This window comes from Micrococcus sp. PSi08 (assembly GCF_054960655.1).
On sequence record NZ_JBHNYP010000007.1, the window covers coordinates 57,672 to 100,389 of the forward strand.

Below are 42,718 nucleotides of genomic sequence, written 5' to 3' on the forward strand. Positions count from 1 at the left end.
TGGGCGGCATCGGCGTCACGCTGACGGACGACTGAGCCGACCTTCGCCGACGCCCCGCGCGGATTTGCGCGGGGCGTCGGCGTTCCTGTACAGTCATCTCCTGTTGTGAACGGCGTCAGCCGTGAGCGACGGTGAGGGCGTATAGCTCAGGCGGTTAGAGCGCTTCGCTGATAACGAAGAGGTCCCAAGTTCAAGTCTTGGTACGCCCACTCCCACCACACAGAGCCCCGGTCCGCTGGGGCTCCGTTCGTCTCCGGAGGTCTTCCCATGGGTCGACTGGCACGCGTGGCCCTCGTGGTCAGCGCCGCGGCAGCCGCCTATGGGGCGCGTCTCTGGCGGGAGAACAGTGCGGGGAAGGACGTCTGGGCCACGGCCACGGACGACCTGCCGGAGGACGCCGACGGCGTCGAGCCGGCACCGGAGGACTGACCCGTCCTCACGGGGGCATGGCGCAATTGGTAGCGCACCTGCTTTGCAAGCAGGGGGTTAGGGGTTCGAGTCCCCTTGCCTCCACCGAAGAAGGGCCCGGGAGTCGTGAGATTCCCGGGCCCTTTCGTATGCCCAGGGTGGCCGCCGGCGCCGGCACCGTGGGCAGAAACCGGCGACCCGGGGGCTCCTGGGGCACAAACCGCAGGACTTCGGGCCCCGTGGGCAGAAGAGAGGGCGTTTCTGCCCACGGAGGGACGGGGATGGCCTGCCCCGAACCCCCGCCGCCGGACCCGCCCACCGTGCCCGCCGTCGTCGTGCGTGGTGTTGGATGGTCCGGTGAACACCACCATCGACACCCCGTCCCCCGACCGACCCGCCTCTGGGCAGGGCACTCCGGCCTACGCCCGGGTGCCCGCGAGCTACTACGACATCTTCGTGGGCGTCTTCATCGCCCTCCTGATCCTCTCCGGCGTCACCGCGGCCAAGCTCTTCTACGGCCCCACCGTCCCGGTCATCTCGGACCTCTTCTACGACGGCGGCCCCCTCATCTTCGACGGCGGCGCCTTCCTGTTCCCGTTCGCGTACATCGTCGGCGACATCCTCGCCGAGGTGTACGGCTGGCGCCGGGCCCGCCGCGCCATCGTCCTCGGCTTCGCGATGCTCGTGCTCGCCGCCCTCACCTACACAGTGGTCTCCTGGACCACGCCCGTCGAGGGCTTCGAGGTGTGGGACCAGGCCCTCGCGCCCATGCTGCGGATCACCGTGGCCGGCTTCGTCGCGTTCCTCGTGGGCTCCCTGCTCAACGCGTCCATCGTGGTCCGCCTCAAGGAGCGCATGAGGGAACGGCACGTGGCGTTCCGGCTCATCCTCTCGACCGTGGTCGGCCAGTTCTTCGACACCCTGATCTTCTGCACCATCGCCTACGCCGGCACCATCTCGCTGCTGGAACTGGCGAACTACACGGTGACCGGCTTCGCGTACAAGACTCTCGTGGAGATCCTCATCGTGCCGGTGACCCTGCTCGTCATCCGCGCCCTCAAGCGCCGGGAGCCCACCTACCGGGCACCCGGCTTCGAGATCCACCGCGACGACGATCCCGCCCTCGCCCCGGCCGCGTCCCGCTGACCCGCACGGGCCCCGGCGCGGCCGCGCCGGGGCCCGTCCGTCGCGCGCACCCCGCCCACCGGCTACCGTCGGTGCCATGGGCAAGGACCTCTTCGAGCACGAGCAGCAGCAGACCCTCAGCCGTGAGCAGGCCGCCGCACGCCTACGCGACCTCGCCGACCAGCTCTCCCGGCAGAACGAGGTGCGGGTCGAGCACGGCGGCCGTGACGTCGTCGTCACCGTCCCGGACCGCGTGGGCCTCGAGGTGGAGCTCGAGGTCGAGGACGGCGGCGACGCCGAGCTGGAGATCACCCTCAGCTGGTGACCGGCCCCGGGGCGGCCGCTGCCTCCCCGTGCTTCAGAACGTCCAGGGCTCCCCGGGGGCCAGACGCCGGTAGTCGGTCACGCCCTCGGCGAGCCCCGAGAGCACCCCGTCCACCACGCCCTTGCCGTCCTCGCTGAGGATGCCGTCGTGGATGGGGCGGGTGTGCGTCGCCGCGATGGCCCGCATCTGGTCCACCACGTCCGCGATGCGCAGCCACGGCGCCGCGGCGGGCAGCAGGAGCACCTCGACGTCGGCGTCCGGCACCGTGAACGAGTCGCCGGGGTGCAGCACGGCCCCGTCCACGAGGTAGGACACGTTGACCGGGCGCGGGACCTCGGCGTGGATCACCGCGTGCTCCCCGCCGAGCACCTCCACCCGGAAGCCGGCGGCCTCGAACGTCTCCCCGGGCACGGCCGTGTGCACGTGTCCGGCGTCGAGTCCCGCCTCCGCCAGCGGCCCCGTCAGATCCCGTGGCGCCCACACGTGCGCCTCCGTGCCGGCCACGGCCCTGGCCAGCTGCTCGGGGACCACGTGGTCCGGGTGGCCGTGCGTCACGAGGACGGCATCCGCGCCGTCCAGCACCGCCGCGTCGCTGAACGCGCCGGGGTCGAACGCGAGGCGCCGACCGGCCTTCTCGAGGCGGACGGCCGAGTGGCCGAAGAGGGTCAGGGTCGTGCTCATGCAGATCACTCCTCCGCCCGGCGTCGGGATCCCGGGCGCTCCCAGCCTCCCGCGCGCTCCCGGCGGTGGACAAGGCCCGCGCCCCGTTCGACGGCGGCCCACCGGCTCCCGCCCCGACCTGCGCCCGGACGCGCGCCGGCCCGCGCCCCCTCGGTCCTGCCGAGGATGCGCGGGCCGGTCGCCGTCCGCTGCGCGCTCAGAGCGCGGGGGAGCGGGTCAGCGCTGCTGCCCGGGCTGGACGCCCAGCACCTTCGCGTTGGCGGCGGCCACCGGGTCCGGCGTGGCGGTGTCCACCCGCACGCCCTGACCCGCCGCGGCCGAGCCGGCCTCGGCCACGACCTTCTGCTGCTGGGCGTAGGGGTTGTTGGCCTCCACCACCGGGATGTTCGCGGTGATCGGGCCCGGCACCGGGGCGGTCCACGGATCCTGCACCGGCTTGGTCAGGCGCCACAGGGCGAAGCCGGCGCCGGCGGCGGCGGCCGCCATGCCCGCGACGATCCAGGCGCGGCCGCCCGAGCGGGAGGCCCGGCGACCGGCGGCACGGTTCAGGTCCTTCTCGGCGGCGCCGGCGTACTGCTCGGCGCCCTGGCGCAGGCGCTTCACGATCGCCTTGTCCCCGGTGAGCTTGATCAGGGCCTGCTCCAGGGCGTCCGGGACCTCGACGTCGTGGGCGGTCTTGCGGGCGTGCGCGGCGCCGTCGGCCAGGCGGGCGGCGGCCACGGGGAGGACCTCCTCCTTGCGGCGCTGGGCGTAGTCGCCGGCGTCGGCCAGGCGGGCCTGCACCTGCGGGGCCACCTTCCCGCCCTGCTCCTGCAGCGCGGACAGACCCGTGGCGAGGAGGCCGGCGAGGGTCAGGCCGCCCGCGGCGGCGGCGTCCTTGGCCTGGCCGGCGCGGTCGCTGAACAGGGCGGCGGACCGCTGCGCGTCCTTGCGGGCGCCCTTGGCGGCCTTCTTCGCGTCCTTGCGCAGGCCCTGGGCGGCCTGGCGGCCGTCCCGGCGCAGCTGCTTGGCCTTGCGGCCCCCACGACGGCGGCCCTTCTTCGCGGCCTTCTCAGCGTCCTTGCGCGCCGCGGCGAACTGCTGCTGCACCTCGTGGCCGGCGTCCTGCGCCTGGGCCTGCAGGTGCTCGAGGAAGTCCTGGACGGTGTCCACGCCCTTGGCGACGGCGGGGGCCAGCAGCCCGTACTGGTGCGCGACGGCCTCGCCGGCCTTCCGCGCCCCGCGCTCGACCATGGGGCCGTACTCCTTCTTGGCGTCCTGGGCCTTGCGGCGGCCCTCCTCGGCCGCGGCGGAGCCGCCGATCAGCCCGTAGGCCGCGGCCACCTCGCTCCAGGCGCGGGTGGACTCCACCTTCGGGGCGGCCCAGTGGCGCAGGTTCTCCGCCTGGCGTGCGACGAACGCGTTCGCGCCGCCGTCGTGCTGGATCTCGTCGTGCAGGGTCGTGCGAGCCATGTGATGCCTCCCGTGAGTTCTGGATGGTCGTTGAACGCGGTGGTCCTCGAGGCCCAGCCTAGTGGCCGACCCCCGCCGTGGCACGGGTCCCGGCACGCCGGGAGTGCGTACGCCGATCGCGGAAGACCCGCCCCCGGACGGCGGGATCCGGACGGCCCGCCGCCGCGGATGGAACAATGGGGCGCATGGCGAACAAGACGCACACCGCGACCATCCACACGAACCACGGCGACATCGTCGTCGAGCTGTTCGGCAACCACGCCCCGAAGACCGTGAAGAACTTCGTGGGTCTCGCCACCGGCGAGCAGGAGTGGACCCACCCGCAGACCGGTGAGAAGAACAACGGCGCCCCGCTGTACTCCGGCACCGTGTTCCACCGCATCATCAAGGACTTCATGATCCAGGGCGGCGACCCGCTCGGCATGGGCATCGGCGGCCCCGGCTACCAGTTCGGCGACGAGATCCACCCCGAGCTGCAGTTCGACCGTCCCTACCTGCTGGCCATGGCCAACGCCGGCCCCGGCACCAACGGCTCGCAGTTCTTCATCACCTCCGTGCCCACCGGCTGGCTCAACGGCAAGCACACCATCTTCGGCGAGGTGAAGGACGAGGCCTCCCAGAAGGTCGTGGACGAGCTCAACGCCGTCGCCACCGATCCCCGTGACCGCCCGCTCGAGGACGTCGTCATCGAGTCCATCGACATCGACGAGGCCTGAGCAGCCCCTCGGTGAGCACCACCCCCTCTGACCCGCACGGCCCGGACTCCGCGGACGGCACACCCCCGGTGTGCCCGCGGCATCCGGGCCGTGCCGCGTATGTGCGCTGCGCCGTCTGCCGGCGCCCCGCGTGCCTCGACTGCCAGCGTCCCGGCTCCGCGGCCGGACCGGTCTGCGTGGACTGTGCGTCCGGCGTCGTGGCCGGCCCTGCTCCGACGGTGGCTCCCGCCGGCGCCGCCGCGTCGGTCCCGGTCCGACGGCGGACGGGCTTCGCCGCCTCGCCCGTCACCTGGATCCTGCTGGCGGTCACGGCGGTGGTCTACGCGGCGCAGTGGCTGACCCGGGATCAGGCGTCCGGCGTGACCGAGGCGCTCTGGTACGCCGGGCTCTACACGTCCCCGTACGGCATGGAGCCGTGGCGGATGGCCTCCTACGCGCTCGTGCACGACGTCTCCGGTCCCACACACCTGCTGCTGAACATGCTCGCGCTGTGGGTGATCGGGCGCGTGCTCGAGCCCGCGCTGGGCTGGTGGCGGTTCCTCGCCCTCTACGTGCTCTCCGCCGTGGGCGGTGCGGTGTTCGCGCTGTGGGTCTCGGACCCGCTGCAGCCCGTCGTCGGGGCGTCCGGCGCCGTGTACGGCATGTTCGCGGCCCTGTTCCTGCTCACCCGGGTGCGGGGCGGCCAGGTGCGCTCGATCGCCATGCTGATCGGCCTGAACCTCGTGTTCTCGTTCCTGCTGCCCGGGGTGGCCTGGCAGGTGCACGTGGGCGGGCTGCTGACGGGCGCCGTCGTCGCCGTCGTGTTCTCCCTGGCCGGCGGGCTGCGCCCCGGGCGGGCGCGTGTGCCGTCCGTGGGCGCCCAGGCGGCCGGCCTCGTGGTCGTGGCGGCGGCGCTGGTGGCGCTCACGGTGCTCGGCGCCGCCCGGGTCACGGTGGCCGGCCTGCTCGGCTAGACCGTCGTCCCCGACCGTCCCCGGAGTTCTCCACAGGCGGGTGTGCACTTCTTCCCACAGGGGTGTCCACACCTGTGGACAACTCCGGGGACAACTCGTCTCCGGGCCGGATCGTGCGGATCCCTCATCCACAGGGTTGTCCACCACTGTGGAGAACTACACGCGTGTCATTCGCTCCAGCGGGACATCATCAGGAACCCGACGAGCGCGATGCCGAAGCCCACGAGGATGTTCCAGCCGCCGATCTGCACGATCGGGAAGAGGCCCTGGGTCAGGTAGTAGACGATGATCCAGAGCAGGCCGAGGATCAGCAGGCCGAACATCACGGCCTTGTACCCGGGGGAGAGGGGCTTCGGACCCGGGTCCACGTCCCCGAGGTCCGTCCGCACGGCGGAGCGGCTGCGGCGCGCGGCCTCGAGCTCCTCGCGCTTCCGACGGGCCGAGTCCTTGCGCTTGCCGGCGGGTGCTGCCACGGATCTTCTCCTCGGGTGGGGGGGTGGTGGGCGCCCCCACCGGCGGGGACCGGGGCGGGGACGGTATCCTGCTGACCTGCCCAGGACCGGGGTCAGCGACGTGCCCGGCCAGTCTATGCACCCCGCTCCCACGCGGCGGGGAGGAAAGAGCGCCCCCGTGCAGAGCCCCGAGGTCTCCGTCCTCGTCGTCGACAACTACGACAGCTTCGTCTACACCCTGGTGGGCTACCTTGAGCAGCTCGGGGCCCGCACCACCGTGATCCGCAACGACGAGGTCACCCCCGCCCGCGCCCTCGAGCTCGCGGCCGAGCACACGGCCGTGCTCATCTCGCCCGGGCCGGGCGCGCCCGCCGACGCCGGTGTCTCCCTCGACCTCATCCGCTCCGCCGCCGACGGCGGCCGCCCGCTCTTCGGGGTGTGCCTGGGGCACCAGGCCATCGCGGAGGCGTTCGGCGCCACCGTGACGCACGCGGAATCCCTCATGCACGGCAAGACGTCCCTGGTCCGCCACGGCGAGCACCCCATGTTCGAGGGCGTCCCCTCGCCGTTCACCGCCACCCGCTACCACTCGCTGGCCGCCGTGCGGCCCACCGTGGACGATGCGGTCCTGGAGATCACCGCCGAGACCGAGGACGGCGTCGTGATGGGACTGGCCCACCGCACCGCGCCCCTGTGGGGCGTGCAGTTCCACCCCGAGTCCGTGCTCACCGAGGGCGGCTACCGGATGCTCGGCAACTGGCTCGAGTCCGTGGGGCTCTCCGGGGCCGCCGAGCGCGGCGGCCGGCTCTCCCCCCTCGTCCGCCAGGACTGACCGGTCCCGGGGCCCGGTTCGCGGGTCCGACGGCGCCCCGTCCGCTCAGGTGGACGGCGGCGGATCGATCGAGGGCTCGGGCTCCGGCGTCAGCGTCGGCAGCGGGTCCACCGGCGTCGCGGTGGGCGACGTGCTCGGCGGCTGCCCGGTCGGCTCCGACGGGGCCGCCGACGTCGGTGACGGGCTCTGCGTCGGCGACGGCGTCGCGGTCGTCGTCGGCTCGGGGCTGGGCGTGGCCGAGGCGGACGGCGAGGGTGACGGCTCCGCGCTCTCGGAGGGCTCGGGGCTCTCCGTCGGCGGGGGGCTCGGTGATGCGGACGCCGACGGCGTGGGCTCGGGCGCCTCGCTGGATGGCGGGGCCGGCTCGGAGGGCTCGGCCGTGGGCGCGATCCACGAGGAAGCGGTCAGGGTCAGGGAGGAACGGTTGTCCACGCGGACGCCGGCGGGCGGATCCTGGGCCACGACCGTGCCGGTGTCGGTGGTCGCGCCGTCCTCGTCCTGGATCCGCACGCGCAGCTCGGGGGCGCTCAGCGCCAGCTGACGCCGCGCGTCCGGAGCGCTCATCCCCACCACGTCCGGCACGGCGACCATGCCGCTGGACAGGTGCAGCACCACGGAGGAGCCGGGCGGCACGTGCGTGCCCATCGCGGGGTCGGTGCGGGCGAGCAGCCCGCGCTCGAGTCGGCCGTCGTCCTGGTACTGCACGGAGGAGACACGCAGGCCCAGCCGTTCCAGCTCGCGGCGGGCCGCGTCCTCGGACAGCCCGTGCAGGGAGTCGGACAGCGCGATGCCCTCCTCGCCGCGGGACACCCGGATCCGCACCTCGGCCCCGCGGGGCACCTCCGTGCCCGTCGGCGGGTCGCTCTGGGTGACGGTCCCGTCCGGAGCGTCGGCCATGTACGCGGACGAGACGACGGCCACCAGGCCCGCGTCCTCGAGCGCCGCGACCGCCTCGTCCTGCTGCAGCCCCACCACCGCGGGCACCTCCACGGTGTTGCGCAGGGCCGCCGCGAGCCACGGCGCCAGGACCAGGGCCAGCGCGACCAGGACCGCGCCGGCCGCCAGGAGCGTGCGCCGGCGGAGGCGCCGGCGGACGCGACGGTGCGTGGCCGTCGCTGGCGCCGGCGTGTCCCCTTGCGGTTCGGGCCGGGGCGTCGCGGCCGCACCGGGCATCACCGGCTGGCCGACCGTCACCGGGCGGGGGCCGTCCATGGCGGCGGCGGCGGCAAGCTGCGCGGCGGAGGCGGCGCCGGGCAGTCCCGCACCCGCCACGGCATGGTTCGCCGCCTGGGGCTGTGCGGCGTCCGGCTCGGCCGGGACGGAGGGCGTCGGCCGGGTCAGCGGGACCGCGGCCATCGGCACGTCGGCCCCGTGCTCCGCGGCCGCGGCGCCCAGCACCGCGCCGCCCGCGCCGACGAGGGCGGGAGGGAAGGCATCGAGCGGCGGGGTGTGACGGCCGGGGCCGGCGTGCGGATCCGCCGCGGCCTCCTCGAGGGCCGCGAGGAACGCGGTGCCCGTGGGGAACCGGTCCTCCGGATCCTTGCGCAGGGCGCGCAGCACCACGGGGTCGAACGCGGGCGGCAGGTCGGGGTCGACGTCGGAGGGCGCCGGCGGCTCCTCGCGCACGTGTTGATAGGCCACGGCCAGCGGCGTGTCACCCGTGAAGGGGGGTCGGCCCGTGAGCAGCTCGAACAGCAGGCAGCCGGCCGCGTAGAGGTCGGCGCGGCCGTCCACGGTGCGGCCCGTCGCCTGCTCCGGGGCCAGGTAGAGGGCCGTGCCCACCACGGCCTGGGTCTGCGACGTGGTGGCGGAGGTGTCGGCCAGCGCATGGGCGATCCCGAAGTCCATGACCTTCACGGCGCCCGTCTCCGTGACCATGACGTTCGCGGGCTTCACATCGCGGTGGACGATGCCCTCCTCGTGCGCGTGCTCGAGCGCTTCCAGCACGCCCCGGGTCCAGGCCACGGCACGGTCCGTGCCCACGGCGCCCTCGGCGTGCAGGATCTCCCGCAGCGTCCGGCCGGAGACGAGCTCCATCACCAGGAACGGGCAGTCCACCGGATGGAGGCCGTCCTCGAGGGAGACCTCGCCCGTGTCGTACACGGAGACGATCGAGGGGTGGTTCAGGGAGGCCGCCGAGCGTGCCTCCTTGCGGAAGCGCGCCTGGAAGTGCGGGTCGCGCGCCAGGTCCCGGCGCATCAGCTTGACCGCCACCGGGCGGTGCAGCCGCAGGTCCTCGCCGCGGAAGACGTCCGCCATGCCCCCGCGCCCGATCAGCTCACCGATCCGGTACCGCCCGTTCAGGGTCCTCTGCTCGTCCACAGACACGTCCGCGTGCTCGTCCCGCCCGCCGCTCAGGCGGAGGGCGTGGCGTCGGCGGACGAGGCCTCCGCGCCACGCGCGTCAGCGGACGGGTCGGTGGTGGACTCGCCCGTCGGCGCCGTGGACTCGCCGGAGGACTCCGTCGTCGGATCCCCCGTGGGCGTCGTCGGCTCCTCGGACGGCTCCGGCGTGGGCTCCGGGTCGGCGGTGGCCGTCGGGGATTCGGCGGTGGGGGACGGGCTGGGCTCGTCCGAGGCCGACGGGCTCGGCTCGGTGCTCGGCTCCTCCGACGCGCTGGGCTCCGGCTCCGAGGCGGGCTGGGACGCCTCGCGGGTCGGTGCGGCGTCGGACCCGCCGGTGGCCACGATCAGCTGCACGTGCGTGTCGTAGCGGTGCCGCTCGCCCTCGCCGGGCACCACGCGCACCACCTCGCCGTCGGCGCCGTCGGCGGACGGGTCGTCCACCCGGTCCACGGTGAAGCCGCGGTCGCGCAGCGTCTGGATCGCGCTCTCCACGGGCTGGCCCACGAGGCCCTCCGGGATGACGCCCTCACCGGTGGAGACGGCCAGCGTGACGGTCTCGCCGCGCCGCAGCGCCCCCACGGGGTTGATCTCCTCGACGGTGCCCTGCGGGCTCTGCGCGTCGCGGTCCTCCTCGCGCACCGCCAGGCCGAGGCCCTCGAGCTCGGTGCGCACCTCGCTCACGGGGCGACCCCTGTACGCCTCCGGGTCGACGCGCACGGACGACTCGTCCTGCGAGGTCGCCGGCGCTGAGCCTCCGATGCCGCGGCCCCCCGTGAGCAGCGGCCACAGCAGCGCCCCCAGCAGGGCGAACACCACGAGTCCGAGCAGTGCCCACAGCGGCCAGCGGTTGGCGCGTCGCCGGCGGGCGGGCGCGGAGCCGCCCCCGGCGGGCGGGGCCGGGTCCACGACGTCGCCCGGGCGGGTCTGCTGGTCGCGCACGGCGGCGATCTCGTGGTCGCGCGTGCTCGCGACGGCGCCGGCCGCACCGGCCGCACCGGCCGCGCCCACGGCCGCCGCACCGGCGGCGCCGGGGCCGCGGGCGGCGTCGTCGGTGCGGGGCTGGGCCGCGGTCACCGGCAGCGCCGCGGTGGCGGGAGAGCCGTCCGCCCGGGTGCCCTCGACGCGCGGATGGGTGGTGCGCAGGCCGTCGTAGTCCAGGGGAGCGGTCTCGGCGCCCGAGGGGTCGGCCACGCCCTGCTCCTCGAGGAAGACGGCCAGGCGGGGCACGGCCTCCACGGCGCCGCGGGTGTCCTTGCGACGCAGCGCCTCGGCGGCCTCCGAGAGCGCGGTCGCGTCCGAGGGCCGCTCCTTGGGGTCCTTCGAGAGCATGCACATGATCAGGGCGCGCACCGGGGCCGGGACGGTGTCCGGCAGGGGCGGCGGGGTGTCGTTGACCTGGGCGAGGGCGATCGCGATCTGGGACTCGCCCGTGAACGGGCGATGCCCGGCGAGGGCCTCGTAGCCGATGATGCCCAGCGAGTAGAGGTCGGAGGAGCCGGTGGCCTGCTGCCCCGTGGCCTGCTCGGGCGCGAGGTACTGGGCGGTGCCCATCACCTGGCCGGTGGCCGTGAGCGGGACCTGGTCCGCCAGGCGCGCGATGCCGAAGTCCGTCACCTTCACCCGGCCGGTGGGCGTGATCATGAGGTTGCCGGGCTTGACGTCGCGATGCACGAGCCCCTGGGCGTGGGCCGCCGAGAGCGCGGCCGCCGTCTGCGCGATGATCCCCAGGGTCCGCTCGGGGGAGAGCACCTTCTCCTTCTCGAGGATGGAGGACAGCGGCTGGCCGGGCACGAGCTCCATGACGAGGTAGGCGGAGCCCTTCTCCTCGCCGTAGTCGTAGACGTTGGCGACGCCGGGGTGGTTCAGCAGCGCGGTGTGCTGGGCCTCCGCCCGGAAGCGGCGCAGGAAGTTGGGGTCACCCGTGTACTCCTCCTTGAGGATCTTCACGGCGGTGATCCGGCCCAGGACCTTGTCCCGCGCCTTCCACACCTCGCCCATGCCGCCGATCGCGATGCGATCGGTCAACTGGTACCTGCCGCCGAGGGTGATGCCCGATGTCGGCCTCATTCCGTGACCACCGCTTCCATGATTGCCTTCATGCCACTGACGACTGTCTGATGTCCAACCCCCGGCGGCTCGTCCTCCACCACGATCGTCACGGCCGCCCGGGGGTTCTCGCTCGCGTCGAAGCCGGTGATCCAGGAGTGCACGTTGCCCGTGTCCCCGACCTCGGCCGTGCCCGACTTCGCCGCGATCCGCACCGTGTCCGACTGCACGGATCCCAGGATGCCGTCCTCCACCGCCGAGACCATCATGTCCGAGACCTGCCCGGCCACCTCGGGGGTCGTGGCCCGGCCGCGCTCACGGGGGCTGAACTCCTGCACCGTGGTGAGGTCCGAACGGCGGACCGCCTTGATCAGCTGCGGCTCCATGACCACGCCGTCGTTCGCGATGCCGGCGGCCACCATGGCCATCTGCAGCGCGGTGGCCTGCACGTCCCGCTGGCCGATCGAGGACTGCGCCAGCGCGGCGTCGTCCAGGTCGGAGGGGAACACGGAGGCGGTCACGGGCAGCGGGTATTCGAAGGAGTCGTTGAAGCCGAACCGCTCGGCGGCCTCCCGGATCCGGTCCTGGCCCAGCTCGACGGCGGCCATGGCGAACGGGGTGTTGCAGGACTGTGCCAGCGCCCATGTGAGGGTCTGACGCCCCACGGTGTTGCACGGTGAGCCGTCGTAGTTGGGCAGCTCCGTGGTCGTGCCGGGCAGCGTCCACGCGGCGGGGATGTCCACCGTCCCGTCCGGGGTGTAGTCACCGGACTCGAGCATGGCCACCGCGTCGATGAGCTTGAACGTGGAGCCGGGGGACACGAGCTGCTCCGAGGCGCGGTTGCGGTACGCGCTGGCACCGGGGATCTGATCGATCGCGGCCATCGCCGCCTGCGCCTCGGCCGGGTTGTGCGAGGAGAGCGCGTTGGGGTCGAAGCTCGGCTTCGACACCATGGCCAGGATCTCGCCCGTCGTCGGGTCCGTGACCACGGCGGAGGCGCGCACGCCGTCCGGGAGCGCGTCGTACGCCAGACGCTGCAGCTCGGGGTCGATCGTCAGCTCCACCTGGTCGCCCTCGGGCGTGGCACCCGTGATGATCTCCATGGCGCGGTCCACGAACTGGGACGTGGGGGTGCCGGAGAGCTGCTCGTTCATGGCCGCCTCCAGCCCGGCGGTGCCGTAGGTGAGCGAATAGAAGCCCGTGAGCGGGGCGTACAGCTCGGGCTCGTGGTAGACGCGCTGGTAGTGGTACGCGTCGTCGGAGGGGACGGACTCGGCGATCGGCTCGCCGTCCACGAGGATCGGCCCGCGCGGGGCGCCGAACTCCAGGAACATCTGCCGCGAGTTCAGGGCGTGCGTCTTGAGCTGGTCCGCGGCCAGCACCTGGATGACGGACGCAGCCAGCGCGAGCACCAGGATCATGGCCGCCATGACGGTCCACGTGCGTCGGATCGCCTCGTTCACCGCTCCTCACCTCCTCCCGGGGGCACAGCGGCCGCCGGGAGCGCCGTGCCGGGGTCGAGGTGGCCGGCGCCGGGCCCGGACGCGTTGACCATCCCGTCCACGACCGCGGGACGGCGGGCGGCGTTCGAGATGCGCAGCACGAGCCCCACGATGATCCAGTTGGCCAGCAGCGACGAGCCGCCGGCGGCGAGGAACGGCGTCGTGAGGCCGGTGAGCGGCAGCACGAGGGTCACACCGCCCATCACCACGAACACCTGCCACGCCATGGTGAAGGCCAGGCCGGAGGCGAGCACCTTGCCGAACGCGTCGCGCACGCCGAGGGCGGCGCGCATCATGCGGGTGACGAGCAGGAAGTACAGGACGAGCACGGCGGCCAGGCCCACGAAGCCGAGCTCCTCGCCGATGGCCGTGAGGATCATGTCCGAGAAGGACAGCGGCACCTGGGTGGGGTTGCCCGCGCCCAGGCCGGTGCCCATCAGCCCGCCCGAGGCCATCGCGAACAGGCCCTGGACGACCTGGTAGGAGCCGCCGAAGTCGCGATGGTAGATCTCGGGGTCGAAGGCCCTCAGCCAGATCTCGAACCGGGCGGTCACGTGCGGCATGAACAGGAACGCCAGCGCCGCGCCGAAGGCGATCAGGCCCAGGCCGAGGAGGATCCAGGAGGCGCGGGACGTGGCGATGTAGAGCATCGCCATGAACATGCCGAAGAACAGCAGGGCCGAGCCCAGGTCGCGCTGGAACACGAGCACGCCGAGCGCCAGGAGCCAGCCGGCCAGCAACGGGCCGAGGTCCCGGGCTCGGGGGAAGGTCACCGGGCCCACGCGGCGGCCGGCCAGCAGGATCAGGTCGCGGTTCGCGGAGAGGTAGCCGGCGAAGAAGATGGCCAGCGTGATCTTGGCGATCTCGCCGGGCTGGAAGGTGCCGAAGCCGACGTCGATCCAGATCCGCGCCCCGTACATGCTCAGGCCCAGCCCGGGCACGAGCGGCAGGAGCAGCAGCACGCCGGACGCGGCGAGGAACAGGTACGGCCAGCGCCGCAGCACCCGGTGGTCGCGCACCAGGAACACCAGGGCGGAGGCCACCAGGACGGCCAGGACGGACCACACGAGCTGCGAGGTGGGGTTGGCCATCGCGGCGTCCTGGCTCAGCCGGTGGATCATGGCCAGGCCCAGCCCGTTGAGCAGGGCGGTGATCGGCAGCATGAACGGGTCCGCGTAGGGGGCCCGCAGCCGCAGGACCACGTGCAGCACGAGGGTGGCCGCGCCGAAGATGCCCAGCGGCACCCAGGCGGTGGAGTCCAGCGGGGCGTCCGTGCCGATCATGCCCAGCAGGTCCGCCCCCAGGGCGATGGCCAGGGCGGCCAGCAGTAGGACCAGTTCGATGTTCCGGCGCGGGCGTGCGGGGGAGATCACCTCGGTCACGGGGCCTCACCTCCCGTCGCGCTCGGGGACGATGCCGGGCTCGTCGGCGCGGCGGAGCCGGACGCGTCCGAGGGGCGGGCGGAGGACGACGACGGCGTCGCGCTCGGCCGGGCCCGCTCGGAGGGCTCACCGGCGGGGGCGGGGGCGTTCGGGTGCAGCGAGTCGCGCAGCTCGGCGACGATCTGCTCCGCGTGGTCCACGTCCCGGGCGGCCATGCCGGCGTTCACGCGGTCGCGTGCGTACGCGGGCAGCGCGTCCACCGGGAGGTCGGTCTGGCGGTCCACGTGGGACAGCTCGAGCGGGCCCAGCCGCTGGGAGACGCCCTTGAACACGGCGATCCGGCCGTCGTTGGCCCCCACGTAGTACTGCGTCTGGGTCCACAGGTAGCCCCACACGGCCACGGCCGCGAGGGTGAGGGCGAGCAGCGTGGTGAATACGGGGATGAACCAGCCGCGACGGTACTGCACCGGGCGGTCGTCCTTCCCACGCCGCCGACGCGCGGCCCTGGCCTCGGAGCCGCCGGCGGGCCCGGAGGTCGCCGGGGCCGGGGTGGGGGCCGTGGCCGACGCCTCGGCGGCCTCGTCGGACGGCTGGTCGGCAGCGGTGGCGGCCGGTGTGGCGGCGGAGGAGGAGCCGACGGCGGCCGCGGTGCCGCGCGGCGCGGCGGGCGGGGCGGACGGGTCCGGGCGCGCGGCGACGTCGGGATCCGGCCCGTCCGTGAGGACGGCCGCGGTGCGCCGGGGACGGTTCTCCGGCACGGGCGTCTCGCCGAGCAGGGCAGCGGCGCGGCGGCGCGTGGAGCTGCGGGTGACCACGGGGATGCGATCGGTCCTCACAGCGTTGGAGGCCGCGCCGACGAGCAGGTGGGGTCGTGCGTCCAGGTCCTCGCGCAGCAGCAGGCCGGAGACCGGGCCGACCTCGGGCGGGTGGGCCGCGGCGAGGGCCTGCTCGGACAGGTGGACGTCCGGGACGGGGGCCAGCTCCTCCGCCGTGCCCTCCGCGATCTCGAACGCCACCACGGTGACGTTGTCCGGGGCGCCGCCCTTGAGGGTCAGGTCCACGAGGGTGTCGACGGCCTGGTTGAGAGCCTCCGAGTCCCGCAGCACCTCGTGGATCTTCTCGGGGGAGACCACGTCCGTGAGGCCGTCCGAGCAGAACAGCCAGCGCTCTCCGGGGGCGACGGGCACCTCGAACACGTCCAGCTCGGGGGAGGCGTCCACGTCGCCGAGCACGCGCATGAGCACGTTCTTGTTCGGATGGAACGGGGCCTCCCCGGCCTCGAGACGCCCCTCGTCCACGAGCTTCTGCACGAACGTGTGGTCCGTGGTGACCTGGGAGAACTCGCCGTTCGCGAGCCGGTAGGCACGGGAGTCGCCGATGTGCGCGATGTGCAGCGTGGTCCCCGCGAGCAGGGCGGCGGTGCACGTGGTGCCCATGCCGGCGAGCTTGGGGTTGGCGTGCACCAGCTCGTTGAGGATCAGGTTGGCGTTCTGGATCTCGTCCGGCAGCACCGTGGCCGGGTCCTCGTAGCCCACCGCATCCAGCGGGGCCAGGTCCAGCACCGTGGACGCGCTTGCCACGTCGCCGCCCACGTGCCCGCCCATGCCGTCCGCGAGCACGACCAGATGACGGCCCACGTAGGCGGAGTCGTCGTTCTTGGCACGGACGCGGCCGACGTCGGAGCGGGCGGCGTAGCGGAGGACGAGGGTCATGGGTCAGGCCTCGAGCTCCATGACGGTCTTGCCGATGCGGATGGCCGTGCCGGGGCCCACGGGCACCGCGCGGGTGACGGGGGCGCCGTTGACGTAGGTGCCGTTCGTGGAGCCGAGGTCCTCGAGGAACCAGCGGGTGCCCTGGGGGAACAGCCGGGCGTGGCGGCCGGAGGCGTAGTCGTCCACGAGCACCAGGTCGGCGTCCTGGGCGCGGCCCATCAGCAGGGGACGGCCCTCCAGGGCGATGGTCTGCCCGGCCTTCGGGCCCTCGACCACCCGCAGAGTCCGGGACAGCCGCGGGGCCGGCGTCGTCGGCGCGGACGCGGCGGGGGACGGCGTCGACGCGGGCGCGGGGCGGTCGACCGCGGACGAGCCCGCCCCGGCGGCCCCGGCCGCGGGCACCGCGGTGACCAGGCCGGCGTCGCGCTGGGCCTGCTGGAGGCGCGTCTTGTTCCGCCGGCCGACCACGAGGTCGCGGCCCTGCGCCATGACGATGGAGATGATCAGCACCCACAGGGCCAGCAGCAGGCCCATGCGGAGCACGGCGACGGCGAGCTCGCTCATGCGCGGCCCCCCGTCCCGCCGAAGAACAGCAGCTCGGTCTGGCCGACGGTCACCACGTCCCCGTCGCGCAGGGTGACGGAGCCGTCCACGCGGCGGCCGTTGACGAGCACGCCGTTGCGGCTGCCCAGGTCCAGGAGCGTGACCGTGGAGCCGACGGTGAGCAGGCGCAGGTGCTCGCGGGACACCGAGGAGTCCGGGATCACGAGGTCGGCACGCTCGGCCGAGCGGCCGAGGATCAGGTCGTCCCCGTCCAGGGGGAGCATGCGGCCGTCCAGCTCGAGTGCCGGGCCGGCGGGCTCGGTCACGGGGCGGCCCATCACGACGGTCGGCTGGTCGGCGTGGGAGGGGGCGGCGGGCGCGGCCGGGGCGGCGGCCCGGCGGGGCGCCGGACGGGGCCCGACGCGCGGGGCGGGGGAGGGCTCGCGGGGCGCGGCCGCCGGCGGGTCCTCGACCAGTCGGTCCGGCGCCGGGGCGGTGGCTCCCGGGCCGTGGGCGGTGGCGGGCGAGGCGCCGTCGTCGTGGGGGGCCGGGGCGGTGAGCGAGCCGTCGTCCAGGCGGGTGACCACGCGCAGGTCCCCGCCGCGCACGTCCGCGTCCGGGTGGAAGGCGACCCGGACCGTGCCGGGCAGTGCATAGCCCTGGGAGTCGGCGTGGCGGATGACCTCATCGCACAGCTCGCTGGCGAGGGTGGACCCCCACGAGCGGGCGCGCTCGAAGTCGGCGGGGGAGAAGTGGACCACGTAGCTGTTGGGCGCGACCGTGTGGCCCTCGGACAGCGCGATCGACTCGTCGTCCATCGCCTGTCGCAGGGCCGAGGCGATCTCCACCGGCTTGACCGCCCGCGGACCGCCGGCCGAGAAGGCCGAGCGCACGGCCCGCTCCAGGCCGCGTTCGAGGTTGTCCAGAAGTCCCACGACGGGGCCCCTTTCCACAGTTGTCCGTCCCGATACTACGGGCCGGGCTGGGAGACCGCCGAGAACAGCGGGATTCTGCGGGGTGGAGCGCGGGTGGGAGAGGTGCCGGAGGGGGCGAGCCACGGGCGTGGCGGGGACGCGGGGGTGGGCGTCGGGGTCGATTTGCACGCCCGGGCGGCCGGGGGTTAGAGTATTCCTCGCTGCCTGTGACGGTCGCCGGATGTCCGGAGCCGAGATCAGGAAGCCGCTCGCGCGAGTGGCGGAATTGGTAGACGCGCTGGCTTCAGGTGCCAGTGTTCGCAAGAACGTGGGGGTTCAAGTCCCCCCTCGCGCACCGAGGACGAAGGCCCCGGAACCACACGGTTCCGGGGCCTTCGGCGTTCCCAGGCTGGTCCGGGCGGGCGGCCCTCACGGCTTGACGCACACCACCGGGACGCGCGCCTCGAGGATGATCTGCTGCGCGGCCGATCCCAGCAGCAGCTTGCCCACGGGGGAGCGGTGCTTCACGCCCACCACGATCCGGCTCGCGCCCACGCGCTCGGCATGCTCGAGCAGGTCGCCGACGGCGTCCCGGCCGCGCTCCTGGGCGTGCGCCACGGACACGGCGACGCCGGCCTCGCGCGCCTCCGCCTCGTCCGGCTCGGTCCCGTCGAGGGAGAACCAGACCACGTCCTCTCCGCGCAGGGCCGCCTCGGCCAGAGCGGCCCGCCAGGCCGCGGCGCTCTCGGGGGTGCTGGTTCCGGTGCTGATGATCGTCATGGGGACCACTGTGCGTCATGGGCGCGGCCCCCGTCACCACCCGGACCGGTTGTCGTCGGTCACTCTGCGGACGCGGAGCGCACGCAGCCCCGCTGCGCTGTTACCGTGACCTCCACCACTCGCACCTGTCCCCGCCGCCACTCCCTGGCGGCGGGGTGTCTCTGTTAGGAACCGCCATGTCCTCCACCTCCCCCGACGGCCCCCCGCGCCGACGCACGGGGATCGGCCGGATCGTCTTCAGTGTGATCGCGGTGCTCACCGTGCTCGCGGCCTCCGCCTTCTCCATCCGCTCGGCCTCGGGAGGCAACGACATCCGCACCAACCTGACCCTCATCGCCCCCGCGGCCGCCGGCGGCGGCTGGGACTCGTTCCAGCGCGAGCTGCAGCAGACCATGCGCGTCAACGGGCTCGTGAACAACGTCCAGGTGGTCAACATTCCCGGCGCCGGCGGCACCATCGCCCTCGGGCAGCTGACCACGCTCGAGGACGCGAACAACCTCATGGTGGGCGGCACCGGCCAGATCGCCGCCCACGCGGCCCGCGGCACCGGCCCCGAGCTCTCCGAGGTCACCGCGGTCAGCCGCGTCGTCGAGGAGTACAGCCTCGTGGTGGTCCCGGCGGACTCGCCGTACCAGAGCATGGACGACCTGGTGACCGCCTGGCGCGCGGACCCCGCCCACGTGGCGTGGACCGGCGGCGGCTCCTTCGACCAGCTCGTCATGGCGGACATCGCCCGCACGGCCGACGTGCCGGTCGCGGACACCACCTACATCCCGTCCGACGGCGGCGGCGAGGCCATCCAGGCCCTGCTCAACGGCACCGCCCAGGCCTCCGCCGGCGGCTTCGCGGACATCTACCCGCAGGTCGAGGCCGGCCGACTGCGCGCCCTCGGCGTGGTGGCGGCCGAGCCGCTGGCCGGCGTCGAGGAGATCCCGACCCTGCGCTCCCAGGGCTACGACGTCACGCTCACCAACTGGCGCGCCCTGTTCGTGCCGCCGGGCGTCTCCGCGGAGGAGCGCACCGAGCTCGAGACCCTCATCGCCGAGGCGGTCGACACCCCCGAGTGGAAGGAGGCGGTGCAGCGCAACTACTGGAACCCCGTGCCCCTCTCCGGCACCGAACTCGAGGAGTTCATCGCCGCCGAGAAGGAGCGCATCGGCACGCTGACGGAGGAGATCAAGTGAGCCACGCATCCACCGTCCCCCCCGCCGCCGACGCCCCCTCCCGCTGGGGACGCGCCGCCGGGCTCTCCGGACTCGTCATGCCGGCCGTGCTGGCCGCGTTCAGCCTCTACCTGCTGCTGGGGTCCCTGACCATGGACACCGACGGCGCCGACTTCCCCGGCCCGGACTTCTTCCCGCTGATCCTCGCGGTCACAGGTCTCGTGATCGCCGCCGCGCTCGCGGTGGAGGTCGTGCGCGTGCGCCAGGCCCCCGAGGGTCAGGCCGATGCGGACGGCGAGGTCGGCCAGGCGGCCGGCCCGCTGACCCTGTTCCACTCGGACTTCGGCGCGCTGGCCTGGTGCTTCCTCGGCTTCCTCGCGTTCGCCGTCCTGCTGCCCTGGCTCGGGTGGATCCTCGCCGGGGCGCTGCTGTTCTGGTGCATCACGCGGGCGTTCGGCGCCCCGCACCCCGTGTTCGACATCCTCGTCGCCCTGTTCGTCTCCTCGCTGGCCTACCTCGGCTTCGCGGTGGCCCTGGGCCTGACCCTGCCCTCGGGCATCCTGGGAGGTGGCTTCTGACATGGAGACCCTCGGACTCCTCATGGAGGGCTTCGCCGGAGCCCTCACCCCCATGAACCTGCTCTGGGTGGTGCTGGGCTGTCTGCTCGGCACCGCGGTCGGCGTGATGCCCGGCCTCGGCTCCTCGATGGCCGTGGCCCTGCTGCTGCCCATGACCTTCGCCCTCGATCCCACCGCCGCGTTCATCATGTTCTCCGGCGTGTACTTCGGCGGTCTCTTCGGCGACTCCACCATGGCCATCCTCATGAACACCCCCGGCCAGGCCTCGGCCATCGCCTCCACGTTCGAGGGCCACCGCATGGCCCAGGACGGCCGGGCGGCCCAGGCCCTGGCGACGGCGGCGCTCGGCGCCTTCATCGGCGGCATGGTGGCCTCGGTGTGCGTCGTGTTCCTCGCCCCCGTGCTGGCGGAGTTCTCCACGAGATTCGGCCCCGCGGAGTACTTCGCGCTCGCGCTCTTCGCGTTCGTGGCCACCTCCTCGGTGGTCGCCGACTCGGTGCTGCGCGGCCTGGCCTCCCTGGTGCTGGGACTGGGCATCGCCGTCGTCGGGATCGATGCGGTGACCGGCACCGAGCGCTTCACGATGGGCTCGCCGCAGCTGTTCGACGGCATCCCGCTGGTGACCGTCACGGTGGCGATCCTCGCGCTCGGCGAGGTGTTCCACGTGGCCTCCCGGGTGCGCCGCGAGCACGAAGACCTGCGCATCCGCCGCACCGGCCGGCCGTGGCTCTCGGGCGCCGAGTTCCGCGAGGCCGCCCCGGCGTGGCTGCGCGGCACGGCGATCGGCCTGCCGTTCGGCATCGTGCCGGTGGGCGGCTCCGAGGTGCCGACGTTCCTCGCGTACTCGGTCGAGCGGCGCCTGGACCGACGCCGGGCGCATCCGCAGTTCGGCCGCGGCGCGATCCGCGGGCTGGCGGCCCCCGAGGCGGCGGGCAACTCGACCACCGGCATGGCGATGGGCGCCCTGCTCACGCTCGGCCTGCCCGTCTCCGCGACGGCGGCCATCATGCTGGCGGCGTTCCGCCAGTACGGGCTGCAGCCCGGCCCGCTGCTGTTCGACCGCAGCCCGGACCTCGTGTGGGCGCTGCTGGCCAGCTTCTTCATCGCGATGATCGTGCTGCTGGCGATCAACCTGCCGTTCGCGCAGCTGTGGGCCAAGCTCCTGCTGATCCCGAAGCACTACCTCTACGCGGGGATCACGCTGTTCTGCGGGCTGGGCATCTACGCCACCACGGGCGCGGTGTTCGACCTGCTGATGCTCCTGGGGATCGGCGTGCTGGGCTTCCTGATGCGGCGGTACGGCTACCCGCTGGCGCCGCTGATGATCGGCATGGTGCTCGGCCCGCTGGCGGAGACCAGCCTGCGCGACGCCCTGCTCAGCTCGGTGGGCGACCCGGCCGTGCTCGTCTCCACCCCCATCACGTGGGTGATCTACGGGATCCTGGCGATCGTGCTGGCGTTCTCGGTGCGGGCCGCCGTCGTGCGCCGGACGCGTCAGGACGTGTGAGCGGAGGCGGGATCCGCGCCCCCGAAGGCAACGCGGGTTGAGTTGTCACCGATGTGCGGTCTCCGCACCCGTGACAACTCAACCCGCGTTTCTGGTGGGCGGCGGCCCGCTCAGTAGTGGTACGTGTCCGACGGCGCCGTGATCGCGTTGTCCTGGTCCGGGTACCGCGTGGAGTGCACGCCGAACGCGGTGGCCAGCCCGAGGATCTTCTCCGCGCGTGCCTTGCGGGGCAGGTCGGAGCCGTTGCGGATCTCGCCGCCGTCGGCCTCGAAGTCCGCGAGGAACTCGTGGGCCCACGCCAGCTCCTCCTGGGACGGGCTGAGCCCCTCGTTCACGGCCGCGCACTGCTCCGGCGCGAGGCACAGCTTGCCGGTCATGCCGAACTCCGCGGTCACCGCCGTCGCCTCGGCGAGCTTCACGCCGGTGGAGCCCACGGTCGGCCCGTCGATCGCGCCCGGCAGCCCCGTGGCCCGCGCCGCGATCGTGAACTGGGACCGCGTGTACGCCAGCGCCTGCGGCGACTCGCCCAGGCCGGTGTCGCGGCGGAAGTCGCCGATCCCGAAGGCCAGCCGGAACGTGCCCTTCGCGGCGGCGATCGAGTCGATCCGCTGCAGCCCGCGCGCCGTCTCCACGAGCGCCACGACGGGCACGCCGGGCAGCCGTCGGGCGGTCTCGTTCACGTGGTCCGTGGACTCCACCATCGCCAGCACGACGCCGGCCAGGCCGCCCTCGGCGACCGGCCCGCCCAGGTGCGCGGGCAGGGCCGCGGCGAGCGCCTCGACGTCCTGCTCCCACCACCGCGAGCCGTAGCCGTTGAGCCGCACCCAGCCGGTGTGCCCGGAGGTCAGCCAGGCGACGGCGTCCGCGCGGGCCTGGTCCTTGTCCTTGGGGGCCACGGCGTCCTCGATGTCGAGGATGACGATGTCCGCGGCCGAGTCCTCGGCGGGCTGGAACCGTTCGGGCTGGGCGGCGTTGACCAGCAGCCAGGAGCGGGCGAGCTCCGGATCGATGCGCTGGCCGGGCACGGGCTGGAACGCGGGGGAGGGGGTGATCGCGGCGGGCAGGGTCACGGTCATGAGGGGCTCCTTCACGGGGCTGGGGCGTCGGGCCGAGGTCGCGGGCGGGGTGCCTCGCGCGGCGGACGGCCGGGGGACGGACCAGGTGGGCCCTGAGCGAGCGGCGTCGGTTCGACGCCGAAGGGCGCCGCGGGTGTGCGGCGCGTCCACAGCACAGTACACGCCACCGTGTCCGACGTCACCCGGGTGGGCGTGGATCTCGGCTCAGAAGGGGTGACGGGTGCGGGGGGAGCGCGTAGCGTTCATCGGGGTCCGGACGACGTCGGCCGCGCAATGGGGCGCGGCCCTCCGCGCGTCGGTCGGGCCGCGACACACCCCTGCCCACCGGACCACGAGGACGCTCAATGACGAGGATCCCCGCCGAGGACGAGGCCGTGACGGCGCCGTCCTCCCCGCTCGACAACGCCCTGGCCCAGCTCTCCGCCGCCGTGAAGACGCTCGGCTACGACGAGGGCCTGCACCAGATGCTCGCCGCCCCCCGCCGCGAGATGGCCGTCTCCATCCCCCTGCGCCGCGACGACGGCTCCACCGAGGTGCTCCGCGGCTACCGCGTGCAGCACAACTTCTCCCGCGGCCCGGCCAAGGGCGGCGTGCGCTTCAGTCAGGACGTGGACCTGGACGAGGTCCGCGCGCTGGCCATGTGGATGACCTGGAAGTGCGCCCTGTTGGACGTGCCCTATGGCGGCGCCAAGGGCGGGGTGGCCATCGACCCCCGCCAGTACTCGAAGGCCGAGCTCGAGCGCGTCACCCGCCGCTACACCTCCGAGATCCAGCCGATCATCGGCCCCGAGGTGGACATCCCCGCCCCGGACGTGGGCACGGACGAGCAGACCATGGCCTGGATGATGGACACCTACTCGGTGAACGTCGGCCACACCACGCTCGGCGTGGTCACCGGCAAGCCCGTCTCGCTCGGCGGCTCGCTGGGCCGCGCCTCCGCCACCTCGGCGGGCGTGGTCCACGTGGCGCTCGCCGCGCTCGAGCACCTCGGCATCGAGCCGTCGCAGGCGACGGCGGCGGTCCAGGGCTTCGGCAAGGTCGGCGCCGGCACGGTCGAGCTGCTCGAGGCGGCCGGCGTGAAGGTCGTGGCCGTGTCGGACCAGTACGGCGCCGTGCGCGACGACGAGGGCCTGCACTACGACGCCCTGCAGAGGCAGCTCTGGGACACCGGCTCCGTGAAGGACACCCCCGGCACCGCGCCCATGGACGCGGACGAGCTGCTCGAGATGGACGTGGACCTCGTGGTCCCGGCCGCCGTGCAGTCCGTGCTGACCGAGGAGAACGCCCCGCGCGTGCGCGCCCGGCTGGTCGTGGAGGGCGCCAACGGCCCCACCACGGGCGAGGCCGACCGCATCCTCGCGGAGAAGGGCGTCCTGGTCGTCCCGGACATCCTGGCCAACGCCGGCGGCGTGATCGTCTCCTACTTCGAGTGGGTCCAGGCGAACCAGGCCTACTGGTGGAGCCGCGAGGAGGTGGACGAGCGCCTGAAGCAGCGCATGGTCGCCGCATGGAAGGCCGTGCTGGCCACCTCCGAGAGCCGCCGCGTGAGCCTGCGCGAGGCCGCCACCCTGACCGCCGTGCAGCGCGTGGCCGAGGCCCACCGCACCCGCGGCCTCTACCCGTGACGGGGGGCGGCCCCGCCGCCTGACCCCGTCCGGCCGCCCGAGCGCGGCCCCGCTGCCCGCCCGCGGGCCGACGGCCCGGAACCCCGGAGGTTCCGGGCCGTCGTCGTGGGCGGGCCCGTCCCTGAGGTGCCCCCACGGCCCGTGACGTCCATCTCTATTTCGAATTTTGACGATCAGGCGTGGACAACCCGCCCGGATGATGTTTGAATTTGAAACAAGTTCGGAGGCCGAGGAACCGCCCGCCGCGGCGGCCCACCCCGGACACACCAGACAGACCCGCTTCAGAAGGAGCACCCCATGAACGCCATCACCACCGGCACCTGGAACCTGGACGCCGCGCACTCGGACGTCGACTTCGTCGTCCGCCACGCGGGCATCTCCAAGGTCCGCGGCACCTTCCACGCCGTGGAGGGCCAGCTCGTCATCGCCGAGCAGTTCGCCCAGTCCTCCGTCGACGTGACCGTCGACGTCGCCTCCATCAGCACCAAGAACGAGGGCCGCGACGCCCACCTGCGCTCCGCCGACTTCTTCGACGTGGAGCAGTTCCCCACCATGACCTTCCGCTCCACCGAGGTCCGCGGCGAGCCCGAGGAGTTCACCCTGGTCGGCGAGCTGACGCTGCACGGCGTCACCCGGACCGTGGAGCTCGAGGCCGAGTTCGGCGGCCAGGACAAGGATCCCTTCGGCGCGACCCGCGTGGGCTTCGAGGCCACGGGCGAGATCTCCCGCAAGGACTTCGGCCTGACCTGGAACGCGGCCACCGAGGCCGGCGGCCTCCTGGTCTCGGACAAGGTGAAGCTCGAGATCGGCGCCGCCTTCGTGCTGCCCGAGGCCGACGCCCAGGCCTGAGCCTGAGTCGACCTCGCGCGTCGAGACCGGGTCCCTCGATGAGGGGCCCGGTCTCCTCGTAGGGTGGGGCCCATGATGGCTTCGAAGACCCCGCACCAGAACGTCACGTTCGACCTGCCCACGAAGGACGCCGGCCAGGACGGCGACCGGACGGGCCACGGCTACCTCGCGCTGCCCGCCTCCGGGAAGGGCCCCGGCGTGATCGTGATCCAGGAGTGGTGGGGCCTGGTGGACCACATCAAGGACGTGTGCGACCGCCTCGCCGACCTCGGCTTCGTCGCGCTCGCCCCGGACCTCTACGGCGGCTGGATCGCCCACGACGGTGACGAGGCCGGCGAGATGATGCAGAACCTGCCCGCCGAGGAGGGCGCCCGCCAGCTGGCCGGCGCCGTCGACTGGCTCCTCGCCCGGGACGAGGTGACCTCGCAGACCGTGGGGGCGATCGGCTTCTGCATGGGCGGCGGCTTCGTACTCGCCCTCGCGGCACAGCAGGGCGACAAGGTCTCCGCCGCCGTGCCCTTCTACGGCGTGGGCCAGGGCGTGCCCGGCGACTTCTCCGGCGTCACCGCCGCCGTCCAGGGCCACTACGCCGAACAGGACGACTCCTTCCCCGTCGAGGACGCGCGGCGGCAGGAGCAGCAGATCCGCGAGGAGTCCGGGGCCGACGTCGAGTACTTCTACTACGACGCCCCGCACGCCTTCCACAACGACGAGAACCCCCAGGGCAACTACCGGCCCGAGGCCGCGGCCCTCGCCTGGGACCGCGCCGTCTCCTTCCTGAAGGAGAAGGTCCGCTGAGCGGCTCCCGTGGCGGCCGGGGCGGGAAGTCCCGCGCGAGCAGGGGCGGCCCCGCCCGATCCACCCGCTCCGGCGGCGGGCGCGGCGTGGCCAAGGGCGTGAAGCCCGCGGGCCGCGCCGGGGGCGAGGGCCGGCGTCGTCCCGCGCCCGCGCCACCGGCCGACCTGCCCGTCCCGCCCGAGACCCTCTTCCTGGCCACCATCCCCGGGGCCACGCCGTCCACGTGGGTCGAGCGGTTCACCACGCGCCAGCGCACGGTGCAGCTCGTCAACCACGACGACGCGGCCCAGCTGGCCCACCTCGCCCACGACGACGCCGGTCAGCCCCGCCACTTCCTGCCGCAGCTGGGCTACGTGCGGCGCCGGCGCGACGTGTCCGTCGAGGAGTTCCTGCGCGCCGGCGACGTCGACCCGCGGCACGTGCACCTCGTGGGCGTCTACTCCGAGCTGCCGGTGGTGTGCGTGGGCAGGGACCACCTGCTCGCCGCGTGGGACGTGGACGCGGACGGCCCGGTGCCGCCCGCCGAGCTCGACCCGGACGAGGAGCTGGATCCCGCCCGCTTCGCCCCGGCCCCCAGCGCGGAGCCGATGGACGCCGCCGAGCTGCCCGGCGCGGGCGAGCGGATGGCCCTGGAGATCGCCGCGTCCGGCGCCGGCCACGTCGTGCTGCCGATGTCCGTGGCCCGCATGTTCGGCCGCAAGGACGTGATCGTGCTGCCGCTGGCCTCCACCCTCGACGACACCGTGGGCCTGTCCCGCGCCGACCGCGAGGCCGCCGCCACGCGGTCGGCGCTCGCGGACGAGCAGGCGCGGGCCGAGGCGGAGGCGGGCGCCGCCGTCGTCGACGGGCCGGATCCCGCGCGCCACGGCGACGACGACGCCCGCCACCCCGGCTGGGACGTCGCCCTGGCCTGGCTCAAGGCGGCCGACTCGGAGCTCGTGCAGGCGTTCGTGGGGGTGGCGCGCGGGCGGCGGGGCGCCAGCTCGCGCTGAGGGCGGGCGCGCCTATGCTCGGAATGAGCCGCATCACACTCAAGGAGGGCGCATGTCCGAGCATCAGCAGCACGTCGGCCGCCGGGACCCCCGGATCAGCGACGAGGCCATCGAGCGCGGCCGCCGCGCCCACGAGCTCGACCGCGCGCACGTGTTCCACTCGTGGAGCGCGCAGCGCGACCTCACACCCATGACCATCCTCGACGCCGAGGGGTCGTGGGTGTGGGACGGCGAGGGTCGGCCCATGGTCGACTTCAGCGGGCAGCTCGTCTTCACGAACGTCGGCCACCGCCACCCGAAGATCGTGGCCGCGATCCGGGAGCAGGCCGAGACGCTCGCCACCGTGGCCCCGCAGCACGTCAACGACGCCCGGTCCGAGGCGGCCCGGCTGATCACGGAGCGGCTGCCGGAGTCCATCAACCACGTGTTCTTCACGAACGCGGGCGCGGAGGCCAACGAGCACGCGGTGCGGATGGCACGCCTGCACACGGGCCGGCACAAGGTGCTCTCCGCGTACCTCTCGTACCACGGCGCCACGCGCCTGACGGCGAACCTGACCGGCTCCCTGCGGCGCGTGGGCTCGGACTCGGCGTCCGACGGCGTCGTGCACTTCCAGCCCGCGTACACGTACCGCTCCGCGTTCGGCTCGGAGAGCGACGAGCAGGAGGCCGAGCGCGCGCTGGCCCACCTGCGCGACGTGATCGAGCTCGAGGGCCCCTCCACCGTGGCCGCCGTGATCCTCGAGGCCGTCCCCGGCACCGCGGGCATCTTCCTGCCGCCGCCCGGCTACATGGCCGGCGTCAAGGAGCTGTGCCGTGAGCACGGGATCCTGCTGATCATCGACGAGGTCATGGTCGGCTTCGGCCGCGTGGGCGAGTGGTTCGGCCACCAGCTGACGGGCGTCACCCCGGACATCGTCACGTTCGCCAAGGGGGTCAACTCCGGGTATGTGCCGTTGGGCGGCGTCGCCATGAGCGACGACGTCTACGAGAGCTTCGCGACCACGCCCTACCCCGGCGGCCTGACCTACTCGGGCCACCCCCTCGCGTGCGCGGCCGCCGTCGCCGCGATCACCGCGATGGAGGAGGAGGGCATGGTCGCCCACGCGAAGCGCATCGGCGAGGAGGTCATCGGGCCGCGCCTGGCCGAGATCGCCGCGGCCCACCCGAGCGTGGGCGACGTGCGCGGCGCCGGCGCGTTCTGGGCCGTCGAGCTGGTGAAGGACCGGCAGACTCGGGAGCGGCTGGCCCCGCTCGGTCAGGTCGCGCCCGTGATGGGGCGGATGATGGCCGAGGCCAAGGACCGCGGGCTGCTGCTGTTCATGGCCGAGAACCGGTTCCACCTGTGCCCGCCGCTGAACATCTCGGACGAGGACCTGCGCTTCGGCCTCGACGTGCTCGACCAGGTCCTCGCCCTCGCCGACGAGGAGGTCGCGGCCGGCTGACGGGACCCGCCCCCCAGCCCCGCCCGGCCCCGCCCCAGTCCGCCCACCCCGCGTTTTCGAACGTGAAATGGGGGTTCTCAGCGCTTTCGGTCGTGAGATTGGCCCTATCTCACGACCGAAAGTGCGCGTGGCGCGGGGATGCGCGTGGCGCGGGATCGGGGTCAGCCGAGCCGGCCGGCCTCCGAGGCCTCGAACTGCTCCTCGTCCTCGGGCACCGGCTCGGTGCCGCGGGCGCGGGCGATCGCCGTCATGAGGTGGTACACCACCAGGGCGGCGACCGTGCCGAGCGTGATGCCGCCGAACACGAGCCCGCCGACCACGAGCTGGGGGTCGGCGATCGCGATGATCAGGCCCGCACCCGCCGTCATGAGGTTCACGGTGTTGGAGAAGTCCACGCGGTTCTGCACCCAGATGCGCACGCCCATCATGCCGATCATCCCGTAGAGGATGATGCCCGCGCCGCCGGCCACCCCGGCCGGGATGGTGGCGACGGCGGCCCCGAACTTCGGCAGGAACGCGAGGGCGATCGCGGTCAGGCCGGCCACCCAGTACGCCGCCGTCGAGTAGACGCGCGAGCTGGCCATCACGCCGATGTTCTCCGCATACGTGGTGGTGCCGACGCCGCCGCCCGCGCCGGAGAGCATGGTGGACAGGCCGTCCGCGATCAGGGCACGGCCGGTGAGCGGGTCCAGGTCGCGCTTGGTCATCAGCCCGACGGTCCTGACATGGCCGATGTTCTCCGCGACCAGCACGAGCACGACGGGCAGGAACAGGGGCAGCAGGTCCCAGCGCAGCTCCGGGCCGTGGAAGGGCGGCAGCCCGATCCAGGCGGCCTCCCCGACGGCGGCGAAGTCCACCTGGCCCTGCGCGAGGGCCAGCACGTAGCCCACCACGATGCCCACGAGGATGGACAGGCGGCCCAGGAGCCCCCGGAACGTCACGGCCGTGAGCACCACCGCCAGGGCCGTGCCGAACGTGGTGACCGGCACCTCCTGCATGGCCGTCGTCGTGGCGCCGGCGAGGTTGAGGCCGATCAGGGCCACGATCGTGCCCATCACCGCCGGCGGCATGAGCGCGTGGATCCACCCGGTGCCGGCGCGGTGCACGATCGCGCCGATCACCGTGAGCAGCAGGCCCGTCACCAGGATGCCGCCGAGCGCGGCCCCCGTGCCGCCGATCGCGGCGGCGGCCGTCAGGGGTGCGATGAACGCGAACGAGCTGCCCAGGTACGAGGGCAGGCGGTTGCCCGTGATGACCAGGAAGAGCAGGGTGCCCAGGCCGGAGAAGAGCAGCGCCGTCGTCGCGGGCATGCCGGTCAGGGCGGGCACGAGCACGGTGGCGCCGAACATGGCCATCACGTGCTGCACGCCGATGCCCACGGTCCGGGGCCAGCTCAGCCGCTCGTCCGGGGCGACGACGGTGCCCGGGGTGATGGTGCGGCCGTCGCCGTGGAGGCGCCAGCCGGGGCCGCGCGAGGGCCGGGTGGGGGTGGGGGACATGGCCGCCTGCCGAGGGGTCGGGGATGGGGGTGTCGGGCGTTTCTCGGGGGCCTGGAAGCCTGAGCACAGCCCCGGTTCCGCGCCGGTGATTAGGGTACCGTGGGGCGCGTGGCTCAGTACTGTGGTGTGATCGGAGAGGCGCTCGTCGACGTCGTGGTCTCGGACACCGCGACCCCCCGCGTGCACGTCGGGGGCAGCCCCCTGAACGTGGCCGTGGGCCTGAGTCGGCTGGAGCGGCCCGTCCTGTTCGCCGGCCGCCTCGGCCGCGATGCGCACGGGGACATGATCGCCTCGCATCTGCGGGAGAACGGCGTGCGCTGCCTGCTCGAGCCGGATGCCGCCGCCACCTCCGTGGCCACCGCCCGCCTGGACCCCACGGGCGCCGCCAGCTACGAGTTCGAGCTGGACTGGACGCTGCCGCCCGCCGCCGCGCTCGCCCGGGACTTCGACGACGCCGCCGGCGGCCCCCTGCACCACATGCATGCCGGCTCCATCGCCACCATGCTCGCCCCCGGCGACGCCGAGGTGATGGCCCTGCTCGAGCGGATCTCCGCGGTCACGACCATCAGCTACGACCCCAACGTGCGGCCCACGATCGTGCCGGACCGGGCGTTCGCCCGCGCCCGCGCGGAGGAGTCCGTGCGGCTGGCGGACGTGGTGCACGCCTCGGACGAGGACATCGCCTGGCTGTACCCGGACCGCCCGCTGCTCGAGTCGCTGCAGGCGTGGCAACGGATGGGCCCGGCGTTCGTGGTGATGACCCGCGGCGCCGAGGACATCGTGGCCGTCACCGCGCACGGCGTGGTGGAGCGCCCGATCGTGCCCGTGGACGTCGCGGACACCGTGGGTGCCGGCGACTCGTTCACCGCCGCCCTGCTCGCCGCCCTCGACGACCGCTCCCTGCTCGGCGCCGCGAACCGCGGCCGCCTGCACGCGATGGACCCGGCCGACGTCGAGTCGGTGCTGATCTACGCCTCCCGCGCGTCGGCGATCACGGCCTCCCGCCCGGGGGCGGACCCGCCCACGCGGGCCGAGCTGGCGGACTGATCCCACGCCCGCCCGTCCCCGCACGAATCTGTTGCGCATCTGACCCTTCCGGCGGGTGGGGACGCCCCCAGAAGGGTCAGAGACGCAGAAGATCCCGGCCGCCTCAGAGCAGGCCCAGCCCTCGCACGGCGTCGCGCTCGGCCTCCAGCTCGGCGACGGTCGCGGCCAGCCGCCCGCCCTCACCCGGCAGCACGGACTCGTCCGGCTCCAGCCCCGGCACGATCCGCCACGCGGTGCCGCCGTCGGACGTCACGGGGAACGAGCTGATCAGCCCCTCCGGCACCCCGTAGGAGCCGTCCGAGACCACCGCGGCCGACGTCCGGCGCGGCGCACCGTCCGCGTCCACACCGGTGCCGAGGGTCCAGTCGCGCATGTGATCGATCGCCGCGGACGCCGCCGACGCCGCCGAGCTCGCCCCGCGCACCTCGATGATCTCCGCGCCCCGCCTCGCCACGCGCGGCACGAACTCCTCGCCCGCCCACACCGGGTCCACCACCTCGAGCGCCGGCCGCCACGTCCCGTCCACCCGCACGCGGGCGTGGGTGAGGTCCGGGAACTGGGTGGCGGAGTGGTTGCCCCAGATCGTCACGCCGGACACGTCCGTCACCGCGACGCCGGCCCGCGCCGCCAGCTGCGCCACGGCCCGGTTGTGGTCCAGCCGGGTCAGCGCCGTGAAGCGCTCGGCCGGCACGTCCGGGGCGTGCGCGGCGGCGATCAGCGCGTTGGTGTTGGCCGGGTTCCCGACGACGACGACCCGCACGTCCTGCGCCGCGTGGTCGTTGATCGCCCGGCCCTGCGGCCCGAAGATCCCGCCGTTCGCCTCGAGCAGGTCGCCGCGCTCCATGCCCTTCGTGCGCGGCCGTGCGCCGACGAGCAGCGCGTGCTGCACCCCGTCGAAGGCGCGGGCCGGGTCCTCCGTGACCTCCACGTCGGCCAGCAGCGGGAAGGCCGCGTCGGCGAGCTCCATGGCGGTGCCCTCCGCGGCGCCCAGGGCGGCCGGGATCTCGAGCAGGCGCAGCCGGACCGGGGTGTCCGGGCCGAGCATCCCGCCGGCGGCGATGCGGAAGAGCAGCGCGTAGCCGATGTTGCCGGCGGCGCCGGTGACGGTGACCGTGCGGGGCGTCGTCGACGCGGGGTCCGGGGCGGTGTCCTGTGCGGTGGTCTGCTGTGCGGTGTCCACGCCCCCATCGTGCCCCCGCTCGCCCGCGGAGGACACCCCGGCCCGCCGCACGGCCCCGGCCTAGACTGAGCGCATGCCCGCCCTGCCCCTGCCCTCGCGCCGTCCGCGGATGATCGCGACGGACCTGGACGGCACCATCATCGGGTACCGGCACACGCGGTCGGGGCGCCTGAGCCCGCGCACCATCGCGGCGCTGCGGGACGCCCACGACGCCGGCGTCGAGGTGGTGTTCGTGACCGGCCGTCCCCTCCGCTGGCTCGGCCCGCTGAGCGCGCAGCTCGGCCCCGTCGGCCCGGTGATCTGCTCCAACGGCGCCGTCCTCGTGGACACCGCCACGGACGACGTCCTGATCGCCCACCCCATGCCCGTCGAGGCCGTGTGGACCGCCACGGACCGGCTGCGCGCCCTGGACCGCACCGTGTCCTTCGGCGCCGAGACCCTCGAGGGCTTCTTCTGGGAGCACGCGTTCTCCGAGCGCGCCGAGTTCCGGGCTGAGGTCCACGCGGCGGCCACGCTCGAGGCCGCGCTGCCGGGTCGGCTGGGCGTGGTGAAGCTGCTGGCCCGCTCGGACACCCTGGCCCCGGACGCCTTCCTCGCCGCGGCCCGCGCCGAGCTGGACGAGCTCGTGAGTGCCACGCACTCCGCGCCCGGCATCGCGCTCGTGGAGATGTCCGCCCCGGGCGTGCACAAGGCCGCGACCCTCGCCGAGTTCGCCGCGAGCCGGGGGGTCGCGCCGGTCGACGTCGTCGCGTTCGGGGACATGCCCAACGACCTGGAGATGCTCCAGTGGGCTGGTCTCGGCCTGGCCGTGGCCTCGGGCCATCCGTCGCTGCTGGCCGCGGCGGACGGCGTGGTCGGGGCGTGCGACGACGACGGGGTGGCCGCCACCGTCGAACGCCTGCTGGAGCTGCCCACGGACTGAGCCGCGGGCCACCCCCGGCGGGTCAGAGGAACTCGTACGGGTCGAACGCCTCGACGTCGATCACGCGCAGGCGCGGCAGGGACGAGTCGAACGCGCCCACCGCGTGCTCCAGGTCGAAGAACTCGACCCCGGGGATGCGGCGCAGCTCGTGGGAGAGGAACTCCTCGAAGCCCATGATCCCGGTGCGTCGGCCCGGCGTGGCCGCGAGGTCGGTGAGCTGGGGGGCGAAGTCGGCGTCGTGGCTGACGAGGACGACGTCGTCCTCCCGGCCCAGCAGCGCCTCCGCGGTGCGCTGGATGCCGATGTCCACGACCTTGCCCTCGCCCCGCAGCATGATCGGCTGGAAGCCGAGGGCGGTGAGCGCCTGGACGAACGGGATGGGGATCTCACCGTCGATGGCGAGGAAGAACAGGCCCTTGACCGGCTGGTCCCAGCGGTCCTCGAGGTAGCCGAGCAGGCGCTTCCAGCGTGGCCGCTCGTCGGGCTGGGGGCGCCGCTGCAGGATGGACGTGCCGAGGGTGGCGTCGATGTTCTCGCCGTCGATCAGCAGGTAGGTGGTTCGCTCGCTCACGCTCTCGAGGCTACCCGCTGGGGTGGACGTCGGTCAGCGCGCGCGGTCGAACGGGGCCGTCAGCAGGCGGACGACGCCCTCCAGCGGCCCCGCGCGGAACGGGCCGATACGCACGACGGCCCGCCACAGCAGCGGCAGCAGCAGCGCGCCGGCCACCAGCACGGCCAGGTTGAACCACGTGTCGTCCGTGCCCGTGGCGCTGCGCCACGGCCCGGGTCCGAGCCCCCGCACCCAGCCGAGGTACCACAGGTGCGCCACGTACACGGACAGCGTCATCGCGCCGGGCACGGCCAGCAGCCCGGCCCACCGCGGCGCCAGGGCCGCGCACCCGCCGAGCACGGTCAGCACGAGGCCCGTGTCCAGCAGGGCCTCCGCGGGGGTCGCCGTGTAGGGCACGGGGGCGGCGCCGGTCTGCGTCCGGGACAGGGCGAGCACGACGCCGGCCAGCGCGATCCCCCCGGCCGCCCAGGCGAGCCCCGTGAGCCGTGCGCGCCGGGCCGGGGCCGCCGTCGTCGTGCCGTGGACGGTGGCGACCAGCACCGCCCCCAGCAGCGCCCACGCGAGGAACAGGGGGAGACGGTACGGGCCGTCCGTGAGGAACGCGGAGACCCACGGGGTCAGCGTCGCGCGGCTCAGCCCGAGCGCCTGCGCGGCGGGGAGGAGCCGGTCGACGACGTCGGCCGTCGGTGTGGCGGCGAGCAGGAGGCCGCCTCCGCCGGCCAGGACGGCGAGCACGAGGTGCGCGGCGAGGGGGAGGGCGGCCAGCAGTGCCATGAGCACCGTGAGCACAGCCAGGTGCGCCAGCACGTTCACGACGGCCGCCCCGAAGAGCCCGGTCAGCCACGCCGCCCCGCACAGGGCGGCCGCCCGCACAAGCGCGCGGGGCACGGCCCGGCCACGGCCCAGCCACTCCGCCTCGAGGCGCGCGCCCACGCCCACGAGCGCCGCGAACAGGGGCGCGGTGAGGTGCTCGGAGAGGTGGAGCACCCCACCCGGGCCGCCGGCGGGCGCCGTGTGGGCGACCATCATCGCGACCAGGGCCAGGCCGCGCGCGACGTCCACCCAGACCAGGCGGCCCCGGGCGGTGTGGGTGGCGGCGGGAGCGTGGGAGGAGGGGGCGGGCACGGCGACCTCCGAGGTGGGGGACTCAGTCCAGGACGCGGGTGAGGTCGGCGTCCTCGTAGCGGACCGGCTTCGAGCCGGTGACGAGCTTGTGGCCGAGCCACAGCGCGAGGAACAGGGGCAGGCCGATGTACGCGCTGGCCACGGCCACGAGGTCCACGTCGCCCATGAACGCCTGGTAGTTCTGGCCGAGGATCACGACGGCGCACATGACCAGCGCGACGATCGGGCCCAGGGGGAACAGGAAGGCGCGGTAGGGCAGATCCTTCGGATCGTGGCCCTGCGCGACGTAGGCCTGCCGGAACCGGTAGTGGCTCCAGGCGATGCCCATCCACACGATGAACCCGGCCAGGCCCGAGGCGGAGACGAGCCACACGTAGGCGGCGCCGTCCCCGATGAACGTGGTCAGGAAGCACGCCGCGCCCACCGCGGTGGTGGCGTAGAGGGCGTTCATGGGCACGCCGCGCCGGTTCACCTTCGCCAGGAAGCGCGGGGCCTTCCCGGAGTCGGCCAGGGCCCAGAGCATGCGGGTGGAGGCGTACAGGCCCGAGTTGCCCGCGGAGAGGATGGCCGTGAGGATCACGGCGTTCATCACGGAGGCGGCGGCGAGCACGCCCGCGTTCTCGAAGACGAGCGTGAACGGGGAGATCGAGATGTCCTCGACGTCGCTGCCCAGCAGGTGGGGGCTGGTGTAGGGGATGAGGAAGCCGACGACGGTGATTGCGCCGACGTAGAAGAGCAGGATGCGCACGAACACGGTGCGGATCGCCTTGGGCACGTTCTTCTCCGGGTCCTCGGCCTCGCCCGCGGCCACGCCGACCAGCTCGGTGCCCTGGAAGGAGAAGCCGGCCACCATGAAGATCGCCAGGATGCCGGCGCCGCCGCCCACGAAGGGGGCCTCGCCGTCCGTCCAGTTGTGGAAGCCGGGGGAGGAGCCGCCGAGGATGCCGACGATCATCAGGACGCCGAGCACCAGGAAGATCACCACCGTGGCGACCTTGATGAGCGAGAACCAGAACTCGCTCTCGCCGTAGGCGCGCGTGGAGAGGGCGTTGAGGCCGAAGAGCAGCGCGAGGAAGATCGCGGACCAGATCCACGAGGGCACGTCCGGGAGCCAGTACCGCATGATCAGGGCCGCCGCGACGAGCTCGGCGGCCACCGTGATCGCCCAGTTGTACCAGTAGTTCCAGCCGATGGCGAAGCCGAACGAGGGGCTCACGAAGCGGGTCGAGTACTCCTCGAACGCGCCGGAGACCGGCAGGTACGTGGACATCTCGCCGAGCGACTGCATCAGCAGGAACACCATGAAGCCGATGGCCACATAGGCCACGAGGGCGCCACCGGGGCCGGCGGTCGCGATGGTGTTGCCCGAGGCCACGAACAGGCCCGTGCCGATGGCGCCGCCCATCGCGATCATCGTCAGGTGCCGGGACTTGAGGGTGCGTTGCAGGGAGCCGCCCTCATGGGTGGCGTGGGCGGCGGAGGCGGCCGGCGTCGACGGGGACGTCCGGGGTGCGCTGGTGTCCACGGTGGCCTTTCGGTGGAGGAGCGGTCGGACGCGCGTCGAAGGCCGCGGCGTCCCACCCTGCTGCACGGTGGTAGAAGGGTATCCCGGCCGGGCGCGTCCGTCAGACGGCGGGGACGAGTTCGGCGCGCAGCGCCGCCGTGAACGCGTCCACGTCCTCCTCGGTCGTGTCGAAGCCGCACACCCAGCGCACCTCGCGGCGCGCCGCGTCCCAGTCGTAGAACCGGAAGCGGGCGCGCAGCCGGTCGGCCACGCCCTCGGGCAGGACGGCGAACACGGCGTTGGCGTCCGTGGCCTGCGTGAACTCGACGCCGGCCAGCGAGCCGTCGGCGACCCCCGCCTCGATGCCGGCGCGCAGCCGGGCGGCCATGGCGTTGGCGTGGCGGGCGGAGCGCAGGTACAGGTCGCCGTCGAACAGGGCGAGCAGCTGCGCCGAGATGAAGCGCATCTTCGAGGCCAGCTGCATCTGGTTCTTGCGCAGGTACACGAGGCCGTCCGCGGCGTCCGGGTCGAGCACGACGACGGCCTCGGCCAGCAGCGCCCCGTTCTTGGTGCCGCCGAGGGAGAGCACGTCCACGCCGACGTCGGTGGTGAAGGCGCGCAGCGGCAGGCCCAGGGAGGCCGCGGCATTGGCGATGCGGGCGCCGTCCATGTAGACGCGCATCCCGTGCTCGTGGGCGTAGTCCGTGATGGCCTTGACCTCGTCCGGGGTGTAGACCGTGCCGAGCTCGGTGGACTGGGTGAGGTAGACGACCAGGGGCTGGGCGCGGTGCTCGTCACCCCAGCCCCAGGCCTCGGCGGCGATCAGCTCGGGGGTGAGCTTGCCGTCGTCGGTGGCCACGGGCAGCAGCTTGATGCCGGCGGACTTCTCGGGCGCGCCGCCCTCGTCCACGTGGATGTGCGCGGTGTCCGCGCAGATCACCGCGCCCCAGCGGGGCAGCATGGCCTGGAGCCCGACGACGTTCGCCCCGGTCCCGTTGAACATCGGCCACGCGGTGGCGTCCTTGCCGAAGTGCTGGGCCACGACCTCCTGAAGACGCGCCGTGTACACGTCCTCGCCGTAGGCGACCTGGTGGCCCCCGTTGGCCTCGGCGATCGCCGCGAGCACCTCCGGGTGGACGCCGGAGTAGTTGTCCGAGGCGAAGCCCCGCTCCTGCGGATCGTGGATCCTCTGCATGTCAGTCCGTTCCCTTCTCCTGGAGCGTGAGGACGGCGTCGTTCAGCGCGCCCGCCTCAGCCTTCCACAGTCGCGCGTACTCCTCGGCCAGCCGTTCCTCGAGCCCGGCGAGGGACTTCACGCGGAACACGACGGCCGCCGAGCGCAGCGGCGCCTCCGCGTCCCGGGCGGCCTTGGCCCAGCCCTGCGCGACCGCGCGGGTCCATGCCTCGCTCGCCGCCTTCACCGCGGCGTAGTTCGCGCCGCCGGCGAGCGGCCGGGTCACCGCCGTGGACGAGACGATCGCGAGGCGACCGGCGGACGAGGCCCGCAGGTCGTCGTCGAGGGCCCGGCTCACGTGCCGCAGCGCCGTGAACGAGGCCTCGAGGGCGCGGTAGTCCTCCTCGGTCTGGCCGGCGAGGCCCCCGCCGCCGCGCCAGCCGCCCACCAGGTGGAGCAGGCCGTCGATCCGGGTGCCGCGGGCGTGCAGGTCCTCGACGAGGCCGCGGACGGCGGTCTCGTCCGTGAGGTCCAGGGCCGCGGTCTCGGCGCCGAGTTCGGCGAGGGGGGCGAGCTTCGCGGCGTCGCGCCCGGTCGCGACGACGTGCGCGCCGGCGTCGAGGAGGGTGCGGGCGGCGGCCCGGCCCGAGGCGCTCGTGGCGCCCGCGATCAGGACGGCGCGGTCGGTCAGGGCGGCCACGGGTCAGGCGTCCGTGCCGCGGATCCCGGCGGTGGACTCGATGACGCCGCACATCTTCTTCTCGAGGGCCTCGAAGAACATGGACAGCGGGAACTCGTCGTCGAGCACGAGGTCGGTGTAGCCCTTGGGCGGGCCGGCGAGCACCTCGCGCGGCAGGCCCTGCGCCCACACGGAGGCCGGGTGCGGGGTGACCACGGAGGCGACGAGCTCGTAGGCCTGGAGCCAGTGCACGGTCTTGGGGCGGTCGATGGACTCCCAGTAGAGCGTGTCGATGGCGTCGCCCAGCTCGACGACGGCGTTGGCGAGCCGGTCCCAGTCCACGCTGAGCTCGACGTCGCGCCACTGGATCACGTCCTTGCGGTGCAGCCAGGCGAAGAGCAGCTGGCCGCCGAGGCCGTCGTAGTTGCGGACGCGGGAGCCGGTGAGGGCGAAGCGGAAGACGCGGTCGAAGAGGACGGCGTGCTGCACGAGCCCGGCGTGGCGGCGGGTCTGCTCCTCGAGCGCGGTGAGCTGCTCACCGGCGGCGGCGCGCGCCGTGAGGCGGCGCTCGATCGCCACGCACTCGCGGAAGGCGGTCATGTCGCAGCGCATCTCCTCGAGCGTGTAGAGGAAGAAGGGCATGCGCTGCTTGATCATGAACGGGTCGAAGGGCAGATCGCCGCGCATGTGCGTGCGGTCGTGGATGAGGTCCCACATCACGAAGGTGCCCTCGGCGAGCTCCTGGCAGGAGAGCAGTTCGGCGAGCTCGGCCGGGAGCTCGAGCTGGGTGATCTCGGCGGCGGCGGTGACGACCCGGCGGAAGCGGGCGGCCTCGCGGTCCTGGAAGATGGCGCCCCACGTGAAGGTGGGGATCTCGCGCATGGCCACGGTCTCGGGGAAGAGGACGGCCGAGTTCGTGTCGTAGCCGGGGGTGAAGTCGATCAGGCGCAGGGAGACGAAGAGGCGGTTGCCGTAGTCGCCGGCCTCGAGCTCGGCGATGAACTCGGGCCAGATGGTCTCGACGACGAGGGCCTCCACGTGCCGGTCGGGGGAGCCGTTCTGCGTGTACATCGGGAAGACCACGAGGTGCCGGACGCCGTCGACGCGGTGCTCCTGCGGCTGGAAGGCGATGAGGGAGTCCAGGAAGTCGGGCTCGGCGAAGCCGCCGTCGGCCCAGCGGGCGAAGTCGCGGGGCAGGGCGGCGAGGTAGGCGGCGTCGTGCGGGAAGAGCGGGGCGAGCTCCTCGACGGCGGCGACGATGGTCTCCACGTGCTCGCGCGCGGCGGCGTGGTCCGCCGGGTCCGGGATGGAGCCGTCCTTGACCTGCAGGGGCTGCAGGGCGGTGGCGGCGGCCTTGAGGCGGAGCCAGGCCGGGTGGGTCTCGACGGTGCGCGCGTCGGACGGGGTCTCCGGGACGACGACGTCGGTCCGGGCGGGCTGCAGAGTGGTGGACATGAAACCCTCCTGAGGTCGAAGCGCCGGAAAGTATCCGGTGATATGGATCACTTGCCGGAAGGTTTCCATCAGCGCACGGGGCTGTCAACCCGGCGGCCGGGGCCGGCTGATAGCGTGCGGCGCATGGACGACCCTGTCGACGCGCGGCTCGCGGCCGCCGTCTCCCATGACCCGCGCGCCACGCTCGCCCAGCTCTCCGAGCGGGTCGGCCTCTCGACCTCCGCCGTGCAGGCGCGCCTGCGTCGGCTCGAGAGCACGGGCGTGATCACGGGCTACCGCGCGCTGCTCGACCCCGAGGCCGTGGGCAGGCCGCTCTCCGCGTTCATCGAGATCAGCCCGCTGGACCCGCGCCAGCCCGACGACGCCCCCGAGCTCCTCGAGTCCATCGCGGCGATCGAGGCGTGCCACTCCGTGGCCGGCGACGCCGCGTACATGCTCTTCGTGCGCGTGGGCTCGCCACGCGAGCTCGAGGCCCTCGTGACGGAGATCCGCCAGACGGCGTCGGTGTCCACCCGGACCACCGTGGTGCTGCAGACCTTCTACGAGCACCGCCCCATGCTGGAGTTGCCGGCGGAGGACTGAGGGCGGGCGCGTCGGCCCCACCTGTCACGTGAGTGGTCGGAATGAGGGCGGGTCTGACGCTCATTCCGACCTCTCGCGTTCCCGGCTGCGGCAGCGGGCACTCGGCCGTCCGTCCCCGCTACGGTGATCCCGTGCGTCCGACCTCGCCCCGTCCCGCCCCCGCCTACCTCACCGACTCCGTCCCCGCCCGTCGCGGCCACCCGCTGGGGTTCGCGCACCGGGGCGCCGCCGTCGACCGGGAGAACTCCCTGGCCGCGTTCGTGGACGCCCACGCCGCCGGGTTCACCTACCTCGAGCTGGACGTGCGCACCACGGCGGACGGCGAGCTCGTCGTGTTCCACGACGAGGCCCTGGACCGTGTCAGCACGGGCCGTGGCCGGCTGCGCGACCACACGTGGGAGCGGCTGGCGGACGTCACGGTCGGCGGGGAGCCGCTGCTGCGCTTCGCCGAGCTGCTGACGGCGCTCCCCGAGGCCCGCCTCAACGTGGACCTCAAGGACCGTGCGTCGGCCCCGGCCCTGGCCCGCATCCTCGCCGAGCACGGCGCCTGGGACCGCGTGCTCGTCGCGTCGTTCCACGACTCGCGGCGCCGCCTCTTCCGACGCGCCCTCGCCCGCCTCGGCCACCCCGAGCGGGCGTACGGGCCGGAGCGGGTGGCGACGTCGGGCGGGGCGGCCGCCATCGCGGCGCTCGTGACGCTGGGCCCGCTGGGACTGACCCGCTGGCTGCGCCGGTACGCCCTCGACGTCGACTGCGTGCAGGTGCCCGTCCGGCACGGCCGCGTGCCCGTGGCCACCGCCGACTTCGTGCGCCGCTGCCACGCGGCGGGCCTGCCGGTGCACGTGTGGGTCGTCGACGAGCCCGCGGAGATCGAACGCCTGCTCGACCTCGGCGTCGACGGCGTCATGACCGACCGTGCCGACGTCCTCGCCGAGGTCTACGCCCGCCGCGGCTTCTGGCCGCAGCGCTGACCCCCGCCCGCCCCCGGCCCGCGGCTCGCGGCCCGCGGCCGACCTTCGAGCGTGAAATCGGGGCTATGGGCGCTTTCGAACGTGAGTTAGGCCCCATGTCACGTTCGAAAGCGCGGGCCCAGCCGGGCCCGGCCAGCCCCGCCCCCACCCACCCCTCAGAGCATCTTCGGCAGCAGCGCCCGCTTCATCCGCCCGTACGGCGGGTACGCGGTCTTGAGCGTGTCCACCTGGTCCGACTTCGTGATGGACGGGCGCAGGTGGGAGAACGTCTCGAAGCCGTGGATGCCGTGGTACGCGCCCATCCCGGACGCGCCGATCCCGCCGAACGGCAGCGTCGCGATGCCAGCGTGCAGCAGGCCGACGTCGTAGCCGAGGCCGCCGGCCTGCACCTGGTCGTCGAACGCGCGGTGGTAGCTCGGCCGGTCCGTGAACAGGTACGCGGCCAGCGGGTGCGGGCGCTCCGCGATGAAGTCCAGGGCGTCCTGGAAGGTGTCCACGGTCAGCACGGGCAGGATCGGGCCGAACAGCTCCTCCTGCATGAGCGCGCCGTCCGGCTTGACGCCCGTCACCACGGTCGGCGCCATGTACCGCCCCGCCACGTCCACGTCGCCGCCGACGAGCAGCTCGGCGCCGGCGTCGAGGTCCGCCTGAAGCATCTCCCGCAGCCGCTCCGCGTGCTCGGCGGAGATGAGGCGGCCGTAGTCCTTCGACGCGCGGGGGTCGTCGCCGTAGAACTCGCGCAGGGCTGCGGGGAGCTCGGCGGTCACCTGACGCAGCGCGGCCTCGCCGACGGCCAGCACGTAGTCCGGGGCCACGCACGTCTGACCCGCGTTGGTGAACTTCGCCCACGCGATCCGGCGGGCCATCGCGCCCGTGTTCCGGGACGGCGTCACCACCGCCGGCGACTTGCCGCCCAGCTCGAGCGTCACGGGGGAGAGGGTCTTCGCCGCCGCCTCGTAGACGATCCGGCCCACGCGCTCCCCGCCGGTGTAGAGGATGTGGTCCCACGGCTCCGCCAGCAGCGCGGTGTTGCACTCCTTGCCGCCCGCCACCACGGAGACCAGTGCGGAGTCCAGGTACTGCGGCACCAGCTCCCGCAGCGCCGCCGCCGTGGCCGGGGCCTTCTCCGACGGGCTGAGCACCACCGTGTTGCCGGCCGCCAGCGCGCCCACGACCGGGGCGAGCGCGAGCTGCACCGGATAGTTCCACGCGCCGATGACCAGCACGAGACCCTTGGGTCGCGGCCGGACCTCCGCGCTCGCGGGCCGCAGGGCCAGCGGCAGCTTCACGGGCCGCGGCTCCATCCAGTCGGTCAGGTGCAGCAGCGCGTGGTCCACCTCGGAGCGCACCGAGACGATCTCCGTGATCAGCGCCTCGGTGGCCGGCTTGCCCAGGTCCGTGCCGAGCGCCGCGACGAACCGGTCCGCGTGCTCCGTCAGCATCCGCTTCAGGCCCTTGAGCTGGCGCACCCGCACCGCGCGCGGGTGGGCGGCGCGGGAGCGGGCGGCGGCGCGCAGACGCTCGACGGCGGCCCGCGGCTCCTCGGGTCGGGGCCCGGCCGGCGCGATCGGCAGGGCCTCGGTGGGCAACGGCTCGCGAACCGGATCGTCGTCGGGGGTGTCGGGGGCGTCGGTGGTCAGACCGGGGGGCTGCGTGCTCATGTCGGCCACGCTACCGAGCCGCCCTGTGCGACGGCAGGGCGGGGCGCCGTCGTCGTCCCCCGCGCGACCCGCGCACTTTCGTTCGGAAGAGGGCGCCCCCAGGGTCTTTTCGTTCGGGAAACGGCGCGCGCGCCCCGCCGTTTCCCGA

General features: G+C 73.8%; 40 protein-coding genes and 3 tRNA genes (1 of these 43 running past the window's edge). 22 read left to right on the top strand and 21 right to left on the bottom strand.

Going from position 1 to position 42,718, the window contains the following annotated elements; all coding sequences use genetic code 11:
- The 6 genes from ACFI33_RS03595 to ACFI33_RS03620 form a co-directional block, all read left to right on the top strand.
- On the top strand, positions 1 to 35 hold the end of the coding sequence (locus tag ACFI33_RS03595; RefSeq protein ID WP_049145010.1) for a DUF3566 domain-containing protein. Its footprint begins 466 nt before the window's first position; only the last 35 of its 501 coding nucleotides appear in the window; its start codon lies beyond the left edge, outside the window; its stop codon occupies positions 33 to 35.
- Between the two features lie 100 nt (positions 36 to 135).
- Positions 136 to 209 (top strand) — tRNA-Ile (locus tag ACFI33_RS03600).
- Between the two features lie 58 nt (positions 210 to 267).
- Positions 268 to 429: a hypothetical protein gene (locus tag ACFI33_RS03605; RefSeq protein WP_020624432.1), complete on the top strand. Its 162-nt coding sequence runs from the start codon at positions 268 to 270 to the stop codon at positions 427 to 429.
- Positions 430 to 440: 11 nt separating this feature from the next.
- Positions 441 to 513 (top strand) — tRNA-Ala (locus tag ACFI33_RS03610).
- Between the two features lie 252 nt (positions 514 to 765).
- On the top strand, positions 766 to 1,554 hold the full coding sequence (locus ACFI33_RS03615) for a queuosine precursor transporter (RefSeq protein ID WP_049145006.1): 789 nt from the start codon (positions 766 to 768) through the stop codon (positions 1,552 to 1,554).
- A 76-nt stretch (positions 1,555 to 1,630) separates the two neighbouring features.
- Positions 1,631 to 1,858 carry an amphi-Trp domain-containing protein gene (locus tag ACFI33_RS03620; RefSeq protein ID WP_020624434.1) on the top strand — a complete coding sequence of 76 codons (228 nt, stop codon included), beginning with the start codon at positions 1,631 to 1,633 and terminating at the stop codon, positions 1,856 to 1,858.
- Between the two features lie 33 nt (positions 1,859 to 1,891).
- Here the strand turns inward: ACFI33_RS03620 and ACFI33_RS03625 are convergent, their stop codons facing one another.
- Together ACFI33_RS03625 and ACFI33_RS03630 are read right to left on the bottom strand one after the other, a co-directional pair.
- Complete coding sequence (locus tag ACFI33_RS03625; RefSeq protein WP_049145002.1) at positions 1,892 to 2,539, bottom strand: MBL fold metallo-hydrolase; 648 nt, start codon at positions 2,537 to 2,539, stop codon at positions 1,892 to 1,894.
- A 216-nt stretch (positions 2,540 to 2,755) separates the two neighbouring features.
- The gene (locus tag ACFI33_RS03630) at positions 2,756 to 3,991 is read right to left on the bottom strand and encodes a hypothetical protein (RefSeq protein WP_101967591.1); all 1,236 of its coding nucleotides are present in this window, start codon (positions 3,989 to 3,991) and stop codon (positions 2,756 to 2,758) included.
- A 185-nt stretch (positions 3,992 to 4,176) separates the two neighbouring features.
- Between ACFI33_RS03630 and ACFI33_RS03635 the strand changes: the two genes are divergently transcribed.
- The gene (locus tag ACFI33_RS03635; RefSeq protein WP_010079725.1) at positions 4,177 to 4,707 is read left to right on the top strand and encodes a peptidylprolyl isomerase; all 531 of its coding nucleotides are present in this window, start codon (positions 4,177 to 4,179) and stop codon (positions 4,705 to 4,707) included.
- Positions 4,708 to 4,718: 11 nt separating this feature from the next.
- Positions 4,719 to 5,660: a rhomboid family intramembrane serine protease gene (locus tag ACFI33_RS03640; protein WP_257966176.1), complete on the top strand. Its 942-nt coding sequence runs from the start codon at positions 4,719 to 4,721 to the stop codon at positions 5,658 to 5,660.
- Positions 5,661 to 5,827: 167 nt separating this feature from the next.
- Here ACFI33_RS03640 and ACFI33_RS03645 read toward each other — a convergent pair whose 3' ends face one another.
- Positions 5,828 to 6,133 carry a cell division protein CrgA gene (locus ACFI33_RS03645; protein ID WP_044659935.1) on the bottom strand — a complete coding sequence of 102 codons (306 nt, stop codon included), beginning with the start codon at positions 6,131 to 6,133 and terminating at the stop codon, positions 5,828 to 5,830.
- 157 nt (positions 6,134 to 6,290) lie between these two features.
- On the opposite strand from ACFI33_RS03645, the gene ACFI33_RS03650 reads away from it, so the two are divergent.
- Positions 6,291 to 6,944, top strand: a complete 654-nt coding sequence (locus ACFI33_RS03650; RefSeq protein ID WP_049146857.1) for an anthranilate synthase component II — start codon at positions 6,291 to 6,293, stop codon at positions 6,942 to 6,944.
- A 45-nt stretch (positions 6,945 to 6,989) separates the two neighbouring features.
- On the opposite strand, the gene ACFI33_RS03655 is transcribed toward ACFI33_RS03650, so the two are convergent.
- The 7 genes from ACFI33_RS03655 to ACFI33_RS03685 are packed head-to-tail and all read right to left on the bottom strand — an operon-like array spanning position 6,990 to position 17,409.
- Positions 6,990 to 9,266 carry a protein kinase domain-containing protein gene (locus ACFI33_RS03655; protein ID WP_170721332.1) on the bottom strand — a complete coding sequence of 759 codons (2,277 nt, stop codon included), beginning with the start codon at positions 9,264 to 9,266 and terminating at the stop codon, positions 6,990 to 6,992.
- Between the two features lie 32 nt (positions 9,267 to 9,298).
- The gene (locus ACFI33_RS03660; protein ID WP_152743570.1) at positions 9,299 to 11,356 is read right to left on the bottom strand and encodes a protein kinase domain-containing protein; all 2,058 of its coding nucleotides are present in this window, start codon (positions 11,354 to 11,356) and stop codon (positions 9,299 to 9,301) included.
- Positions 11,353 to 12,798: a peptidoglycan D,D-transpeptidase FtsI family protein gene (locus ACFI33_RS03665; RefSeq protein WP_010079719.1), complete on the bottom strand. Its 1,446-nt coding sequence runs from the start codon at positions 12,796 to 12,798 to the stop codon at positions 11,353 to 11,355. The genes ACFI33_RS03660 and ACFI33_RS03665 overlap by 4 nt, the downstream gene beginning before the upstream one ends.
- Entirely contained in the window at positions 12,795 to 14,219 is a 1,425-nt protein-coding gene (locus ACFI33_RS03670; protein WP_012750686.1) for an FtsW/RodA/SpoVE family cell cycle protein, read from the bottom strand. Before ACFI33_RS03670 ends, ACFI33_RS03665 begins: the two co-directional genes overlap by 4 nt.
- Positions 14,216 to 15,931, bottom strand: a complete 1,716-nt coding sequence (locus tag ACFI33_RS03675; protein ID WP_012750687.1) for a PP2C family protein-serine/threonine phosphatase — start codon at positions 15,929 to 15,931, stop codon at positions 14,216 to 14,218. The genes ACFI33_RS03670 and ACFI33_RS03675 overlap by 4 nt, the downstream gene beginning before the upstream one ends.
- A gap of 3 nt (positions 15,932 to 15,934) precedes the next feature.
- Entirely contained in the window at positions 15,935 to 16,495 is a 561-nt protein-coding gene (locus tag ACFI33_RS03680) for an FHA domain-containing protein FhaB/FipA (RefSeq protein ID WP_010079714.1), read from the bottom strand.
- Positions 16,492 to 17,409, bottom strand: coding sequence for an FhaA domain-containing protein (locus tag ACFI33_RS03685; protein ID WP_078026171.1), 918 nt, complete (start codon positions 17,407 to 17,409; stop codon positions 16,492 to 16,494). Before ACFI33_RS03685 ends, ACFI33_RS03680 begins: the two co-directional genes overlap by 4 nt.
- Before the next feature lie 250 nt (positions 17,410 to 17,659).
- Between ACFI33_RS03685 and ACFI33_RS03690 the strand changes: the two genes are divergently transcribed.
- Positions 17,660 to 17,743 (top strand) — tRNA-Leu (locus ACFI33_RS03690).
- A gap of 74 nt (positions 17,744 to 17,817) precedes the next feature.
- On the opposite strand, the gene ACFI33_RS03695 is transcribed toward ACFI33_RS03690, so the two are convergent.
- On the bottom strand, positions 17,818 to 18,168 hold the full coding sequence (locus ACFI33_RS03695; protein WP_017489351.1) for a universal stress protein: 351 nt from the start codon (positions 18,166 to 18,168) through the stop codon (positions 17,818 to 17,820).
- A gap of 176 nt (positions 18,169 to 18,344) precedes the next feature.
- On the opposite strand from ACFI33_RS03695, the gene ACFI33_RS03700 reads away from it, so the two are divergent.
- From ACFI33_RS03700 to tctA, 3 genes are read left to right on the top strand one after another with little or no spacing between them, the layout of a single operon-like run.
- Positions 18,345 to 19,352, top strand: coding sequence for a tripartite tricarboxylate transporter substrate binding protein (locus ACFI33_RS03700; RefSeq protein ID WP_127435429.1), 1,008 nt, complete (start codon positions 18,345 to 18,347; stop codon positions 19,350 to 19,352).
- Positions 19,349 to 19,909: a tripartite tricarboxylate transporter TctB family protein gene (locus ACFI33_RS03705; protein ID WP_115260218.1), complete on the top strand. Its 561-nt coding sequence runs from the start codon at positions 19,349 to 19,351 to the stop codon at positions 19,907 to 19,909. The genes ACFI33_RS03700 and ACFI33_RS03705 overlap by 4 nt, the downstream gene beginning before the upstream one ends.
- 1 nt (position 19,910) lies before the next feature.
- Positions 19,911 to 21,416, top strand: coding sequence for a tripartite tricarboxylate transporter permease TctA (tctA, locus tag ACFI33_RS03710; protein ID WP_036341427.1), 1,506 nt, complete (start codon positions 19,911 to 19,913; stop codon positions 21,414 to 21,416).
- A gap of 110 nt (positions 21,417 to 21,526) precedes the next feature.
- Here tctA and ACFI33_RS03715 read toward each other — a convergent pair whose 3' ends face one another.
- Positions 21,527 to 22,492, bottom strand: a complete 966-nt coding sequence (locus ACFI33_RS03715) for an HpcH/HpaI aldolase/citrate lyase family protein (RefSeq protein WP_049146384.1) — start codon at positions 22,490 to 22,492, stop codon at positions 21,527 to 21,529.
- A 344-nt stretch (positions 22,493 to 22,836) separates the two neighbouring features.
- On the opposite strand from ACFI33_RS03715, the gene ACFI33_RS03720 reads away from it, so the two are divergent.
- From ACFI33_RS03720 to ACFI33_RS03740, 5 genes are all read left to right on the top strand, one after another.
- Positions 22,837 to 24,117, top strand: coding sequence for a Glu/Leu/Phe/Val family dehydrogenase (locus tag ACFI33_RS03720; RefSeq protein WP_036316520.1), 1,281 nt, complete (start codon positions 22,837 to 22,839; stop codon positions 24,115 to 24,117).
- A 297-nt stretch (positions 24,118 to 24,414) separates the two neighbouring features.
- Positions 24,415 to 24,966 (top strand): YceI family protein, encoded by a 552-nt coding sequence (locus tag ACFI33_RS03725; RefSeq protein WP_036316519.1) that lies wholly within the window; start codon positions 24,415 to 24,417, stop codon positions 24,964 to 24,966.
- A 72-nt stretch (positions 24,967 to 25,038) separates the two neighbouring features.
- Positions 25,039 to 25,764, top strand: a complete 726-nt coding sequence (locus ACFI33_RS03730; protein ID WP_036316518.1) for a dienelactone hydrolase family protein — start codon at positions 25,039 to 25,041, stop codon at positions 25,762 to 25,764.
- An 86-nt stretch (positions 25,765 to 25,850) separates the two neighbouring features.
- Positions 25,851 to 26,756 (top strand): hypothetical protein, encoded by a 906-nt coding sequence (locus ACFI33_RS03735; RefSeq protein ID WP_036316515.1) that lies wholly within the window; start codon positions 25,851 to 25,853, stop codon positions 26,754 to 26,756.
- A gap of 52 nt (positions 26,757 to 26,808) precedes the next feature.
- Entirely contained in the window at positions 26,809 to 28,200 is a 1,392-nt protein-coding gene (locus ACFI33_RS03740) for an aspartate aminotransferase family protein (RefSeq protein WP_036316513.1), read from the top strand.
- Between the two features lie 161 nt (positions 28,201 to 28,361).
- On the opposite strand, the gene ACFI33_RS03745 is transcribed toward ACFI33_RS03740, so the two are convergent.
- A complete protein-coding gene (locus tag ACFI33_RS03745) occupies positions 28,362 to 29,699 on the bottom strand; it encodes a uracil-xanthine permease family protein (protein WP_036316530.1) in 1,338 nt (445 codons plus the stop codon).
- A 126-nt stretch (positions 29,700 to 29,825) separates the two neighbouring features.
- Here ACFI33_RS03745 and ACFI33_RS03750 point away from each other — a divergent pair, with 126 nt between their 5' ends.
- Positions 29,826 to 30,746 (top strand): carbohydrate kinase family protein, encoded by a 921-nt coding sequence (locus ACFI33_RS03750; RefSeq protein WP_036337149.1) that lies wholly within the window; start codon positions 29,826 to 29,828, stop codon positions 30,744 to 30,746.
- 103 nt (positions 30,747 to 30,849) lie between these two features.
- On the opposite strand, the gene ACFI33_RS03755 is transcribed toward ACFI33_RS03750, so the two are convergent.
- Entirely contained in the window at positions 30,850 to 31,926 is a 1,077-nt protein-coding gene (locus tag ACFI33_RS03755; protein ID WP_336574632.1) for a malate dehydrogenase, read from the bottom strand.
- Positions 31,927 to 31,999: 73 nt separating this feature from the next.
- Between ACFI33_RS03755 and ACFI33_RS03760 the strand changes: the two genes are divergently transcribed.
- Positions 32,000 to 32,848: an HAD family hydrolase gene (locus tag ACFI33_RS03760; RefSeq protein WP_036316534.1), complete on the top strand. Its 849-nt coding sequence runs from the start codon at positions 32,000 to 32,002 to the stop codon at positions 32,846 to 32,848.
- A gap of 22 nt (positions 32,849 to 32,870) precedes the next feature.
- On the opposite strand, the gene ACFI33_RS03765 is transcribed toward ACFI33_RS03760, so the two are convergent.
- The 6 genes from ACFI33_RS03765 to ACFI33_RS03790 all read right to left on the bottom strand — a co-directional run bounded on the left by ACFI33_RS03765 (position 32,871) and on the right by ACFI33_RS03790 (position 39,356).
- Entirely contained in the window at positions 32,871 to 33,419 is a 549-nt protein-coding gene (locus ACFI33_RS03765; protein WP_002858225.1) for an NYN domain-containing protein, read from the bottom strand.
- Between the two features lie 33 nt (positions 33,420 to 33,452).
- Positions 33,453 to 34,544 (bottom strand): hypothetical protein, encoded by a 1,092-nt coding sequence (locus tag ACFI33_RS03770; RefSeq protein WP_049146377.1) that lies wholly within the window; start codon positions 34,542 to 34,544, stop codon positions 33,453 to 33,455.
- Between the two features lie 22 nt (positions 34,545 to 34,566).
- Positions 34,567 to 36,069 (bottom strand): amino acid permease, encoded by a 1,503-nt coding sequence (locus ACFI33_RS03775; protein ID WP_049146374.1) that lies wholly within the window; start codon positions 36,067 to 36,069, stop codon positions 34,567 to 34,569.
- 100 nt (positions 36,070 to 36,169) lie between these two features.
- Positions 36,170 to 37,243, bottom strand: a complete 1,074-nt coding sequence (locus ACFI33_RS03780) for a threonine aldolase family protein (RefSeq protein WP_044659853.1) — start codon at positions 37,241 to 37,243, stop codon at positions 36,170 to 36,172.
- Between the two features lies 1 nt (position 37,244).
- On the bottom strand, positions 37,245 to 37,922 hold the full coding sequence (locus tag ACFI33_RS03785; RefSeq protein WP_036316546.1) for an SDR family NAD(P)-dependent oxidoreductase: 678 nt from the start codon (positions 37,920 to 37,922) through the stop codon (positions 37,245 to 37,247).
- Between the two features lie 3 nt (positions 37,923 to 37,925).
- Entirely contained in the window at positions 37,926 to 39,356 is a 1,431-nt protein-coding gene (locus tag ACFI33_RS03790; RefSeq protein ID WP_049146370.1) for a DUF6421 family protein, read from the bottom strand.
- A gap of 123 nt (positions 39,357 to 39,479) precedes the next feature.
- Between ACFI33_RS03790 and ACFI33_RS03795 the strand changes: the two genes are divergently transcribed.
- Both ACFI33_RS03795 and ACFI33_RS03800 read left to right on the top strand, forming a co-directional pair.
- On the top strand, positions 39,480 to 39,938 hold the full coding sequence (locus tag ACFI33_RS03795) for an Lrp/AsnC family transcriptional regulator (RefSeq protein WP_036316550.1): 459 nt from the start codon (positions 39,480 to 39,482) through the stop codon (positions 39,936 to 39,938).
- A gap of 131 nt (positions 39,939 to 40,069) precedes the next feature.
- Positions 40,070 to 40,909, top strand: coding sequence for a glycerophosphodiester phosphodiesterase (locus ACFI33_RS03800; protein ID WP_049146367.1), 840 nt, complete (start codon positions 40,070 to 40,072; stop codon positions 40,907 to 40,909).
- Positions 40,910 to 41,064: 155 nt separating this feature from the next.
- Here ACFI33_RS03800 and ACFI33_RS03805 read toward each other — a convergent pair whose 3' ends face one another.
- On the bottom strand, positions 41,065 to 42,570 hold the full coding sequence (locus ACFI33_RS03805) for an aldehyde dehydrogenase family protein (RefSeq protein WP_010079691.1): 1,506 nt from the start codon (positions 42,568 to 42,570) through the stop codon (positions 41,065 to 41,067).
- Positions 42,571 to 42,718: the final 148 nt, after the last annotated feature.

Coding starts and splice junctions, on each gene's coding strand:
- ACFI33_RS03605 (WP_020624432.1), top strand. CDS start 268: ATGGGTCGACTGGCACGCGTGGCCCTCGTGGTCAGCGCCGCGGCAGCC.
- ACFI33_RS03620 (WP_020624434.1), top strand. CDS start 1,631: ATGGGCAAGGACCTCTTCGAGCACGAGCAGCAGCAGACCCTCAGCCGT.
- ACFI33_RS03625 (WP_049145002.1), bottom strand. CDS start 2,539: ATGAGCACGACCCTGACCCTCTTCGGCCACTCGGCCGTCCGCCTCGAG.
- ACFI33_RS03630 (WP_101967591.1), bottom strand. CDS start 3,991: ATGGCTCGCACGACCCTGCACGACGAGATCCAGCACGACGGCGGCGCG.
- ACFI33_RS03635 (WP_010079725.1), top strand. CDS start 4,177: ATGGCGAACAAGACGCACACCGCGACCATCCACACGAACCACGGCGAC.
- ACFI33_RS03660 (WP_152743570.1), bottom strand. CDS start 11,356: ATGAGGCCGACATCGGGCATCACCCTCGGCGGCAGGTACCAGTTGACC.
- ACFI33_RS03675 (WP_012750687.1), bottom strand. CDS start 15,931: ATGACCCTCGTCCTCCGCTACGCCGCCCGCTCCGACGTCGGCCGCGTC.
- ACFI33_RS03680 (WP_010079714.1), bottom strand. CDS start 16,495: ATGAGCGAGCTCGCCGTCGCCGTGCTCCGCATGGGCCTGCTGCTGGCC.
- ACFI33_RS03695 (WP_017489351.1), bottom strand. CDS start 18,168: ATGACGATCATCAGCACCGGAACCAGCACCCCCGAGAGCGCCGCGGCC.
- ACFI33_RS03700 (WP_127435429.1), top strand. CDS start 18,345: ATGTCCTCCACCTCCCCCGACGGCCCCCCGCGCCGACGCACGGGGATC.
- tctA (WP_036341427.1), top strand. CDS start 19,911: ATGGAGACCCTCGGACTCCTCATGGAGGGCTTCGCCGGAGCCCTCACC.
- ACFI33_RS03715 (WP_049146384.1), bottom strand. CDS start 22,492: ATGACCGTGACCCTGCCCGCCGCGATCACCCCCTCCCCCGCGTTCCAG.
- ACFI33_RS03720 (WP_036316520.1), top strand. CDS start 22,837: ATGACGAGGATCCCCGCCGAGGACGAGGCCGTGACGGCGCCGTCCTCC.
- ACFI33_RS03725 (WP_036316519.1), top strand. CDS start 24,415: ATGAACGCCATCACCACCGGCACCTGGAACCTGGACGCCGCGCACTCG.
- ACFI33_RS03730 (WP_036316518.1), top strand. CDS start 25,039: ATGATGGCTTCGAAGACCCCGCACCAGAACGTCACGTTCGACCTGCCC.
- ACFI33_RS03740 (WP_036316513.1), top strand. CDS start 26,809: ATGTCCGAGCATCAGCAGCACGTCGGCCGCCGGGACCCCCGGATCAGC.
- ACFI33_RS03745 (WP_036316530.1), bottom strand. CDS start 29,699: ATGTCCCCCACCCCCACCCGGCCCTCGCGCGGCCCCGGCTGGCGCCTC.
- ACFI33_RS03760 (WP_036316534.1), top strand. CDS start 32,000: ATGCCCGCCCTGCCCCTGCCCTCGCGCCGTCCGCGGATGATCGCGACG.
- ACFI33_RS03780 (WP_044659853.1), bottom strand. CDS start 37,243: ATGCAGAGGATCCACGATCCGCAGGAGCGGGGCTTCGCCTCGGACAAC.
- ACFI33_RS03790 (WP_049146370.1), bottom strand. CDS start 39,356: ATGTCCACCACTCTGCAGCCCGCCCGGACCGACGTCGTCGTCCCGGAG.
- ACFI33_RS03795 (WP_036316550.1), top strand. CDS start 39,480: ATGGACGACCCTGTCGACGCGCGGCTCGCGGCCGCCGTCTCCCATGAC.
- ACFI33_RS03805 (WP_010079691.1), bottom strand. CDS start 42,570: ATGAGCACGCAGCCCCCCGGTCTGACCACCGACGCCCCCGACACCCCC.